This is a genomic window from Mediterranea sp. An20 (genome assembly GCF_002160055.1).
Classification (GTDB): domain Bacteria; phylum Bacteroidota; class Bacteroidia; order Bacteroidales; family Bacteroidaceae; genus Bacteroides; species Bacteroides avicola.
In genome coordinates this window covers 1-57,671 of record NZ_NFJV01000005.1, presented here as the reverse complement: position 1 = coordinate 57,671, position 57,671 = coordinate 1, and the positions used below count along the sequence as shown (strand labels likewise).

At 47.7% G+C, this 57,671-nt stretch carries 48 protein-coding genes and 1 tRNA gene (1 of these 49 running past the window's edge); 20 read left to right on the top strand and 29 right to left on the bottom strand.

The window, feature by feature from the left end; translation table 11 throughout:
* The 6 genes from B5F34_RS04485 to mfd all read right to left on the bottom strand — a co-directional run.
* Nucleotides 1-1,293: the beginning of an N-6 DNA methylase gene (locus B5F34_RS04485; protein ID WP_087335505.1), read on the bottom strand. The gene continues 2,637 nt to the left of window position 1, outside the view; only the first 1,293 of its 3,930 coding nucleotides appear in the window; the start codon lies at nt 1,291-1,293; the stop codon falls past the left edge of the window.
* 125 nt (nt 1,294-1,418) lie between these two features.
* Nucleotides 1,419-2,249 (bottom strand): GIY-YIG nuclease family protein, encoded by an 831-nt coding sequence (locus B5F34_RS04480; RefSeq protein WP_087335502.1) that lies wholly within the window; start codon nt 2,247-2,249, stop codon nt 1,419-1,421.
* 44 nt (nt 2,250-2,293) lie between these two features.
* The gene (locus tag B5F34_RS04475; protein ID WP_087335500.1) at nt 2,294-2,857 is read right to left on the bottom strand and encodes a Fic/DOC family protein; all 564 of its coding nucleotides are present in this window, start codon (nt 2,855-2,857) and stop codon (nt 2,294-2,296) included.
* 121 nt (nt 2,858-2,978) lie between these two features.
* Nucleotides 2,979-3,182 (bottom strand): helix-turn-helix transcriptional regulator, encoded by a 204-nt coding sequence (locus B5F34_RS04470; RefSeq protein WP_087335498.1) that lies wholly within the window; start codon nt 3,180-3,182, stop codon nt 2,979-2,981.
* A gap of 334 nt (nt 3,183-3,516) precedes the next feature.
* Nucleotides 3,517-5,103: a VapE domain-containing protein gene (locus B5F34_RS04465; RefSeq protein WP_162609283.1), complete on the bottom strand. Its 1,587-nt coding sequence runs from the start codon at nt 5,101-5,103 to the stop codon at nt 3,517-3,519.
* Between the two features lie 628 nt (nt 5,104-5,731).
* Nucleotides 5,732-9,124, bottom strand: coding sequence for a transcription-repair coupling factor (gene mfd / locus B5F34_RS04460; RefSeq protein WP_087335494.1), 3,393 nt, complete (start codon nt 9,122-9,124; stop codon nt 5,732-5,734).
* Nucleotides 9,125-9,319: 195 nt separating this feature from the next.
* Between mfd and B5F34_RS04455 the strand changes: the two genes are divergently transcribed.
* Genes B5F34_RS04455 through B5F34_RS04445 form a run of 3 tightly spaced genes read left to right on the top strand, consistent with a single transcriptional unit; the run spans nt 9,320 to nt 12,275 of the window.
* A complete protein-coding gene (locus B5F34_RS04455) occupies nt 9,320-10,069 on the top strand; it encodes a polyprenol monophosphomannose synthase (RefSeq protein ID WP_087335492.1) in 750 nt (249 codons plus the stop codon).
* Between the two features lie 39 nt (nt 10,070-10,108).
* Nucleotides 10,109-11,461: a dihydroorotase gene (locus B5F34_RS04450; protein ID WP_087335489.1), complete on the top strand. Its 1,353-nt coding sequence runs from the start codon at nt 10,109-10,111 to the stop codon at nt 11,459-11,461.
* Entirely contained in the window at nt 11,454-12,275 is an 822-nt protein-coding gene (locus B5F34_RS04445) for a vitamin B12 dependent-methionine synthase activation domain-containing protein (RefSeq protein ID WP_087335487.1), read from the top strand. Before B5F34_RS04450 ends, B5F34_RS04445 begins: the two co-directional genes overlap by 8 nt.
* Nucleotides 12,276-12,277: 2 nt before the next feature.
* Here the strand turns inward: B5F34_RS04445 and B5F34_RS04440 are convergent, their stop codons facing one another.
* From B5F34_RS04440 to B5F34_RS04430, 3 genes are read right to left on the bottom strand one after another with little or no spacing between them, the layout of a single operon-like run.
* Nucleotides 12,278-13,066, bottom strand: a complete 789-nt coding sequence (locus B5F34_RS04440) for an outer membrane beta-barrel protein (RefSeq protein ID WP_087335485.1) — start codon at nt 13,064-13,066, stop codon at nt 12,278-12,280.
* Nucleotides 13,067-13,096: 30 nt separating this feature from the next.
* Entirely contained in the window at nt 13,097-14,041 is a 945-nt protein-coding gene (locus B5F34_RS04435; protein ID WP_087335483.1) for an outer membrane beta-barrel protein, read from the bottom strand.
* A 34-nt stretch (nt 14,042-14,075) separates the two neighbouring features.
* Nucleotides 14,076-14,945, bottom strand: a complete 870-nt coding sequence (locus tag B5F34_RS04430; protein WP_087335481.1) for a hypothetical protein — start codon at nt 14,943-14,945, stop codon at nt 14,076-14,078.
* 365 nt (nt 14,946-15,310) lie between these two features.
* Between B5F34_RS04430 and B5F34_RS04425 the strand changes: the two genes are divergently transcribed.
* From B5F34_RS04425 to B5F34_RS04405, 5 genes are all read left to right on the top strand, one after another.
* Nucleotides 15,311-15,799 (top strand): sigma-70 family RNA polymerase sigma factor, encoded by a 489-nt coding sequence (locus B5F34_RS04425; RefSeq protein ID WP_087335479.1) that lies wholly within the window; start codon nt 15,311-15,313, stop codon nt 15,797-15,799.
* A 2-nt stretch (nt 15,800-15,801) separates the two neighbouring features.
* Nucleotides 15,802-16,431 (top strand): hypothetical protein, encoded by a 630-nt coding sequence (locus B5F34_RS04420; protein ID WP_087335477.1) that lies wholly within the window; start codon nt 15,802-15,804, stop codon nt 16,429-16,431.
* On the top strand, nt 16,419-17,594 hold the full coding sequence (locus B5F34_RS04415) for a metallophosphoesterase (RefSeq protein WP_087335475.1): 1,176 nt from the start codon (nt 16,419-16,421) through the stop codon (nt 17,592-17,594). Before B5F34_RS04420 ends, B5F34_RS04415 begins: the two co-directional genes overlap by 13 nt.
* Nucleotides 17,595-17,728: 134 nt before the next feature.
* Nucleotides 17,729-18,445 carry a lysophospholipid acyltransferase family protein gene (locus B5F34_RS04410; RefSeq protein ID WP_087335473.1) on the top strand — a complete coding sequence of 239 codons (717 nt, stop codon included), beginning with the start codon at nt 17,729-17,731 and terminating at the stop codon, nt 18,443-18,445.
* 12 nt (nt 18,446-18,457) lie between these two features.
* Nucleotides 18,458-19,669 (top strand): GTP-binding protein, encoded by a 1,212-nt coding sequence (locus B5F34_RS04405; protein WP_087335471.1) that lies wholly within the window; start codon nt 18,458-18,460, stop codon nt 19,667-19,669.
* A 143-nt stretch (nt 19,670-19,812) separates the two neighbouring features.
* Here the strand turns inward: B5F34_RS04405 and B5F34_RS04400 are convergent, their stop codons facing one another.
* Nucleotides 19,813-20,559: a DUF4369 domain-containing protein gene (locus tag B5F34_RS04400; protein ID WP_087335469.1), complete on the bottom strand. Its 747-nt coding sequence runs from the start codon at nt 20,557-20,559 to the stop codon at nt 19,813-19,815.
* A 262-nt stretch (nt 20,560-20,821) separates the two neighbouring features.
* Between B5F34_RS04400 and B5F34_RS04395 the strand changes: the two genes are divergently transcribed.
* The gene (locus B5F34_RS04395; protein ID WP_087335467.1) at nt 20,822-22,981 is read left to right on the top strand and encodes a S46 family peptidase; all 2,160 of its coding nucleotides are present in this window, start codon (nt 20,822-20,824) and stop codon (nt 22,979-22,981) included.
* 143 nt (nt 22,982-23,124) lie between these two features.
* On the opposite strand, the gene B5F34_RS18045 is transcribed toward B5F34_RS04395, so the two are convergent.
* Complete coding sequence (locus B5F34_RS18045) at nt 23,125-23,259, bottom strand: hypothetical protein (protein WP_255376947.1); 135 nt, start codon at nt 23,257-23,259, stop codon at nt 23,125-23,127.
* A gap of 54 nt (nt 23,260-23,313) precedes the next feature.
* Between B5F34_RS18045 and B5F34_RS04390 the strand changes: the two genes are divergently transcribed.
* The 3 genes from B5F34_RS04390 to B5F34_RS04380 all read left to right on the top strand — a co-directional run bounded on the left by B5F34_RS04390 (nt 23,314) and on the right by B5F34_RS04380 (nt 26,284).
* Nucleotides 23,314-25,482, top strand: a complete 2,169-nt coding sequence (locus B5F34_RS04390) for a S46 family peptidase (protein WP_087335465.1) — start codon at nt 23,314-23,316, stop codon at nt 25,480-25,482.
* 64 nt (nt 25,483-25,546) lie between these two features.
* A complete protein-coding gene (gene trxA, locus B5F34_RS04385) occupies nt 25,547-25,849 on the top strand; it encodes a thioredoxin (protein ID WP_087335463.1) in 303 nt (100 codons plus the stop codon).
* A 21-nt stretch (nt 25,850-25,870) separates the two neighbouring features.
* Nucleotides 25,871-26,284 carry a thioredoxin domain-containing protein gene (locus tag B5F34_RS04380; protein WP_087335461.1) on the top strand — a complete coding sequence of 138 codons (414 nt, stop codon included), beginning with the start codon at nt 25,871-25,873 and terminating at the stop codon, nt 26,282-26,284.
* Here the strand turns inward: B5F34_RS04380 and B5F34_RS04375 are convergent.
* The 8 genes from B5F34_RS04375 to B5F34_RS04335 form a co-directional block, all read right to left on the bottom strand.
* Entirely contained in the window at nt 26,259-27,110 is an 852-nt protein-coding gene (locus B5F34_RS04375) for a histidinol-phosphatase (RefSeq protein WP_087335459.1), read from the bottom strand. The genes B5F34_RS04380 and B5F34_RS04375 overlap by 26 nt on opposite strands.
* Nucleotides 27,107-28,987, bottom strand: coding sequence for an ABC-F family ATP-binding cassette domain-containing protein (locus B5F34_RS04370; protein WP_087335456.1), 1,881 nt, complete (start codon nt 28,985-28,987; stop codon nt 27,107-27,109). Before B5F34_RS04370 ends, B5F34_RS04375 begins: the two co-directional genes overlap by 4 nt.
* 27 nt (nt 28,988-29,014) lie before the next feature.
* Entirely contained in the window at nt 29,015-29,830 is an 816-nt protein-coding gene (locus tag B5F34_RS04365) for a DUF3805 domain-containing protein (protein ID WP_087335452.1), read from the bottom strand.
* A gap of 629 nt (nt 29,831-30,459) precedes the next feature.
* A complete protein-coding gene (locus B5F34_RS04355) occupies nt 30,460-31,320 on the bottom strand; it encodes an RNA polymerase sigma factor RpoD/SigA (protein WP_087335448.1) in 861 nt (286 codons plus the stop codon).
* A gap of 184 nt (nt 31,321-31,504) precedes the next feature.
* Entirely contained in the window at nt 31,505-33,040 is a 1,536-nt protein-coding gene (locus B5F34_RS04350) for a trypsin-like peptidase domain-containing protein (protein WP_087335446.1), read from the bottom strand.
* Nucleotides 33,041-33,463: 423 nt separating this feature from the next.
* Nucleotides 33,464-34,795, bottom strand: coding sequence for a transglutaminase domain-containing protein (locus B5F34_RS04345; RefSeq protein WP_087335444.1), 1,332 nt, complete (start codon nt 34,793-34,795; stop codon nt 33,464-33,466).
* 3 nt (nt 34,796-34,798) lie between these two features.
* Complete coding sequence (locus B5F34_RS04340) at nt 34,799-35,977, bottom strand: dipeptide epimerase (RefSeq protein ID WP_087335442.1); 1,179 nt, start codon at nt 35,975-35,977, stop codon at nt 34,799-34,801.
* Nucleotides 35,978-35,992: 15 nt separating this feature from the next.
* Nucleotides 35,993-37,189 carry an NlpC/P60 family protein gene (locus B5F34_RS04335; RefSeq protein ID WP_087335440.1) on the bottom strand — a complete coding sequence of 399 codons (1,197 nt, stop codon included), beginning with the start codon at nt 37,187-37,189 and terminating at the stop codon, nt 35,993-35,995.
* Between the two features lie 348 nt (nt 37,190-37,537).
* On the opposite strand from B5F34_RS04335, the gene B5F34_RS04330 reads away from it, so the two are divergent.
* The 4 genes from B5F34_RS04330 (at nt 37,538) to B5F34_RS04315 (ending at nt 41,384) form a co-directional block, all read left to right on the top strand.
* Complete coding sequence (locus B5F34_RS04330; RefSeq protein WP_087335438.1) at nt 37,538-39,190, top strand: radical SAM protein; 1,653 nt, start codon at nt 37,538-37,540, stop codon at nt 39,188-39,190.
* Nucleotides 39,191-39,277: 87 nt separating this feature from the next.
* Nucleotides 39,278-40,045, top strand: a complete 768-nt coding sequence (locus B5F34_RS04325) for a threonine/serine exporter family protein (protein ID WP_087335436.1) — start codon at nt 39,278-39,280, stop codon at nt 40,043-40,045.
* Nucleotides 40,046-40,106: 61 nt separating this feature from the next.
* Nucleotides 40,107-40,601: a threonine/serine exporter family protein gene (locus tag B5F34_RS04320; protein ID WP_087335435.1), complete on the top strand. Its 495-nt coding sequence runs from the start codon at nt 40,107-40,109 to the stop codon at nt 40,599-40,601.
* A gap of 60 nt (nt 40,602-40,661) precedes the next feature.
* Nucleotides 40,662-41,384, top strand: coding sequence for a DUF6064 family protein (locus B5F34_RS04315; RefSeq protein WP_087335433.1), 723 nt, complete (start codon nt 40,662-40,664; stop codon nt 41,382-41,384).
* Between the two features lie 104 nt (nt 41,385-41,488).
* On the opposite strand, the gene B5F34_RS04310 is transcribed toward B5F34_RS04315, so the two are convergent.
* Nucleotides 41,489-42,814: a PhoH family protein gene (locus B5F34_RS04310; protein WP_087335431.1), complete on the bottom strand. Its 1,326-nt coding sequence runs from the start codon at nt 42,812-42,814 to the stop codon at nt 41,489-41,491.
* A 102-nt stretch (nt 42,815-42,916) separates the two neighbouring features.
* Between B5F34_RS04310 and B5F34_RS04305 the strand changes: the two genes are divergently transcribed.
* Nucleotides 42,917-44,173, top strand: coding sequence for a folylpolyglutamate synthase/dihydrofolate synthase family protein (locus B5F34_RS04305; protein WP_087335429.1), 1,257 nt, complete (start codon nt 42,917-42,919; stop codon nt 44,171-44,173).
* On the opposite strand, the gene B5F34_RS04300 is transcribed toward B5F34_RS04305, so the two are convergent.
* The 7 genes from B5F34_RS04300 to dnaN are packed head-to-tail and all read right to left on the bottom strand — an operon-like array spanning nt 44,141 to nt 51,873.
* Nucleotides 44,141-44,515 carry a RidA family protein gene (locus tag B5F34_RS04300; RefSeq protein WP_087335427.1) on the bottom strand — a complete coding sequence of 125 codons (375 nt, stop codon included), beginning with the start codon at nt 44,513-44,515 and terminating at the stop codon, nt 44,141-44,143. The genes B5F34_RS04305 and B5F34_RS04300 overlap by 33 nt on opposite strands.
* Nucleotides 44,516-44,565: 50 nt before the next feature.
* Nucleotides 44,566-46,269: a serine protease gene (locus B5F34_RS04295; RefSeq protein WP_087335652.1), complete on the bottom strand. Its 1,704-nt coding sequence runs from the start codon at nt 46,267-46,269 to the stop codon at nt 44,566-44,568.
* 2 nt (nt 46,270-46,271) lie between these two features.
* Nucleotides 46,272-47,015: a 23S rRNA (guanosine(2251)-2'-O)-methyltransferase RlmB gene (gene rlmB, locus B5F34_RS04290; protein ID WP_087335426.1), complete on the bottom strand. Its 744-nt coding sequence runs from the start codon at nt 47,013-47,015 to the stop codon at nt 46,272-46,274.
* A gap of 11 nt (nt 47,016-47,026) precedes the next feature.
* Nucleotides 47,027-48,688 carry a DNA repair protein RecN gene (gene recN / locus B5F34_RS04285; protein WP_087335424.1) on the bottom strand — a complete coding sequence of 554 codons (1,662 nt, stop codon included), beginning with the start codon at nt 48,686-48,688 and terminating at the stop codon, nt 47,027-47,029.
* 4 nt (nt 48,689-48,692) lie between these two features.
* Entirely contained in the window at nt 48,693-49,919 is a 1,227-nt protein-coding gene (coaBC, locus tag B5F34_RS04280) for a bifunctional phosphopantothenoylcysteine decarboxylase/phosphopantothenate--cysteine ligase CoaBC (protein ID WP_087335422.1), read from the bottom strand.
* A 10-nt stretch (nt 49,920-49,929) separates the two neighbouring features.
* Nucleotides 49,930-50,700 (bottom strand): 3'-5' exonuclease, encoded by a 771-nt coding sequence (locus B5F34_RS04275; RefSeq protein ID WP_087335420.1) that lies wholly within the window; start codon nt 50,698-50,700, stop codon nt 49,930-49,932.
* A gap of 48 nt (nt 50,701-50,748) precedes the next feature.
* A complete protein-coding gene (dnaN, locus tag B5F34_RS04270; protein WP_087335418.1) occupies nt 50,749-51,873 on the bottom strand; it encodes a DNA polymerase III subunit beta in 1,125 nt (374 codons plus the stop codon).
* Nucleotides 51,874-52,211: 338 nt separating this feature from the next.
* On the opposite strand from dnaN, the gene B5F34_RS04265 reads away from it, so the two are divergent.
* Nucleotides 52,212-52,592 carry a DUF3127 domain-containing protein gene (locus B5F34_RS04265; protein WP_087335650.1) on the top strand — a complete coding sequence of 127 codons (381 nt, stop codon included), beginning with the start codon at nt 52,212-52,214 and terminating at the stop codon, nt 52,590-52,592.
* Nucleotides 52,593-52,757: 165 nt separating this feature from the next.
* Here B5F34_RS04265 and B5F34_RS04260 read toward each other — a convergent pair whose 3' ends face one another.
* Nucleotides 52,758-53,456: a response regulator transcription factor gene (locus B5F34_RS04260; protein ID WP_087335648.1), complete on the bottom strand. Its 699-nt coding sequence runs from the start codon at nt 53,454-53,456 to the stop codon at nt 52,758-52,760.
* A gap of 5 nt (nt 53,457-53,461) precedes the next feature.
* A complete protein-coding gene (locus B5F34_RS04255; protein ID WP_087335417.1) occupies nt 53,462-55,000 on the bottom strand; it encodes a HAMP domain-containing sensor histidine kinase in 1,539 nt (512 codons plus the stop codon).
* Between the two features lie 805 nt (nt 55,001-55,805).
* On the opposite strand from B5F34_RS04255, the gene B5F34_RS04250 reads away from it, so the two are divergent.
* Together B5F34_RS04250 and B5F34_RS04245 are read left to right on the top strand one after the other, a co-directional pair.
* Nucleotides 55,806-55,879: transfer RNA gene (locus B5F34_RS04250), tRNA-Ala, on the top strand.
* A 134-nt stretch (nt 55,880-56,013) separates the two neighbouring features.
* Nucleotides 56,014-57,186: a site-specific integrase gene (locus tag B5F34_RS04245; RefSeq protein WP_087335415.1), complete on the top strand. Its 1,173-nt coding sequence runs from the start codon at nt 56,014-56,016 to the stop codon at nt 57,184-57,186.
* Nucleotides 57,187-57,671 lie beyond the last annotated feature (485 nt).

Below are 57,671 nucleotides of genomic sequence, written 5' to 3'. Positions count from 1 at the left end.
CTTCACACCTTTTGTAAGAAAGCCTTCGAAAAGATCTCCCAAGAATTGATTTGTTTCTGTATCGCAACCTTCATCTACAGTAGATTTCAGTTTGATATTTTGAAGCATTAGCAACACTTCGCGAAGAATCTTTGCATTTTCCTTGAAAAGCCGTTCGTTATGGACGCTAATGAAAGAAAAGTCGTTATCAGAATAGAACTTAAGTGCACGAAAATACTCCATCACAGTCTTCATCGTCGCATCCGGATCTTTCTTATACCAACGGAAAGCCTTTTCTATTTGTTCGTTTTCGATGTAAGTGACCGTTTCATTCAGAAATTTTTCCATTCCGTCACGATAAAGTCTCTGTAAACGGTCTTGCAAAGAAAAGTCGTCATCGTAGGCAGCGCCTTTCCAATAGAAATGCAGGTCGTCTGGATTGTTTGTCTCGTCAACCACTTTGGCAAGAAATAGATTGACAAGTTTATCGAAAGCATTTTCTTTTGCTCCAACATTATGTCGGCGCAAAATTGTAGCAAACTCGTTATACTTCTTTTTTATCTCTTCATTGCTTATAGGGACAAGGTCTTTAACAGAGAATTTGTTTTTCCCGATGTGGTAAGGTTGAATGTCTGATTCAAACAAGCCTCGTGTGGCAGCATCGCATTGATATGTATCATGCCATACACGGAACAACTGCCTATTATTCTTTGCATCTTTATAAGAAAGCAATTCAGAGTTACTTTTTAACAGTTCTTCGTTATCTTGTACGTTTATCAGATAATATTCCGGTTTTGTCTTTTCTCCATCAAAATCTGAAGTATAAAGACAAAGGAACTTCGTCGCCTGTTCTTGCTGAAAGTAACTGAACAACTGTGCGCCATCTTCAAGAGTATCTCGCCAAGCACCATCAAATTCATCCGGCTTCTTGCACTCAATGATCAACAAAGATTCTTTGTCTGCCGCCATTTCGCCAGACAGACTGCCATGCGTCCGCACCCAAATGTCTGCATAACCGCCTTTTTGCGTGTGTCCAAGTTTCCATGCCGGTTCAAGCTCTATGTGTTCAGACTTATACCCCATCGAAAGCAGACGATCAATGCATTCAAATACAACAAAATTCTCTGGTTCTGAGAAATTACTCGTCGTTTCACGACCAACTGTTATACCTGTCTCCTTGTAATGGAAATGCTCGTTCCTTACATCAACCTTTAGTGGAGCACTAACACCTTCGTATGATTTTATGAACACATCACCATCCTGTTCAAAATGCAGAACAGATAGTAATTTTTTTATATTATCTTTAGTAATCATTTTAACTGAATAGATGCTAATTGTTATGATTTCTATGTTCTATCTCGTGACTTCTATTTTTGTCCGTTCGTCCTCGGTCTGGCAGAGGAGGATATTGCCCTTGGAAAAATCTTGTTGATTCATATTCAGATCTCCAATTGCTTCCTATAGACAGAATCTAAGGTGTTTCCTTCTTTGTCTTTCCACTCTATCCATCCATTAGCAGCCCTTCCCAAACAAAACATCGCAGCCGTACTAGGACTGGCAAATGTTTTATCCGAAAGCATTTTCCAAATGCCGTTATCATCTATTGCATATTCTTTTATCATTCTTTCCCGCTTCTCTTTCCATTGAAAAGACTGCGTACAATTATTAACAATAATACTTCCTTTTAATACAGTAAAGCCGGAAGAATTATATAAACCTTTGGCATCACATCCCCGTCCTTTAGCATAGAAGAGACGCTCTTCTTTAGACTGGAAAAATTCAAAGATATTGCATCCGATGAAGGAAGCAAGAAACTTGATATCCTCAAAAAACTCGTCCATGGCGTCCTGCTGATGTTCAGGAAGATTGGGAGCTTTGGGGACTTGCTTATTTTCGTTCAGTACAAATGTATTTGCTTTTTTAGCTTCCGCAATAGCCTTATATTCCAAGTATTGTACATCGACTTTGGTCATATCCTCATCTTTGGATACAAATACAAGTGCCTTTTGCCAAAACGTTTTCTTATAGTCGTGGTCTTTTATACGTTCCTTAAAATTCTCCGTTTCTCCGATGTAGGCTTGCGGTTTGGTCGCTTCGTCTTCACCAATTAGAATATAGAATGCCGGTTTATGCAATTTTTCCTGCACATTCAGATATTCCAAATTAGAACGGGGAATGACAAACATTTGGCAAATCTTGTTACTGATGAATGAATACTGCGTACTTTTAGGGTCACCATCTATTAAATATGTTGTTATTGTTTTGCCCATATAGCCTTTTAATCTTAAATTAAGTGTGACACCTTGATTATTTGTTAACACCTTTTGTCTGGGATATATCCTTCGTAATAATACGATTGCTCAATTCCCTTGAAGATAACTTCCCGGTCATTGACCTTGTCGGTCAGTGCAGGTTGGAGCAATACACGAAGTTCCAAATCGTTGATTGGGCTTCGCTCCATGGCTTGCAGATAAAGGTCCTTGTCCACGGTTTGCCAGTCTACCACCTTGCCAAGATTCTTTTTCAATATCATGTCAAGCCACATTCGGGTAGCACGGCCATTTCCTTCCATGAACGGATGGGCAATGTTCATTTCCACATATTTGGCGATGATTTCCTCAAAGGTGCTTTCGGGCATCTTTTCGACGATTGGAAGTATCGCTTTCAAGTACAAGCAGTTAGCAAAGCGGAATCCTCCTTTGGCTATATTCAAGTTACGGATCTTACCGGCAAAATCATAAAGTCCGTCAAAAAGATACTTATGTATGGCGCACAAGCCTTTTGTAGTGCCAACCTCAATCTTGTCTATATCACCTGACTCAAATAATCGTTGAGCTTTCAAGAGGCTTTGTTCATCTATTGGGTATTGCTTATTCATATTCCTATGTATATTTAGCAGAGTTACTCATGCTGTTTTTCAAAGTGCCATTTTGGCTCTTTGAAACCGTAAAGAATGGCTCTTTGGAAAAACATATCATTATATTAAACTCATCCTTTCATTATTTCTTATCGTTTATCAAATCCTTCACATCCACATTCAGAATCTCCGCTATCTGAAACAACACCTCCAAACTGGGCTGCCGTCTGTTGCAAACATACGCATTGACCATACAGAAACTCTTGCCGAGCTTCTCCGCCAGCCACGTCTGTTTGATACCACGTTCTTCAAGCACTTCTTTTATTCGGTTCATGGGTTTGTCCATTGTCTGTTATCTTAGTTCTGTTTACAAAGGTATAAAATATCGTGCTATAAAAAGAGAAAAGGGGAAGGAAACTCTCCCCCTTCACTCAAATTCATTAAAAAGCCATCCGTCAGACATTAATTGTCGCCAATGGTGCCGCACAACAATCGTTATCAAACCGATAATTGGTGGTAGGTTTCAATCCTAACAGGCGATGTCACAGAGTTATTTTCTCCTCTCTCGTATGCGGCGCAGCCGCGAACTCCGCGCTCTCCCGCCCGTTTCAAGCAGGTCGTTACGGAGCTCTGTGTCTCCGCGCCTCTGCGTTCGATATAAAATAAATCTAATTGATTATTTATTCCCTAACACGTAAGGTATCTCTAAGCTCCCCCTCGGGGGGAGTTGAGGGGGCCGGGAGTTGGAGGGCCTTGACCCAATACCCATTCCCATACCGTGTATGCACCCGCCGCCCCATCTGCGCCAGCAGTCGGCTGAAGGCCGTACACGAACAGTCGCGCAGGGCCGCCGCATTCTTCCGTTTCAGCACGGCATACATGTCGGCAGCGGACATCAGGCGGGCGCCCGGCTCTCCCGGTTCCACGAAGCGGAAGCAGGTGCCGACCAGTTCTTCGGCAGGCGTTACGCGGTAAAATTTCCGGTTGGACTGCTGGATGTCAGCTTCTTCCTCCTTGCTGAACCAGTAGCGTTCGCCCCGCTCTATCTCGTGCTTCAACTGCGCGTAAAGCTGTCCGTAGTCGATGGGGGTGGTGCAGTCGATGGCACGCTCCACCTCCACGCAGATGAAGCGGCGGCTGCCGCTCAGGTCCGTCAGAAGGTCCAGGCGGTTGCTCGTGCCGATGAACGAGGCGATGCGGGGCAGGGGCTCGGCATTCCTCTTGTAGGCACGGCGGATGCGCAGGCTCTCCATCTGCATCAGGTTCTTCAACTGGGGCAGACGGGTAGCTGGCAAGCGGTCGAACTCATCAATATTAATCAGACCGCAGGCTGCCAATTTGTTTTCCGCGCCGGAGGCGTTGTTCAGGTCAAAGCTTTCGGTGAAATAGTCCTGCAGGGGCTTGGGCAGGAGCATGCGGCAGAAGGTGGACTTGCCCAGACCCTGCTGCGTGCTGATGAGGATGGGGGCTACGCTGTTGGCACGTTGGCTGTATGCTTCCTTGCCCATCCACTGGGCGGTACAGGCAAGCATCCAGCGGTGGAAGGAGTTTATCCAAAGGCCGTCGTCCGACACACGCCGTGCCAGTTCTGACACCCGGTCCTTGCCGTCCCATTCGGGCAGGTTATCAAAATAGTGTATAAAGGGATGATAAGCCGGCACGTGTGCCGATTCAACGTAGCGTTTCACGTCGCGGTCCCAGCAGGCGATACCCTCATCCATAGCACGGAGCACGATGCTGTTGAGGGTGCGTTGGTCTACAGGCATATAAGTTGCTTCGCCTGCACCGGTTGCGGCACATTCCGTGCGGTCTGCCAGGCGGTTATAGCGGAAGCTGTAGTGTTCCTCCAGGTATCCGATGAGCTGCTGCATGATTTGTTGCTGTTTCGGGGCTTTCTCTTCCTTTTTCGGGGAAGATTCCTGAACGCTTAGAGGCTGTATGTTCTTTGTAGGTTCTTTCCCGGTTATTTCTGCTTCCGGCTGTTCCTCCCATCCGGTCACTTCGCCATTACCCTCTATGCAGTAGACCTGTTTGGGCGTGTCAGTAGCGTTTGCCTCCGGAGTCCAGGTCAGCCGGATGCCGAATTCTCCGTTGCCGCAGATGAGGAAGGCTTTCCCGCCGGGCACATCGGCACACGCCTGCTGCAGGGCAGACAGGAGTTGTTGGTAAAGAAGGGTGTGGTCGGCTGCGGCATTCTTCGCAGTGTTCGGCAGTTGGGGTGTTTGTGTCCCATAGAAGAAGTTTCTCAAACGGGTAATCAGGTTCATGGGCTTTCTGTTTTTGAAATGATTTTCCGCAAAGATACAACTTGCCGATGGCATTTGTCAAGCGGGAAATTGATTCTGTACCACAAAATGCAGGTTATAGTTGGTTAGAGCGGATTGTCGTTGATTATCTCTTTATGTGCGTGGAAGTATATGCCTACCGACTTCACGCCTTCACCCTCTTTCAAATCGTTGTGGTTTAGACGGTTGCTGTGAAAGATGCTGCCCTCACGCATCTTTCACGGTCTTTATTTGGGAGCCGGATTGCCGAGGTATGGAAGAGCGGTACAATCTATATGGGGAGCCGACTTGTTATACCTTGCCACTAAAGGCTGAAAGGAGTCGTGAAAGCAGCGTGAGGGCAGCATCTTTCACCGGAACTTTCCGGAAATCAATGGGTTGGAGGGCGGTGAAGGCGTGAAGGATGCTGCGGACAGTTGATGATACAGAACACAGAGGCACGGAGTCACAAAGTTATCCCCCTTCCAGACAGTTACGAAACTTTGTGTCTCTGTGTTCATTTAAGCTTCACCAAAGTCAGAGTTACGCTGCTAAAGTGGCACTTTACGCCGCTCAAATGCAGGTTTACGCCGCTTTGAAGATTAATCCTCGTAAATGAATACGACATACATCACTCCACCTGCATAGCCAACATTTCCTGTAAGACATTAAGCGCTTCTTCCACTGTAGTGACATCTTTCACCAACATGGAACGTTTGCCGTTCTGTTCGCGCAAATTGCATCGCCGGGTGTACTTCATCATATAGGCTATCAAACGACCGAAAGCCTGACTCTGGTAGTAGGGACTTTCAGAGTTACTAACCAGGTAAAGCGTCATACGCCCACCTTTGAGAAAAACTTTCTCAGCACCCAACCGGGCGGCAATGCGGCGCAGGGGAACAATGCGCAGAAGTTCTTCCGTCTCAGGCGGAACGGGACCGAAACGGTCGATAAGGCGCCAACGGAAATCCTCCACATCCTTGTCCAGTGTCAGTCCGTCCAGTTCGCGGTAGAGCAGCATGCGCTCACTGCTACCGGTCACATAATCGGCGGGAAGCAGCAGTTCGAGGTCGCTCTCCACCTGGCATTCTTCAACAAACTGTTCGCCGCTTATCTTGCCCGATCCGTCGGTGGCCTGCTGCTCTTCAGCGTAGAGGTCGGCAAACTCGTCGGTTTTCAGCTCGCGCACAGCCTCGGAAAGAATCTTCTGATACGTCTCATAGCCCAGGTCGGCAATAAAGCCGCTCTGCTCGGCACCCAGCATGTTGCCTGCGCCACGTATGTCGAGGTCCTGCATGGCAATGTGTATGCCGCTGCCCAGGTCGCTGAAATTCTCGATGGCCTGAAGACGCCGCTTAGCTTCAATCGTAAGGCTGGAAAGCGGAGGCGCCAACAGGTAACAGAAAGCCTTCCTGTTGCTGCGGCCCACACGCCCGCGCATCTGGTGCAAGTCGGAAAGGCCGAAGTTCTGCGCCTGGTTGATGATTATGGTGTTGGCATTGGGTATGTCAATGCCACTCTCGATGATGGTTGTCGCCAGCAGCACGTCGTAATCATAGTTCACGAAGTCCAGGATAATCTTCTCCAGCTCTTCAGGTGCCATCTGCCCATGGCCGATGCAGACGCGGCAATCCGGGACGTTACGCTCGATGAGTGCCTTCAGTTCCGGCAAGTTGGCAATGCGGTTGTTGACGAAGAACACCTGCCCGTTGCGGCTCATCTCGAAGTTGATGGCATCGGCGATGACCTCCTCGTTGAACGTATGCACCTCCGTCTGAATGGGATAGCGGTTGGGGGGCGGTGTCTGTATGACGCTGAGGTCGCGTGCCCCCATCAGCGAGAACTGGAGGGTACGGGGTATGGGCGTGGCGGTCATCGTAAGCGTATCGACATTGACCTTCATCTGGCGAAGCTTCTCCTTCACGCTGACGCCGAACTTCTGCTCTTCGTCGACGATAAGCAACCCCAAGTCCTTGAACTTGACATCCTTACCCAAGATGCGGTGCGTACCGATGAGAATGTTTACCTCACCCGCCGCCAGTCCTTTAATGACGGCACGCGCCTGGGCGGAAGTACGGGCACGGCTGAGATATTCCACCCGGCACGGCAAGTCTTTCAGCCTCTCCTTGAAAGTCTGAAAGTGCTGGTAAGCCAGCACAGTGGTAGGCACCAGCACAGCCACCTGCTTGTTGTCGCACACCGCCTTGAATGCGGCACGTATGGCCACCTCCGTTTTGCCGAAGCCCACATCGCCGCACACCAGGCGGTCCATCGGGCGGGCACTCTCCATATCGGCCTTCACCTCGGCAGTAGCCTTACTTTGGTCGGGGGTGTCTTCGTAAAGGAAGGAAGCCTCCAACTCTCGCTGCAGAAAGCTGTCGGGACTGAACTGAAAACCCTTCTCTTCGCGGCGCTGGGAATAGAGTTTGATAAGGTCGCGGGCAATGTCCTTAATCTTTTTCTTCGTGCGGTCCTTCAGCTTCTCCCAAGCTCCCGTACCCAGTTTGTTCAGACGGGGCGGCTCGCCTTCCTTGCCTTTGTATTTGGATACCTTGTGCAACGAATGGATGGAAACGAACACCACGTCGTCGTTCTGATAGACCAGCTTCATCACCTCCTGTGTGGTATTACCATTAGGAATGCGCACCAGCCCGGCAAATCGTCCTACACCATGATCGGTGTGCACCACATAGTCGCCGGGAGTAAACTGGTTCAGTTCCTTCAGCGAAAGGGCCACCTTGCCGCTACGTGCCTTGTCGCTCTTGAGGTTGTACTTGTGGAAGCGGTCGAACAACTGATGGTCGGTGAAGACACAGAGACGCAGGCTGTCATCTGCAAAGCCTTCGTGCAAGGTTTTGTCAACGGCAGTGAAGGTAATGCAGTCTCCCCTGTCGTCGAAGATTGCACGAATGCGATCGGTCTGCTTGCGGCTGTCGCTACATATATAGATAGTATAATGGTCAGCCAGATACTTGTGGAAGCAATCGACCACAAGGTCGAAGTTCTTATGGAAGATGGGTTGTGCCGAGGTATGAAAAGCGAGCGTAGCATCGGGCGTGCCCGTAGGCTTGGTGCCAAACTCCAACCGGCGGAAGTCGAGGGCACGCACGGTAAAGTCCCCTCCGTCAATGAGCTTTCCTTCCAGCGAGATGGTCCCATTTTCTTCTGCCTCACGGGCGGCAATGGCCTGCGGAGTGAGCGCTTCGTCGTGCACTTGCTGGATACGTTCCCTCAACCAGAGGAAATCGCGCATAGCCAGCACGGTATCGTCTTGGAGGAAGTCGAGAAAAGAAACCATGCCGCCCGTACCTTTCTGCTCAAGGTCGTGACTCAGGTCGGGGACGATGACAATGCTGTCTTTCCGGTCTTTCGACAACTGAGTCTCTACCTCGAAGGTACGGATGCTCTCCACCTCGTCGCCGAAGAAGTCGATGCGATAAGGATATTCAGAAGAGAAGGAGAAGACGTCGATGATGCTGCCGCGCACGGCATACTGGCCGGGTTCGTAGACATAATCCACACGTTCGAAACCGTAGTTGTGCAATACTTCGGTGACAAAGGTCATGTCTACCCGCTCGTTGGCATGCAGTTTCAAGGTCTTGTCGGTCAACTCGGTACGCGACACCACTTTCTCTGCCAGCGCATCGGGATAAGTCACCACGCAAAAGGATTTATCTGTTTTTTGCAGACGGCTCAACACCTCGGTGCGCAGTATCTCATTGGCAGCGTCCTTCTGTCCGTATTTTATGGCACGGCGGAAGGACGAAGGGAAGAACAGCACATTGGCATCACCCAGCACCTGTACGAGGTCGTGATAGAAATAACCGGCCTCTTCCAAATCGCCCAAAATGAAGACAAACGGGCAAAAGGCTTGCCCGACCAATACGGAAGAGAACAGAGAGGCAGACGAACCAGTCAGTCCCCCGCAATAGATATGATGAACGGACGGATTGTCCAGCAGACGGTGCATGCCCTCCACATTGGGATGGGCAGCATAAAGTTGTTGCAGTTCGCTTAGGGTCATACTTATTCGGTTTACGGCCGCAAAAGTACGAAATAATCCTCCAACTTGCGTGGGGATATGGGGGAAAAGCTGTACATTTGCAGGAAATAATCAGGCTACGGGCTACGAGTTACGAGCTACAAGTTCTTGCCATCCGACGCGCTACAGAACTTGCCACTCGTAGCTCGTAGCTTGTAGCCCGTAGCTATAAAGACAATGAACACTTCGGACAGCATCGTCATTATCCCCACTTACAACGAGCGGGAGAACATAGAGAACATTATCCGCGCCGTCTTCGGACTGGAGCACGGTTTCCACATTCTGGTAGTTGAAGACAACTCGCCGGATGGCACTGCCGACATCGTAAAGCGGCTACAGCGCGAGGAGTTTGCCGACCGCCTTTTCATGCTCCAACGCCCCGGCAAGCAGGGACTGGGCACGGCCTACATCGCCGGCTTCCGCTGGGCTCTGGAGCACGGCTATGAATACATCTTCGAGATGGATGCCGACTTCAGCCACAACCCCGCCGACCTGCCACGACTCTATGCCGCCTGCCACGACGAAGGAGCAGACGTAAGCATCGGCTCGCGCTATGTCAGCGGCGTCAACGTAGTGAACTGGCCCATGGGCCGCGTGCTGATGTCGTACTTCGCCTCGAAATACGTGCGCCTCATTACCGGTCTGCCCATCCACGACACCACAGCGGGTTTCGTGTGCTACCGTCGTCGCGTACTCCAAACTATCCCGCTGGACAGCATCCGATTCAAAGGATATGCTTTCCAGATAGAAATGAAGTTTACTGCCTACAAATATGCCTTCCGCATCAAGGAGGTGCCTGTTATCTTCATCAACCGCGAACTGGGTACGTCGAAGATGAATAGCAGCATCTTCGGCGAAGCTGTATTCGGCGTCATCCGCCTGAAGTGGGACAGCTTGTGGAAAAAATACCAGCGACCTGCAGAGTGACTTGGTACAAAAAACTCTTAAACCATAATATTCCTCATAATGAAACGTACACTGATACATAACGCCACCCTAATCAATGAGGGTACGCGCAAACAAGGCTCCCTCGTGATAGCCGACGGCAACATTGCCGAGATACTGACCGAAGGCCGCCCCCTCTCCGCCCCATGCGACGAGACTATCGATGCCACAGGCTGCTACCTGTTGCCTGGCGTCATTGATGACCATGTGCATTTCCGTGACCCGGGACTGACGCACAAGGCCGACATATTCAGCGAAAGCCGTGCAGCAGCAGCCGGAGGCGTCACATCTATCATGGATATGCCCAACACCAACCCACCTACAACAACCCTCGAAGCTCTGGAACAGAAACAGGCGCTGCTGGCGGAGAAATGTATCGTAAACTATTCATGCTACTTCGGTGCCACCAACAGCAACTACACCCTCTTCCCCCGCCTGGACAAAACCCGCGTGTGTGGCATCAAGCTATTCATGGGCTCAAGCACGGGCAACATGCTGGTAGACCGTATGGATAGCCTGCGGCACATCTTCGGCGGCACCGACATGCTCATCGCTGCCCATTGCGAGGAGCAGGAAATCATCCACCGCAATACCGAAAAATACAAGGCCGCCTACCTTGAAGAAGCTCAGATACCTCTCAACAAACATCCTTACATCCGCACCGTACAGGCTTGCTATTCCTCATCGCATCTGGCTGTCCAACTGGCCACAGAAGCCGGGGCACGCCTGCACGTGCTGCATATCTCCACAGCCAAGGAACTGCCGCTGTTCAGCCATGCACCGCTGGACGAACACAAGCGAATCACCGCCGAAGCCTGTGTAGCTCATCTGCTGTTCGACATACGCGACTATAAAATGCTGGGCGCCTGCATCAAATGCAACCCCGCCATCAAACGACAGGCCGACCGCGATGCCCTGCGCCGTGCTGTCGTCGAAGGACAGATAGATGTCATTGCCACCGACCATGCCCCACACCTGCTGACGGAAAAGAGTGGCGGAGCCTTGCGGGCAGCTTCGGGTATGCCGATGGTGCAGTTCTCGTTGGTCAGCATGTTGCAACTGGCTGATAAAGGCATTTTCACCCCCGAACTCGTGGTGGAAAAGATGTGCCACGCTCCTGCCCGACTCTTCCGCATCGACCGCCGCGGCTTCATCCGCGAAGGTTACCATGCCGACCTGGTGCTCGTACGTCCGCACACTCACTGGCAGGTGACACGTGACAAGATATGGAGTAAATGCGGCTGGAGCCCACTGGAAAGTCGCACTTTCGACTGGCAGATAGAAAAGACATTTGTCAACGGACACGTAATCTACGACCACGCGACAGGCGTGGACGACACCTGTCGCGGAGAGGAGCTGCGTTTCCATGCCTGAAGCCCAGCTACTCACCTACCGGGTCCACGAGATTACCCCTTACATCAACTGGACGTATTTCTTCCATGCCTGGGGGTTCAAGCCCACTGCGGCACATTCTACGGAGGCAAGACAACTGCAAGAAGATGCCTTTCTGCTGCTGGAAGAGTCAGAAGACGTACTGACCCTTCCATGTCTCTTCCGTCTCTGCCGCGCCAATGCAGACGAAGATAATCTGCTCATCGAAGATACCGTTTTCCCTCTGCTGCGCCAACAGAAGCCCGGCACCAAGGGAAGTCCGCATCTTTGTCTGAGCGACTTCGTGCGACCGCTCTCGTCGGGCAGGACAGATACGGTAGGACTTTTCGCCTCAACCGTCAACGGACTTGAAACCCTCCACACCCCAGACGATCCTTACCGCGACCTGCTTGTTCAAACCCTCGGCGACCGTCTGGCCGAGGCAGCCACGGAGAAGATGCACCAATATGTCCGCCGGACAGCCTGGGGCTATGCTCCAGACGAGGACCTGCCCATTCCCGACCTGCTGGCAGAACGCTTCCAGGGCATCCGCCCCGCCGTAGGCTATCCTTCATTGCCCGACCAGTCCGTCAATTTCATCCTGGACGCTCTGCTGGACATGCAACGCATCGGAATCACCCTTACGGAAAACGGAGCCATGCATCCGCACAGCTCCGTTTCCGGATTGATGCTGGCCCATCCTGCTGCCCGCTATTTTGCTATAGGCCGCATTGGCGAAGACCAGCTAAAAGATTATGCCCGACGCCGCGGACTTCCGATAGATGTGATGCGGAAATTCCTGGCGGCAGTCTTGTAAGGTCAGAACCGGTATCCTACTCCCAAAGTAAGATCCATATAGGCGTCACCAGCCGTCCACCCTGACTTATACATAATGTCTACCAGCCAATGGCGCTTCACCTCCAGGCCTAAGCCGAGAAGCAATCCACCACCGTCACGGTCGTCTCCTTCCAATTCATCGTAATACGAACCTCCGTTGATGGAAGAGCTTAATACACGGCTATAATAAGCACCGAACTTTACAGCAAGCAACATCGGTTTGCCCAAGGAGTATTTCACGCCATAGGCCACAGGAATCTCCAGGTTATGAGTTTCATAATCGACTCCACCAGTTCTTATTTCTCCGTCAAAATCCCAATCCCACAAGTTCATTTGTCTCCGGAAATAGTACACTCCCAATTCGTAGAACCAATGGCGCGACACAGCTATATTCATACCAACGCCTCCATAGAAATTTCCTCCAGACCAATTGCCGTCATAATCCTGGTTGGCTCCCCATCCGGCCTTGACAAACCACATAAAGCGGTCCTGAATATCCTGCTTCATCTCAATCGCAAGCGGTATAGGCAATGTCTTGGATTTCTTGCCCTTTGTCACTTCTATCGAATCAAGTATCAAGGGCACATCTTCCAAAATGAAGTTTCCATCTTTGTCAGTCACTGTACTGATATTCGTACCCTTTACCGTTACCTTCGCACTGTCTATGGGATAATAATCCCGGTCTATGAGACGTTGCTTGAATTTCTGGCCCTGGGCCATGGCTGCTGCCGCACATGTACAAAGCAACAGCATAACATATATTCTTTTCATACGTATCCTATGTTGTTTTTAGTATAATTATCAGAATCGGTAAATCGCACCAAATGTCAAAGCCCAACAATGTTCAGGACTATCAAAGCCATTGTAATCGTTTCCTATAGCCATGTTCTTACCCCAGACACCGACAGTAAGCTGTTTGTATTCCACCCCCAGGCTGTAGGCCACGCCAAAACTCAACGGATGGAGCAGAGAGTAATAATCGTATCCATCATAAAACACCTTGTTGTCGAAAACATCCATTTCTTCCTGCTGTCCGTTGTAATCCGTCTTTACCTTGCCACTGAATCCGTAAGCAATGACCGGTCCGAACGAGAAAACCAGATTCGTCTTATGAGCCAGCTTCTGACGGTTGACAAAATACAAAGACAAATCCAGGAAATTCGGATTCCAGGTTTCCCGGTAACTCATTCCGTCTTGATTCTGTTCGTAAACCGTACCCCGTTGGGCCAGCTGTATCATAGGACGGAAAGCCCAGTGCTTGGAGGTGCGCACCTCCAGACCCACACCGACCTCATAGCCAGTCTTGAAACTGCCGCCATTGACCGTATAACGGCTCATAGATACACCCGCCTGCACCACAAATGTCAGTTTCTTGCGTTTGGTATCTACAGAAAGCGGTTTATTTATCTCCCGCACTTCAGTCCCCATGCCTACAGATTCCACGACAATATACTTGGCTGTAACAGGCACATCTTCCAAAAAGAATTTGCCATCCACATCCGTTATGGCGCTGATGCCGTATTCCTCATATTTTTTAAACAGCCTCGGCTTGTCTTCGTAATCTCTGAGTGTAACCAGTGCCCCTACGACAGGCTGGCCATCCTTGTCCGTCACCACACCTTTGATGTCGTGCGTGAGCACACCTTCTTCCATTCCGGTTGCCACCGTATCAGCCACAACCTCTTGCGCCGTCAGAGATGCTGTCCCCAACCAGGCTGCAAGGCATAACATTAATATATGTTTCATCGTCATTGTATAATCGCAATATTTGTATTCAAAATCAACGTGCGCTTTCATCCACCGAACCATCACACGTCACCTGGCACACCGGAGAGTAAGCGATATCTCCTCCCGTACCCTGAACAAAAGCCCGCACATAATAAGTGCCAGCCGGCACAGGGGCATAGACCGAGGTATAGAAGCTTTCTTCATATCCGACAGATGCTTCCACTTGGTCGTCGACATCCGGCAACGAATTCGTGGTACTGTAACAAATGCCACGGCGGGTAACCTGGGATGAAATGTCGCCTTCTACTTCCATATAGAAATCGGCATACAAGCCGTCACCGCCCCATGTTTTAAAGGTAGAAATCACCGGAGCATCCGGATAAGTGTAAGACTTCACATCCGAATAACAGTATTTGGTAGTAGTACCGAAATCAGTACAGTCGTCGACAAAACCGGGCCATCCTCCCCCGTTATATATACCCAATACTAATTCAAAATAGAGAGTTGTACCGGGCAGGAATAATTGTTCATACGTATCCCAATTCAAATAAACATAATCTAAAATCCCAGCATTCTCATAATAAGGTATACTACCCGTCAATTCGGTATCTGACATGGGTCTATCACCCAATGAAGGAGAAGGAAGATTGGATGAAACATCCGAGAAAAGAATCTCCATAAAATCAAAACTGCCGGAAAAGGCATCAGAAAAAGGACGAATCAGCAGCCCTCCAGACATACGCATATCCTCGCGCAGATTCTCGTCGGTCACTAATTCATTCAGTTCTTCGTAGCTCAAATCGGAGACGGATACGACTTCACCCAAAGAAACACTCTCCGGCAACACACGTCCGAAGTCGTCCACCTCATTACAACTGAACAACAGCAAGGCTATGCTCAGCAGACAAAGTACTTTTTTCATATTTCCCTGTTTCTATATTTAGAATTAATCACTACAAAGGTATCGGATTTATTTAACATCATCAAACGTAAATTTGCAAACAAATCACCAAGAGGCGCCACGCAGTCTTATCCGACGATAATCACATACTAAACGGAAGAAAAATTTCACCTCACAAAATAGCCAGACAAAAAATTGTCAAAACCGCTCCAACGCTTCCTACCCTTCTCTGAATCCTGCCCCCTGAATCCTGCAAATTTTATCCGTCATTTTTGCCAGAAACTATAACAAATGAACTATTTTTGCGATGTTTTGTGATTTAATCCTATTTCACACGACAGATGCAGTAAAAGCCACCCGTTTGGGATTCTTCAAAATAAGAGAAGATGGAAAGCAAAGAAGAGCAAGAGTTTATGGCGATGATACGGACTTATGAGCGGGTCATCTACAAAGTGTGCTACATGTACACTACTCCCAACACACCTCTTCACGACCTGTATCAGGAGGTCGTGCTGAACCTGTGGAAGGCTTTCGGAAAATTCAGACATGAATGCAAACCATCTACGTGGATATACCGCATCGCCCTGAATACTTGCATCAGTTTTATCCGAAAGGAAAAAAACATCCCTGAAATCATCACTCTGACCCAGGCTGCCGACCACATGGAAGAAACCGATGAGACTCAAGCCATGCTGCGACAACTGTACCGGATGATTAACCGGCTGGGACAGCTCGAAAAATCCATCATCCTGCTCTACCTGGATGAAAGGAGTTACGAAGAAATTTCAGAAATCACCGGGCTCACTGTAACCAATGTGGCTACCAAACTGAACCGCATCAAAGACAAATTGAGGAAAATGAACAAGGAGGACTAAACATGGAACTGAACGAACTGAAAAAGTCATGGAACGTGTTGGACAATCAGACGGACCAACATCCGCTGGTGAGCGAAGAAGAAATGAAGCGGCTGATTGCAGCCGGCAAAACGGATACCCGCCAGAAACTGGGACATCTCAACCTGTGGCAACGAACTTCCCTCTATGTAGGTATCGTGATGCTTTGCCTGATTATCCCCATCTGCTTATGGACACCCGACTGGATGGCAGACGGCGAAAACTCCCGGCAAAGAATTATCTGCCTATTGGCTTTTCTGGCCATCAGTGCAATAGCAGGATTGATATGGGACTGGAAAACATACCGGTGGCTTCAATCCATCCAGGTTGACCGGATGAGCGTGGTAGAAGTGAGCCGGCGTATGATAACTTTTCGCCGGTGCATGCGCAACGAAGTAATCGGAGCCTGCTTCTGGGTGGTGATATTCAATGCAATCAATTTCTGGGTCATGGGATACCACCAGGCACCACCAGCCACACAAGTGCTGGTCATCGCCCTGCTGGCGGCAGCCGATATACTCATCATTTACATATTATATAAAAAGGTTATGTTCAAATACATTAACGACATCCGCAAAAACATTGAAGAACTGAAAGATATATGCACCGAATAACCCTTCTACTCCTCCTGACCCTGCTCCTTCCGGACCTATACATCTATTTCGTGTATATAACCCGCAAAACCCGGAACTCCCTGTTGCGGTTGTCTTATTGGATACCTACGCTGCTGTTAGGCATCCTTTATGTCTACTATATGTATCTGACCGGTGACAATCCCATGTCGCACCATGCTCTGGGCATCGGCCGCCTGGCTATTGCCCTGATGCTGTTTGCCACCCCTAAAACGGTATTTATGCTCTGCTCACTGACAGGCAACCTGATGCATGCACTCATCAAGCCTTGTCCACGCCTCCCGTTCACCCTGTCCGGCATTATTCTGGGAGCCGTCTGCTTCGGCTGCATCGCTTACGGTTCGTTCATAGGAATCACACGCTTTGAAATAAAACAAGTAGAATATGCCTCACCCCGGCTTCCGGCAGGATTTGACGGCTATCGCATCGTCCAGTTGTCGGACATCCATATAGGCAGTTGGCAAGGACATCCCCAACCTATGCAGGAACTGGTCAGCCTGGTCAACGAACAACAAGCCGACCTTCTTGTTTTTACCGGAGACTTGGTAAACCAACAAAGCCATGAGTTAGACGGATTTCAGGATATATTGGGCCAACTCCATGCAAAAGACGGAGTTTATTCCATTTTAGGTAACCACGACTATGGGACCTACTATCATTGGAAAAGCGTTGAAGAAGAAAAAGCCAATCTGACATACCTTATCCGACAGCAAGAAACTATGGGATGGAAAATGCTCAATAACTCCCATGACATTATACGGCACCAAGGAGACAGCATAGCTCTCATTGGCGTAGAAAATGATGGTGAACCCCCTTTCTCACAATACGCCGACTTGCCTCAAGCCATGCAGGGAACAGGGGGCATGTTCAAACTATTGCTCAGCCACAATCCCACCCATTGGCGCCGGGAAGTACTTCCCTGCTCTGATATTGATTTGATGTTGGCTGGACATACCCATGCCATGCAAGGCATCTTCTTCGGGCACTCGCTCGCAGAACTGAAATATCCGGAATGGAAAGGCATGTACCAGGAAGGAGAACGTGCCCTGTATGTCAATATAGGCATTGGCTATGTAGGACTCCCCTTCCGTTTTGGTGCCTGGCCTGAGATTACAGTCATCACCCTGCGAAAGAAAACCGAATAAGCCATTTAACGGATTGGCAGAAGACGTGGCTTACAAACTCTCTGAAAAGAAGTTTAGGAAGGGCAATCAGATACCGGCATTTCATCCGTATTTCGCATTTTTATATTAACTTTGCCGCAAAAATACGAGCTCTTATGAAAATACTCTACCGAATCTACCAATTATGCATTGCCCTGCCCATCTTTCTGGTGCTGACCCTACTCACCGCCCTTACCACCATCGTCGGATCGCTGATAGGAGGTGCCCACGTATGGGGGTATTATCCCGGCAAAATATGGTCGCAACTGACCTGTTACCTCCTGTTATTGCCCGTCAAGGTGAACGGAAGAGAAAAACTGGATAAACATACCTCGTATGTATTTGCCCCCAACCACCAGGGCGCTTTCGATATCTTCCTAATCTACGGTTTTCTGGGACGCAACTTTAAATGGATGATGAAAAAAAGCTTGCGGAAGATACCTTTCGTGGGGAAAGCTTGTGAAAGCGCCGGACACATATTCGTAGACCGCACCAGCCCCAAAGGGATGCTTTCCACCATTCGCCAGGCAGAACGCTCGCTCACCAACGGCGTCTCGCTGGTAGTTTTCCCAGAAGGGTCACGTACCCAAGACGGTAGCCTTGGTTCTTTCAAGCGCGGAGCATTCCAGTTGGCCGACGACTTGCAACTGCCTGTAGTACCGGTCACCATCAACGGCTCGTTCGATGTACTGCCACGTTCAGCCAAATGGGTCCGCCGCCATCGGCTGGAACTGACTATCCACCAGCCTATCCCTCCACAAGGCAAAGGTCCTGAAAACGTCAAAGCCCTGATGACCGGAACGTATGAGGCCGTTGCCGGCGGACTAAAATAAACGCATACAATTATGATGAAGAATGAAAAAGAAATCCCCGTTCTGCTCCTGACCGGCTATCTGGGCAGCGGGAAAACTACACTGGTCAACCACATCCTTGCCAACGAACGCGGAATCAAGTTTGCAGTCATTGTCAATGACATTGGCGAAGTAAACATCGACGCCGACCTTATCCAACAAGGAGGTGTCGTAGGCAAGAAAGACGACAGCCTGGTAGCTTTGCAGAACGGATGTATCTGCTGCACATTGAAGGCAGACCTCATCCAACAGATATTCGAACTGATGAAAATGCAGCGTTTCGACTACATTGTTATCGAAGCCAGCGGCATTTGCGAACCCGAACCCATCGCCCAGACCATCTGTTCCATCCCCCGCTTGGGAGGAGCATACACCAAATACGGCACGTGCCGCCTGGACAGCATCGTTACGGTAGTGGATGCTCTTCGCCTGTCGGACGAGTTTGCCTGCGGAGATGCACTGACACGCCCGAACATTGATGAAGAAGATATTGAGAACCTCATTATCCAGCAGATAGAATTCTGTAACATCATCCTGCTCAATAAGATTTCAGAAGTAAATCCCGAAGAACGGGAACGGATCAAACGAATCATACATACCCTGCAACCCTCGGCGGAAATCATTGAATGCGATTATGCCAAGATTAATCTGGACAAAATCATCCACACACACTTATTCAACTTCGAACAAGTGGCTACTTCTGCCGGATGGGTGCGCGAAATAGAGCGCCAAGCCACCGCTGAAGAAGAACGTGAGGCTAAAGCACCTATCCATCACCATCATCACCACCAGGAAGAAGAGGAGCACCATCACCACCATGCGGAAGGAGGCGAGGTAGAAGAATATGGCATTGAAACTTTTGTCTATTACCGCCGACCAGCTTTTGACATTCACAAATTCGATTATTTCGTGGCAACCCAATGGCCGAAGAATGTTATCCGCACAAAAGGAGTATGCTACTTCAGTCACAATAAGGACATGTCTTTCCTTTTTGAACAAGCCGGACGACAAAAGCAAATTAAAGAAGCCGGGCTGTGGTATGCTACAGCGCCTGAAGAAGACTTGATTGAGCTGATGCGCCAAGAACCTGGGCTCTTACGCGATTGGGACGAGAAATATGGTGACCGCATGATAAAGCTGGTATTTATTGGCCAGCACTTGGACAAGAAAGCACTGACTAAGGCATTAGACGAGTGCCTTGAATAAGAGGCTACCTCTTAGACAAGCTAAGAGTCATGCAAGCCAACCAAAGAAAGCGGATGAAGCAAGTGTAACCCCATTGTACGTTACACACTTCATCCGCTTTTACGTTGTTTCTGAAAAAGATGAACCGGGCTTTCCTGTAGTCGTTAATGCGACTGTGCCGACATATTTTCCTGCAAGCGCTTATGCTCTTCTATCAATTTCATGTTTTCCTTGGCTTTCGAAAGATAGTCTTTCACCAAAGGATTGTCCTTAAATGACTGGGGAGCCGTACGCATAATATCCTCCACCTGTTCTGTCATCATAGGATAGGGCAACATGCTACACATCATCATAAAGACACTGGGACCCAACACATTCTCATAATTCTCGGCAATGAAGTCACGTATGTACTTATCCATTTCCTTCAGCTTCTCTTCACCCTGCCTTTTCAAATCATCGTGGATAGCATCAATATCGGCTCCATCCAGCACCATTCGCGCTTCTTTACGCTCCAAATCTTCAACGGCCCGCTCCAGGTTATTGCGCCGGTTTATAAAATCATAAAGCTTATCGTTCAGAGGAGTTCCTTCTGCCACAAAGTTTCCCGGCGTAATCGAAACTTTCACCTTTCCGTCTTCCAATACCAAAGGCATCAGGGCATCGTCATTCATATAAAGCGTAACCATACGTACCGAATCGGCAGGTCCCTTCATTTTAAAACATCCATGAATTACTTCTGCCGAATCTACCGGCACCCAGATTCCATCCTCAAGCATCTTCAGATAGAGCATCTTACCGTCCAAACTGATTATCGACGAGTTACCTTCCACCCGATACTTGCGGCTACACGAAGAAAAGAGCACGATCAACAGCAAAAAGGGCAACCCTATATGCATAACTATTTTATTCATACTTGAAACCACATTAAAATGAATTAGCCGAGACAAAGGTATTAATATTCCTTATAAACCAGATGGAAAGAAAGGTATTTTCAGGTGGTTTACGTATTTTTGCACAATCTTTTCCAAACGGGCCGACTTGTTCTCTCCGGTCAAATGAGGCGGTCGCCAACTTTGGAGAGGACAGTTTCAAGGTTCGGGCATGAAGCAGAACTATTAAGAAACAATATATAAAGCACTTAATTATAAACATTGTTTTTATACCAAGTCATTTATGAACGTAAAGAAGTATTTTGTGGCGGCCTTTGCCGCCTTGCTGACCTGCGCGGCCCAAGCCGACGAAGGCATGTGGCTGCTTCAATTGATGAAGCAACAGAATTCCATCGACATGATGAAGAAACAAGGACTGAAGCTGGAGGCAGACGACCTTTACAACCCCAACGGTGTGTCGCTGAAGGATGCAGTAGGTATCTTCGGCGGTGGATGCACAGGTGAAATTATTTCGCCCGAAGGCCTCATTCTTACCAACCACCACTGCGGATATGCTTCAATCCAACAGCACAGCAGTGTGGAGCATGACTATCTGACCGACGGATTCTGGGCCATGAGCCGTGCCGAGGAATTACCCACACCGGGATTGAAATTCCGTTTTGTACATCGCATCGTAGACATCACCGACCTGGTAAATGCCAAAGTAAAGGCTGGCGAAGTAGACGAATACACTGCCATGACCTCGCCCTTCCTCCACAAGATTGCCCAAGAAGAACTGGCCAAGAGCGACCTCAACGGCAAACCGGGCATCGTGGCACAGGCTCTGCCTTTCTATGCCGGCAACCAATTTTACCTTATATATTATAAGGTGTACAGCGACGTGCGCATGGTGGCTGCCCCGCCTTCGAGCATAGGCAAGTTTGGCGGTGAGACAGATAACTGGATGTGGCCCCGCCACACAGGCGACTTCTCCATCTTCCGCATCTATGCCGACAAGAACGGTGAGCCTGCCGACTACAGTGCCGACAATGTTCCTCTGAAGACGCCCAAATACCTTCCTATCTCCATCAAGGGACTGAACGAGGGCGACTATGCCATGATCATGGGATTCCCCGGCAGCACCGAACGCTATCTCACACAGAGCGAAGTGCGCCAGATGATGACTGCCCAAAACCAGGCCATGATTGACATGCGCACCGTCTATCTGGACGTATTGAAGAAGTTTATGGCAAAGGACGACAGAATCCGCATCCAATATGCCAACAAGTTTGCCGGAAGCAGCAACTACTGGAAAAACTCCATCGGCATGAACAAGGCTATCGTGGACAACGACGTGCTGGGTACTAAAGCCGAGCAAGAACGCCGCTTTGCCGAATTTGCCAAGGGTAAACCCGAATATGAAGGCGTAGTAGAAAAGATAGACGCCATTGTGGAGAAGGCTACTCCCATATTGCGCCGCCTCATGTACCTCAACGAGGGACTGAACCGTACCATTGAGTTCGGCTGCCCGCCCGCCGTTATGGACAAGATAAAGGAAGCATTGGAAACCAAGAACGACTCCCTGCTGGAGGTTGGCAAGAAGCAGCTGGAAGCTGCCTACGAAAATATCTACAACAAGGACTACTCCCCCATGGTGGACGAAGCCGTGGCCATAGCCATGCTACCCGCACTGACGCAGGCGCTGAAACCCGAAGAACTGCCCGACTTCCACTACATCATTGAGAAGGAATATAAAGGCAATGCCGAGACGTTCATCAAAGAGATGTTCAACAACTCTATCCTCTCCAGTCGCGAAAACCTCGACAGATTCCTGAAGAAACCCACTGTGAAAGCCATTGAGAATGACTTAGCCACCCTATACAGCCGCTCCAAGCTGGCCAAGCTGCAAGAAACCGCCCAGGAACTGGCGCAAGCCACAGAAGGACTCGAACTGTTGCACAAAGCCTACATCCGCGGACTGAACGAGATGAAGCTCCCCACCCCCTCTTATCCCGATGCCAACTTCACCATCCGTCTGACTTACGGCAACGTGAAGTCCTACGATCCTAAAGATGGCGTACACTATAAGTATTTCACAACTACCGATGGCATTTTGGAGAAAGAAGACCCCGAAAATCCGGAATTCGTAGTACCCGCCAAGCTGAAGGAACTGATTCAGAAGAAAGACTTCGGACGCTACGCCATGGCCGATGGCACCATGCCCGTCTGCTTTCTGACCACTAACGACATCACAGGCGGCAACTCCGGTAGCCCCGTCATCGACGGTGAAGGCAACCTCATCGGCTGTGCTTTCGACGGCAACTGGGAATCGTTGAGCGGTGACATCAACTTCGACAACAACCTGCAACGCTGCATTGCTCTCGACATCCGCTACATGCTCTTTATACTCGACAAGCTGGGCGGCTGCAAGCACCTGATTGACGAGATGACTATCATCGAATAAAAAACGGGCATTGAGCCTGCCATATCCAAGGCGCAGATGATGCGACACACCATCCGGACAAATCCCACCGGACATCCGGATGAAATCGCAGAATCTGCGCCTTGCTTTGTATAAAAAGCCGTCCGGCTTGCATTTCGTCGCCCTTATACAGACGAGGCTTGCTTCCAAGCTATAAAAAGCCCGCTTGCAAAGTATAAGAAAGCGGCTTGCAAGGTATAAGAAAGCAACGGCATCTGTTTCACAACAATTTTTCTTCCCTGTTCCTCTAAAAGTTTCATACAAAACCGTATCTTTGCCCTTAACTTCATTATTCATTCAACTATTGACATCTTATGAAACAATATCTACTGACTGCAGCACTGCTGGTTTCTTTCGTCACCGCACAGGCCGATGAAGGGATGTGGATGCTTACCGACCTCAAAAAGCAGAATGCTGCTGCCATGCAGGAATTAGGCCTTCTCATTCCTGTCGAATCAGTCTATAACCCCGACAGCATTTCTCTGAAAGACGCCGTAGTGCAGTTTGGAGGAGGATGCACAGGAGAGGTCATCTCGTCCGAAGGACTGGTGCTGACCAACCACCATTGCGGATACCCATACATACAGCAACACAGTAGCGTTGACCATGATTATCTGACCGATGGCTTTGTGGCACGCAACCGGAATGAGGAACTGCCCTGCCAAGGACTGAGCATCACTTTCATCGACCGTGTGATGGACATCACTTCCTTCGTAGAAGAACAACTGCAACACGACCCCGACCCGCAAGGCACCAATTACCTTTCGCCTAAATACCTTCAAGAAGTGGCCGAGCGTTTCGCCCTGACCGAAGGCATCGCTATCGGGCGCGGAGGGAGTCTTGAACTGAAGCCTTTCTACGGAGGCAACAAATACTACCTTTTCATCAAGAAAACCTATCGGGATATACGCATGGTGCTGGCTCCTCCCTCCAGCATCGGAAAGTTTGGCGCCGATACAGACAATTGGATGTGGCCCCGCCACACAGGCGATTTCAGTCTGTTCCGCATTTATGCCGCCCCCAATGGCGAACCTGCCGACTACTCTACTGCCAACATGCCCTTGCACGTGAAGCAGCACCTCCGAATCAGCCTTGAGGGATATACCGAAGGCGACTTCGCTTTTGTCATGGGATTTCCTGGACACAACTGGCGCTACATGATCAGCGATGAAGTTAAAGAACGTATGGAAACCACGAACTTTATGCGTATCCATGTGCGGGATGCCAGGCAGCAATTGCTGATGCAAGCAATGCAAGCCGACGATGCCACCCGCATACATTATGCTGCCGTCTATGCCCGAAGCGCCAACTATTGGAAAAACGCACTGGGCATGAACGAAGGGCTTGTGAAGCTGAATGTGCTTGATGCCAAACGCGCCCAGGAACAAGAACTGCTCCAATGGGAAGCAGCCCAGGGAGACACGGCTTGTGCCGCAGCCTACCGCACCATCGAGAGCATCGTAGCCCGCCGACGCCCTGCCCTCTATCATCAGCAAGCCATACAAGAGGCGTTTATCACAGGCATGGACTTCATGCGTATCCCTTCTACGACCGGATTGGCAACCGCATTGAAAAAGAAAGACGAGAAATACATCCGTCGCGCCACCGACAGTCTACGCATGGCAGCCGACCGCTACTTCCAAAGTGTACCATTCCCCGAGGTAGAACGTAAAGTGGCTAAAGAGATGATGCGTGTATATATGCGTTACATCCCTGCCGAACAACGCATCAGCATCTTCCAAATCATTGACAGGCGTTTCAAAGGAGACAGTGACAAGTTTATAGATGCCTGCCTTAAACATTCTATTTTCGGAAGTCGCGAAAATTTCAATGAGTTCATAGCCAAACCCACCTTGCGCAAGCTTGAAACAGACTGGATGGTTCTTTTCAAATATTCCATTACCGACGGATTGCTACAAACAGCCATTGCCATGATGGATGCCAACCTTAACTACAACCGCGCACATAAAGTATGGGTAAAAGGAATGCTGGACATGAAACGGTCGCAAGGACGCCCCATCTATCCCGATGCCAATCTTACGCTGCGTCTTACTTATGGACAGGTACTGCCCTACAGTCCCCAAGACGGCATAGAATATAAATACTATACGACCCTGAGCGGAGTGATGGAAAAGGAAGATCCGACAAATTTTGAATTTGTCGTACCCGACAAGCTAAAACAACTCTACCGCACAAAAGATTATGGACGTTATGCCATGCGCAACGGGGAAATGCCTGTATGCTTTATCATCAACACCGACCAAACAGGGGGAAATTCTGGCAGCCCGGTCTTCAACGCCCGAGGAGAACTGATAGGTACAGGATTCGACCGGAATGTGGAAGGATTGACGGGAGACATCGCTTTCCATCCCACGCTGCAACGAGCCTCTTGTGTGGACATCCGTTATACACTTTTCATTATTGAAAAATACGCAAATGCCCGACACATCATTGATGAGCTGGATATTGCAGAAGAGAAATAAAAAGAGATGAAACCATAAATAATAACTTACAAGACTATTTTTCAAACCCTAAAACAAAACGAAAATGGAAACATTTACAGAACTGATAAATTCCGGGAAACCCGTATTGGTAGACTTCTTCGCTACCTGGTGCGGTCCCTGTAAAGCCATGCATCCGGTATTGGAAAACCTGAAAGCAGAGATTGGTGACACGGCACGAATCGTAAAGATTGACGTAGACCAAAAACAATCACTCGCCACAGAATACGGCATACAGGCTGTGCCTACATTCATCATCTTTAAAGGAGGGAAAATAGTATGGCGGCATTCGGGAATGATAAGCAAAAATGAATTGAAACAACAACTCCTCACAAGCGAAAACATATAACCGTAAAAGAATAGTAGCATTATGAAAAGACATATCATCATATTCATACTTACGCTTTTTACAGCGGGACTGTCAGCCCAAGAAGTAATGACCTTGAACCGGCAGCAGTTTCTGGACAAAGTATGTGACTATACCCAAGAAGAGGAATGGAAATACAAAGGCGAACTGCCTGCCATCATCGACTTGTATGCTGACTGGTGCGGTCCTTGCCGGCGCATGGCTCCGATTATGCAAGAATTGGCCAAAGAATATGCCGGGCGTATCGTCATTTACAAAATCAACGTTGACCAAGAAAAGGAACTGGCTGCCCTATTCCAAGCTTCCAGCATCCCGCTCTTTGTCCTTATTCCCAGCAAGGGACTGCCCCAGCTTATCAGTGGAGCAGCCGACAAAGAAGTGTTCAAGCAAGCTATTGAAGAGTTTCTATTGAAATAGGCACATCCATCCACCTCTCTCCGTGCAACTCTGCTACAGTATGGAACCCGGCTTCCTGCAAGGCACGGAGAGCTTCTAAACGCCCGTAATTGATACGCTCCGGATAATGCGCATCGCTATTTACAACTACCCGCGCCCCCAATTCGTGCAAGAAAGGAAAATAACTGATACCCGGATAGAAGACCTTCAGATCTTGCCATGCCTTTGTATTTACTTCTATCAGATACCCCCGATGCACAGCGTTTGCCAGATGCATACGGACTAAGGAAACATACCAATCTTCGGAAGTGACGTGCGGACAATAGCACTCGGCGTTGTAATGCACCTTATCCGCATGTCCCAGAATATCGAACCCTCCCAATTGAAGCATACGCTCTGAGCGGTCGAAATATTGCCGCACAGCATTCTCCAGATTGCCATGAAAATGCTTCTCCACCATTTGTGCAAAACGCTCGGGAGAAAGGTCCGCATCCACAACCTCTCCCTTTGCATTCTGGAGCAAGTGGACGGAACCGATACGATAATCCAAGGGCAAATCCTGGAAACGAGCCGCAGCAGGATGGCTTTCTTCGTTCAGGTAATCAATCTCAAGCCCAACATAAAGCTCCAAACGTCCTTCATATTGGCTCTTGAGACGGGAAAATTCATTGAGGTAATCATCCATCCGGTCCCACTCCATAGTCCAGGCTGTAGGAAAAGGCAAAGGAGCATGGGAACTGTACCCGTAAGCAGTAAATCCTTTGGAAATTGCAAAACGGGCAAAAGAAGCCATATCGGCACGCCCGTCACAATAAAGGCAATGACTATGATAATTGGTCAAATTCATGATTCTTCTATTTCACTAAGTTCCAACCAACGATTGGTTTTACTATCAATTTCTTCAGTCAGAATAGGCAAACGCTTCGACTTCTCAGTTAACTCTTCCACAGAAAGGGCACCCGTACACAGAGCTTGCTCCAACTGCGTTTTTTCTTCTTCCAGAGCAGCGATTTCCAACTCCAGTTGTTCCAATTCCTTACGTTCCTTAAAAGTAAGACGCCTTTTTCCCTCGGGTTTCGTACGTGTCGAACGACGTTCCTGCGGCTTTGCCGTTTTTTTCTCCAACTCCTTCTCGTGCTGAGCATGCAAATCTTTCCACTCGCGATATTGGGTGTAATTGCCCGGGAAGTCACGTATGTCTCCTTGTCCGTTGAATACCAGTAAATGATCTACGACCTTATCCATAAAATAACGGTCATGGCTCACTACAATCAGACATCCTTTAAAGCTACGCAAATATTCCTCAAGCACATTCAGCGTTACTATATCCAAATCATTCGTAGGTTCGTCCAATACCAGGAAGTTAGGATTCCGCATCAGCACCGTGCAAAGATAAAGCCGTCGCCGTTCACCGCCACTCAGTTTATAGACATAACTATGTTGGGTTTCTGGCGTGAACAAGAAATGCTGAAGGAATTGCGAAGCCGTAAGCCGTTGCCCATTCCCCAATTCGATAACCTCGGCTATGTCCTGAACGACATCAATGACTTTCATCTGCTCGTTAAAGTTCAGTCCCTCTTGCGAATAATAACCGAAACGAACAGTTTCACCTATATCAAGCATGCCACGGTCGGGTTTCACTTGCCCCATCAGTATTTTTATGAAAGTAGACTTCCCCGTACCGTTGTTGCCTATGATACCCATCTTCTCATAACGGGCAAAGATGTAAGAAAAGTCTTCCAGAATCTTAACGTCGCCAAAAGATTTATAGAGGTGGTCTGCTTCAAAGATTTTATTTCCAATATAAGAAGCCTTGACCTCCAGCTTAACCTCTGCGTTGTAAAAACGCTGTTTGGCTACTTTCTCAAGTTCATAGAAAGCTTCTTCACGGTAACGCGCCTTGTGTCCGCGTGCCTGGGGCATACGCCTCATCCATTCCAACTCAGTGCGGTATAGATTATTGGCCCGCTCGATCTCTGCCGTTTTGGCCTCCATGCGTTCCTGACGCTTCTCCAAATAGTAGCTATAGTTTCCTTTATATGAATAAAGACAGCGATGATCGATTTCAATAATCTCAGAGCAGACACGGTCCAGGAAATAACGGTCGTGCGTAACCATAAGCAACGTGAGGTTGGTACGACGCAAATAACCTTCCAGCCACTCCGTCATATCCAGATCCAAGTGGTTGGTGGGCTCATCCAGAATCAGGAGTTCAGGTTCTGTAATAAGTATATTGGCCAAGGCGACCCGCTTCAGCTGACCGCCCGAAAGATGCTTTACCTTCTGATTAAAATCCCTGATTTTAAGCTGAGAGAGAATTTGCTTGGCTTGCCGCTCATAATCCCAGGCTTTCTCCTGATCCATACGGGCAAGAAGTTCGTCCAGTCCGGGATGTCCTTCCGTCTCCAGACAGCGTTCATAGTCACGTATGAGAGCCACGACAGAGTTCCCATGATGGAAACAGGCTTCGAGCACCGTAAGTTCCTCCGGATAACGCGGATCTTGTTCTAAATACCCCACACGCAGGTCACGGCGGAAAGAGATGTTGCCCGCATCATACCCTTCTTTACCGGAAAGGATATTGAGCAGAGTAGATTTCCCGCTTCCATTCTTTGCTATAAGTCCCACTCGTTGTCCCTCGGCCAATCCGAAAGATATATTTTCAAAAAGTATCAGGTCGCCAAAAGACTTAGTCAGATTTTCTACCTGTAGAATAGGAGTCATGAGTTTCTCGTTTTTTTTAAGTAGTATTTACAAATTCTTCAAAGCCTGTGCATACGCTTCCTGGAGGTGACAGCCATCTCCGGCCTTCACACGGCTCCACACCAACTTCATCGGGTCAATGACTAGTTCTGTACATGTCTGCAACAACACGGGGACTTCCCGGTTTCCATCAATAAGGGTTCTCCACTCCAATCCGTCGACTTCATTGGCCAGAATGACACAAAGCACTATGCCCAAATCAATCCACACTTCCCGTTTCCGGACGTTGAAAGAACACTGATTCACCAGCTGTTGCATCCGACTAATATCCTCCTCCAGACCTTGAAAATCGACTTTAAGCACATCTTTAATTTTACGCTCCACCCACTCATAGGCCGCATCAATCTGATAGATTTCAGAAAGGCGCACAGGAATAAGTTCAGGAGGATACTTCGTACCGCAATGACGCACTTCGAGAGAAGAAATGACCCGAGCGGCCGCCTCAGGAGGAGTTCCCCGGGCAACGGTAAAGGAACATTCAAAACCTATGTCATCTATGCCCGTCACCCAAAAATGCGTTACATAATCAACACCTCCCTCGGCAAATTCTTCCTGGCTGTAAGCACAATTCAGTTCTCCCACTTGCAAAGCTACTGCCTGAGCATTGTCCCGAAGTTCCTGATGTATGAAGTCACGTCCATAACCAGGTCCACCACGAAAAGCCGAAATCCGGAAATTGCCCGACCACTCATTGGGATCATAAAAGAGAAAAGAACCCTCACCATCCTCAAACTCACTCCAGGCAGCAGGATAATACATAGAGAACCATGCCCCGGGTGATATAAATTTCTTATCTTGTGCCATAATCTCAATCAGTAAATCTTATCTACCTTGCAAAGATACATTTTTTAGCCGGAATGCCAAACAATCGGGCAAAGAGAGTCCGTTTTTAACCCCTTCAAGTATTTTCTCTCCAACCTCCGCTGCTTCAAACTGAATAATGCACTTCTCGTGCTTTGTAAGCAGGCATCCGGCATGAAAGGCAAACGCCTGATAGTCTACCCATATTATCCGCATAGTAAACAATAAAGGATTTCATTCTTTTTATGTACGACACTCGTACACAGCACACAGAACAGCCTTTCTGACAAGCTCTTTATGGGAAACTGCCAAGCAATAAGCAGCCAACTTCCAAACGATAAGCAGCAGACTTGTTATATATATGAAATAGCACATTGATTATCAACAGCATGACACCTTATCCAATCATCCATCCCCAAGTATAAACCACTTCAACATATTGAGTGGCCATTTACAACAAACTGACAGGCGATAAAAACAACCACAGCCCAAGCCGCATCATATTGTCAAACCATTTGATGCCTAAGTCCACCATTGTTTTGTGGATATAAAAAAGGCCATCTCAATTTTTATTTTGAGACAGCCTCTTTTTGCAAATGTTTCTAAAGTTGTCGGAAATCGATATTTCCTACTCAACCTAAGTAAGATTTGAGCAATTTGCTACGATTACTTTGTCTTAATCGTCTGATAGCTTTTTCTTTAATCTGGCGAACACGTTCACGGGTCAGACCGAATTTGTCGCCGATTTCTTCCAGGGTCATTTCCTGCTGTCCGATACCGAAAAACATCTGAATGATTTCTTTTTCGCGATCGGTTAACGTAGAAAGAGCTCTATCAATTTCCCTCGCAAGAGACTCGTTCACCAACGAGCGGTCAGCCATGGGAGAGTCATCATTGACCAGCACATCAAGCAGGCTGTTGTCTTCTCCTTCCACAAAAGGAGCATCCACCGAAATGTGACGGCCGGAAACCTTCAGTGTGTCGGAGATTTTGTCAACGGGAATGTCCAGCTCATCAGCCAACTCTTCGGGCGACGGACGACGCTCGTTTTCTTGCTCGAACTTAGAGAAGGCTTTGCTGATTTTATTCAGTGAACCCACCTGATTCAACGGCAAACGAACGATACGCGACTGTTCGGCCAGAGCTTGCAGAATGGACTGGCGTATCCACCACACAGCATAACTGATAAACTTGAATCCACGTGTCTCATCAAACTTCTCAGCAGCCTTAATCAGTCCCAGATTGCCTTCGTTAATCAAGTCTGGTAAACTCAATCCCTGATTCTGATACTGCTTGGCCACAGAAACAACGAAACGAAGATTGGCACGTGTCAGTTTCTCCAATGCTGCACGGTCACCCTTACGGATGCGTTGAGCGAGCTCCACCTCTTCCTCTACAGTAATCAAGTCTTCACGACCGATTTCCTGCAAATACTTGTCAAGTGACGCGCTCTCTCTGTTAGTGATACTTTTGGTAATTTTTAATTGTCTCATTCTTCAAAACATATTTGGGGTACAAATTTACGACAAATTATCGGATTCCAAGCAATCTGACATAACTTTTCATTTTCCTATAACAAAAAAGGTGCCGACTTGGTTCATGTCAGCACCTTTTTACTCAGCTTCTGTTAAAGAAAGCTACAATCAACCTTTTTACCTATACTTATTTACCTAAATCTTATTCCTCTTGCAAATCAATGGGATAATATCCACGCTTACCGGAAGGGAACATGCCTGTGACGAACATTACCTGCTCCGGCGACTGCGTAGCTTCCTTCAAAGCACTTTCCAGATCATCAACAGTCTTTACGCTTTGTCCGTTGGCTTTCAGGATTATGAAGCCCTTGCGGATGCCCGCATCTTTCATCTTGCCCGGACCTACAGCCGTTACTTCCAAACCATAGCCCAGATTGAGCTGGCGTTTCAGTTCATCGCTGACAGGTTTGAAAGCTGCACCCAGAATCTCCATGCCACGGTCTTTTACTACCTTCGTGTTCCCCTGCGAATTTTTCAGCGTAATGGTTACCTCTTTCTCTTTCTTGTCGCGAATAATCGTAGCCTTCACCTTGTCGCCCGGACGATGATTAGCCAGAATCTCCTGCAAGTCTGTGAATTTGTGTATTTTCTTTCCATCCAGTTCAGTGATGACATCATTCTTCTGCAAGATGCCTGCAGCCGAGCCGCTGTCCAAGACCTCATTCACATAGACACCTTCCTTGACACCCAGCTCATCCGCCAGTTTCTTCCGTGCATTAATCAAATCCTCACTCATCTGCAAATCTGTGGTAAGATCTCCTCCCTTGATGCCCAGAAGTGCACGCTGAACGACACCGTACTGTTTCAGGTCTGCCACCACTTTCTTCATGATACTGGTAGGAATGGCAAAACCATATCCCGAATAAGTGCCTGTCGGAGAATAAAGCATGGCATTGATGCCCACCAATTCACCCCGTGCATTAACCAGCGCACCGCCACTGTTTCCTGCGTTGATAGCTGCATCTGTCTGAATGAAAGACTGGATAGTAGCAGCATTCCCATTGGCAGCCGACGTACCGATGTCACGAGCTTTGGCACTGACAATACCAGCTGTCACAGTAGAACTCAAGCTGAAGGGATTACCCACAGCCAATACCCATTCACCAACTTTCAATGCATCAGAATCTCCGACTGGGATAGTGGGAAAATCATCCCCTTCAATTTTCAGCAGGGCAAGATCCGTATCCGGGTCGGTACCGATGATACGTCCTTTCATTTCACGGCCGTCATTCAATTCCACAGTTATTTCATCAGCATCTTCTACCACGTGGTTATTGGTCACGATATAACCGTCTTTCGAAATGATGACGCCCGAACCGTATCCGACTTTCGGTTGTGTCTTGATTTGACGTTCTTGTCCTTGCGGATTACCAAAAAAGAAGTCAAAGATATCTGGTTGCATACGCACAGTTTCCGTACGTCCCAACTGAGTGGAACGGATATGCACGACAGCATGAACCGACGACTCGGCAGCCTGAGTCAAGTCGACAGGCTGTGCATTTACACTGCCCAGACCTGCCAAACGAAGATTATCCGGATTTTGCTGGAAAAGTTCGCTGAATGAAGCAGAGGCTTCCCTTTCCTTACTCAGCAGTTTGTAGGCCGAAGCACCTCCCACGCCTGCACTGACCAGGACGATGGCACCTACTATTGCTACATTTTTCATTGTCTGTTTCATAATCCATTATTCGTTTAAATGTTAATATTCGGGTTTCTTTTAAGATTTCGACGTTAAAATAAGAACAAAAAACATTCACTTATTCCCTCTGTCACTCTTTTTTGTTCTCTTTTAACAGAGGCTGACAGGGGCTTAACGGCGGTTAACGGCAAAGAGTGACAAATTTGCATTTCTATAGGATAGGGAAATGTTAAATCTGACAAGAACAGAAATAGAGAAAAAGCCCTGACAAGTGTGCAGGTTTTGCAACAAGACAATCGCTATAAAGACGAACGCGATGTATAGTTTTAAACCATAAACGCAGTCCTTGTATCTCCTAAGGCATTCTCCTATGCCTTAGGTATTTGCCAATAGACACGCCGATACTATCTGCCTGCCACAGTCAGATACCACCCATCAAAAGATTCCCGACAGTCCATTTGTTCAGTCCAGATATTCAATCTCGATGTCGTAATCCCAATCCGTGATATAGAGATTTCCTCCCTCCCACTCCACTTCACCGTGTTGGAAATCTACGGTTTCACTGCGCAGATAATGCTTGGCTGGGAACAAAGGCATTCCATAGTCCTGATTAACAAGCATACGCCAAGAATCAACACCTCCACAGAAAAAATATTTTTCCTCTTCGCTGCGGGCAAGCGGGAAAATACCCAACGACTGGTCGACAGGAATCCACCCTATATCTTCCAGATATATTTCAGCCCAACCGTGCTGTTTCCACCCACCCGGATGCATCATAAAACCGCTCTGGAAACGAGCAGGAATGCCACTAACGCGACATAATGCAACAAACAAAAGGCTCAGCTGTCCGGAATCGCCATGACGGTTCTCCAATACATATTCCGGAATATTATCTATGGTAGAGTATTCTCTGGCTGATGCCCATGGGAAGTGATCATGAATCCAGCGGAAGATACGGCACACCTTCAGCCAGGGATTCGGTTCATCGGCAGTCAGGCTATCTGCCAGACTTCTTAACTGTGGAGTAAAAACAACATGTTGCTTCCGTTCAGCAGTAAATTCCTTATAAAGGGGAGAATCCGTGTGGTAAGGTTTCACTTCTTCTGCCCGTATGGGATGCCATTCGCCATAAGAAGTGTACTCGAAAGTTTCGGAAAAGACGGTAGGACATCCTGCCACTGCCCGCTTCTCCATATAAAGTGTACTATGACTGTATCCGGCAGATGCCAGCACATATTCCGGCTCGCTGGTAACCAATAGTTTCACATCACGCTGCCTTGGATGGTCAGTCCGGGGGTAAGGCAACCAGCAGCGTACTATCTTACCGGCCGGAACCACGTTAGTATCCACTGTCAGTGTATATGTAACCCGCATACGTCTGGGCGCAACTATCGGGGTTCCGTCCTGTCGCACAGCTGCCATGATTTCGGGGATATTTTCACTGTCCACTTGTTCCGTCACACTGGCGACAGAGCCTTCCCGGGCCACTTTAATATCCCGGCAGGTTGGATCTAAACGGAAAAGATTAGGGCCGGCATTACGGAAATAGCGTTTCTCACCATCCAGTTCCATACACTCCAGCACCTTGTCGTGCTCCCAAGCACGCATCTGTTCATCGGTCACATCGGGAATGTATTTGCGGATGTAGTCTTTCACCTGCGACTCCGTCAGACAGAAATCAGTGAGCAAACGCTGATGCAAATCCTGTTCCCATGAATAAGTCTGCGAAGCGGAATTTCTCTGACAAGCCGACACTAATACCAGGCAAGCCATGATGTATAACAAACCTCTCATGCCTCAATCCTCCACTCTTATCACACCGATACCGGGCAAATCTGGCAAGGTAATTTTGCCCTTTATCACTTCCATCCCCCGGAAACGGTCGTTGGCAATAAGCAGTGCCCCGTCCAAATCGGCAAAATCCACAGCAGGCGAAAGCTGCGCAGCAGCAGAGACAGCACACGATGTTTCCGTCATACACCCCACCATGACTCCCATGTCCAAAGCCCGCGCCAGATTCAACATCTTCCAAGCCTCCCGCATACCAGTACACTTCATTAGCTTGATGTTAATACCCGTAAAGGCACCCTTCAGTCCGACTATATCCTTCAAGCGTTGAACGGATTCATCGGCAAATATAGGCAGAGGGCTTTGCTGGGTAATCCAAGCCGTATCATCCAACCGGTTCTTGGGCATGGGTTGCTCCACCATGACAATGCCCTGCTCCTTCAACCAATAAATCATGTCAAGCGCATATTGGCGGTCGGTCCACCCCTGATTGGCATCGACCGCTATGGGCAGATTGGTTACAGAACGGATAGTTTCAATCATTGCCTTGTCATTGTCAAGCCCCAGTTTCACTTTGAGAATATTGAACCGACCGGCACATTCTTCTGTTTTCTTACGCACCACATCAGGTGTATCCATCCCGATGGTATAGGTTGTTGAAGGAGTTTTCTCCCTGTCCAATCCCCACAGCTTATACCAAGGCGTCTGAAGCAGTTTGCCTACCAAATCATGCAAAGCAATATCCACCGCAGCCTTGGCAGCTGCATTTCCCTCAGAGAGTCCATCGACATAAGCCAATATATCTTCCAGCTGAAAGGGGTCGGCAAAGCGTCCTATCTTGCCTTGCAAATCTCGCAGAAATCCCATCACGCTCTCCATCGTACCCAATTCTTCCTGCAAATAAGGAGGCATGGAGGCTTCTCCATAACCAATGACACCGTCATATTCTATTTCGACCTGCACATCCGGTGTGGTCGACCGCGAATACGAGGCCACCGTAAACACATGACGCAACTTCAGCTCGTAAGGGAAAAAACGCAGCCTCATGCGGGGGACTACCCCGGCTCGGGAATTAATATGAAAACGAGGGATTGTTTCCACGCTACCTGCCCAAATCTGGTTGGCAGCCCATCCGGCACCCAATGCGGCAAACGCTGCTGTCTTCAGAAATTCTCTACGGTTCTGCATAAATACCTGTGGGTTTTAATGATAAAAGTCATTGGTAGCCGTAGTGTTCAGGGCTGGCTGGCTGCCGATATAAGGCAAGACACGTGCGGCAAACAACAGACGGTTCAAATTAAATGCGTCGAACAGTTCATCTTGCGGGTCAAAGCTACTGATGTGAACATCCCCCTGCGAATGAATGAAACGCTTATTACCTATATATATAGCCACATGCACCACCCGCTCTTTTTTTGTAGAAGTAGCCCTGCGGCCGAAGAAAATCAGGTCGCCGGGCTGCAGATTGGAAAAGTCGGGCGCGATGTCGATATGTTCGCCCACATAAGCCTGCTGCGAAGCATCACGCGGAATGATAATGTCGTGCATGAACAATACGGTACGCACAAAGCCACTACAATCTACCCCTTTCGACGAAGTGCCTGCCCACAGATAGGGGACTCCCATCAGCGTACGGGCCGTGCGGATAATGTCGTCTGCACCCGTCTTCAGCGAAGATCTCCACTTGTCTTCAGGCATGGACAGAGACTGGTGGATATATCCCTTGCGACCGTCGGGATAAGACACCTGGTAGAAACTCCCTTTGCTGCCCTCCCACTTCAGACGGTTGCCTGCCACGATGTCAGACACCGGCTGCGAATGTTCGTCTGGCTCAGAATAGACAAACCCGTAGTGCGATGTCACTACTATTTTCGGCGCCCGGTTCCATGCTTTCAGTTCCGCCCGCGTCACCCGGTGTACGGCTACGGGATGTACCCAGGCTATATAGCGATCCGGCGTCTGAATGCGATACCATCCGTTGCATTGCAATACGCACACAGGCATACCCAGCAACCCCTGGGTGGTCATCTCCGACGAGAAATCGGGCGATACCCGCAGGTTGGCAACCGACAGGTTTAAGATGCCGTACACCTGTTCTCCCAGCTCCTGCGTGTCGGGCAATAACTCCAGACAATCCATCATACGATAGCCTCGTTCCGTCAAAGCATCAAGGAGAGTTTCCTTTGCCTTTGCCGAAGTGGTGACTCCTCGCAACATTACGTTTTTGCCCGAAAAGGCATAGTCCACGTCAAACAACGCCACTCGGCTGTCGGGCGCATACACTTGCTTCAGACTATCCGACAAACGGGCGACCTCGGCCGGCACAGTTTCTTGAGCTACAGTCGGCAGAAGAACTACCAGCCAAGAGGAAAGAAGAAAAAGAAACAATGCTTTTATCATGCTCTACAGGAGTTTACAAAATTCTGGCTTCAAAACTACACATTTCCCCACACAAATGCAAATCCACGCCTTGCTTATTTCCCATATTCCGCCCTTGTCACCTGCCTATCACTTCATGGTGCCTTCATTAATCCGATGAGCTACAGACTGGGTGTATAACACTGATTATCAGCGTCTCCTTCTTATACCTTCTCAGCAGATTCCTTATACTTTGGAAACCGACTTCTTATACCTCCGAAACAGGTATCTTCCTTATAAGAAGAAAAGCCGACTTCGCACGCATGCCTGCATTTGACAGAAAAGTCGTACTTTTGCACCCATAAACCATCCTGAAGAAAGAAAACTAACATGCCGACAAAGATTCTTTGGATAGACCTGAACAGTTCATACGCCCACTCCTCGCTAGCACTACCGGCTCTCCATGCCCAAGTGGCCAACCGTGAAGATGTGGAATGGGAAATTGTATCGGCCACCGTCAACGAAAATCCCGGTCCCATGGTGAGCTGCATCTACCGCAGCCGTCCAGACATTCTGGCAGGAACAGCCTGGCTGTTCAACCACGAAATGCTGCTGCATATCGCCTCACGTGCCAAAGCTCTGCTGCCCGAATGCATACTGGCATTGGGAGGACCGGAGTTTCTGGGCGACAACGAAGCCTACCTGCGCCGCCACCCCTATATAAACTGTGTCTTTCGGGGTGAGGGAGAAGAAGCGTTTGCTCAATGGCTGTCCTGTTGGAACCGCCCCGAACAATGGAGCACAGTGGATGGGTTGTGCTACCTGAATGCGTCCGACGGCATCTATACCGACCAGGGCATCGCCCGCGTGCAGCACTTCGACCGGCTGGCATCACCCGAAGAAAGCTACTTATTCAACTGGAGCAAGCCTTTCGTGCAATTGGAAACTACACGAGGATGCTTCAATACCTGCGCCTTTTGTGTAAGCGGAGGCGAAAAACCGGTACGAACCCTCTCCATCGACACCATTGCCCGCCGCCTGGAAAATATCCGACGACATGGTATCCACGACGTACGAGTATTGGATAGAACGTTCAACTACCATCCGGAACGCGCCCGCCAACTGCTCCTGCTCTTCCGACAATTCCATCCCGACCTGCGCTTCCATTTGGAGATTCACCCCGCCTTACTCACCCCTCCACTGAAAGAACTGCTGGCAGAAATGCCTTCCGGACTGCTCCACCTGGAAGCCGGCATACAAAGCCTGCACGAGGATGTGCTCTGCACCAGCCGACGGGCAGGAGGACTGAAAGAATCGCTGGAGGGGCTGCACTACCTATGCTCCCTGCCCAACGTCGTCACCCATGCCGATCTCATTGCTGGCTTGCCCCTCTACCACCTGAAACAGATTTTCGACGATATTCGCACCTTGGCCGATTACCGGGCCGGAGAAATCCAGTTGGAATCTCTAAAAGTACTGCCCGGCACCGAAATGCGCCGGCGGGCCTCCGAATGGGGCATCAGCTACTCACCTCTCCCGCCTTATGAAGTATTGATGACCCGGGAAATTACCCCGGAGGAACTGCAAACAGCCCGCCTGCTGTCGCGCCTGCTGGACGGATTCTATAACAGCGAAGCATGGCAGGAAGTCACCAGAACACTCATCCTGCACGATACGGACTTTCTTCCTGCTTTTCTCGACGAACTTATCCGGCTGAATGTCATCGACCAACCACTGAGCCTGGAACGCAGAGGCTTCCTTCTTTATGACTTCTGCCAAAAGCACTATCCCACCTTTGCCCGACAAGTCAGCCAGGCATGGATAGAAGCCGGACTGTCGCTCAAAAAAAAGCCAGCCGAAAAAGTACGGACCAAGCGTCAGACTCCCCCCGAACACTGGCAGGTGCTGAAAGGACACTACCACCCCGGACTACGACTGTGCTTCCTGCCTGCAGACACAGAAGCCGGACAAGGAATCTGGTATGGTTACGAATCAGAAATACAAGCCGTACGCCCCGTATTCAAAGCTGTCGGCACAGAATAAATCTGTTCTTTCTCCTTTTTGGCAATTAGGCAAAAAAGTCATACCTTTGCGCCCGTTTTTCAGGATAACCCCAAACTTACTAAAGAAATGCATTCATTGAATGAACTAAAAGACATTACTCACTTTTTGCTGGAGTATGCCAACCGCCTGATGGGTTCGGGCGTACATACCTCACGTGTAGTGCGTAACACATGCCGTATCGGCCACTCGCTGGATGTGGAAACCAATGTATGCGTATTGCAACGCAACCTCATTGTAAGCGTGCGCGACACCGAAAGCCACGAAGTGTACAACGAAATGGCAGCTATCCCCGCCTTTCCCATCAGCTTTGAACTGAACGCCGAGTTGAGTGCCCTGAGCTGGGATGCTTACGACAACCGCCTTCCACTGGCCGACTTGCGCAAGAAGTATGCCGAAATCATCGCCCGTCCCAAGATGGACCCTCTATGCACCTTGTTCCTCGTGGCCTTTGCCAATGCGTCCTTCTGTGCCTTGTTCGGAGGCGACTGGACATCGCGGGGCATTGTTTTCTCTGCCACACTTATCGGCTTCTACATCCGCCAGGTCATGCAGAAGAAACACATCAACCATTACATCGTCTTCATGGTATCAGCCTTTGCTGCCTCACTGGCAGCCTCATCGGCTCTTACACTTGACACGACTTCAGAAGTGGCCATAGCTACCAGTGTATTGTTTCTGGTGCCGGGCGTTCCCTTGCTGAACGGAGTTATCGACATTGTAGAAGGACACGTCATCACCGGTTGCAGTCGGCTCATCCAAGCCTTGCTGCTGGTACTGTGCATAGCCGTGGGACTTTCGTTCACACTGATGCTGGTACGCAACAGTCTGTTATAAAAACGGCTGGCCTACACCTATTTTATATATATACACTCTATTAACAATAAAGTAATACGATATGATGATTTTCGATATTATCACCGACGGGCTTTTTGCCGCCGTGGCAGCCATCGGCTTTGGCGCCATATCCGACCCACCCTTGCGCGCTTTCCCATCCATCGCCCTGCTGGCTGCTATCGGTCATGCACTACGTTTCTGCCTCATGACGTATGTCGGCATCGACATTGCTACGGCCTCGCTCTGTGCATCGTTCACTATCGGTATGGGAAGCCTGCTGCTGGGCAAGCGCATTCTCTGTCCGATGACGGTGCTCTACATCCCCGCTCTGCTGCCCATGATTCCAGGTATGTATGCCTATAAGACAGTATTCGCCCTCATCATGTTCATGCAGAACCTGGGTACCCCGGAAATGTTACAGAAATACATACAAGATATTTTCAGCAATGGCCTGGTGACGTGCAGCGTCATTTTCATGCTGGCCGTAGGAGCCACCTTCCCATTGTTTCTCTTCATCAACCGGGCCTTCTCAATGACAAGAAGGAAGAAAGCATAAAGAAAAAGATACATAACTATTATTCACCGAACTTATATAACACTAAACAATAAACCACCTATGGAAACTTTTTGGAATACCATTGCCGAATATAACCGGGGTACTTGGATAGCTCAATGCATCATTACACTGACCGGTATCGTGCTGACCATACTACTCTACCGACGTCCCACGATGGGAGTCAAACGCACCATGAAAGCTTACATGGTCTTTGTCAACGGATGGATAGCTGCCGTATATTATATGATTTATGGAGGAATCCGAAGCTACCACTACATCCTTGCCATCTTTTGGGGCATCCTGGCGCTTATCTGGCTGTGGGATCTGTGGACCAACTACACGACTTTCGAACGCAACCGCCGATACAGTTATCTGGTAGCCGTGCTCTACGCCATGCCCTTTCTCTATCCTTTGCTGTCGTGGGTGCGCGGCATGGAATTCCCGATGATGACCACCACCGTCATGCCCTGTTCGGTAGCGGTATTCACCATCGGTCTGCTGCTGGGCTTCTCGCGCAAGGTGAACCTGCTCATCATACTTTTCATCTGCCACTGGGCCCTCATCTCTTTCTCCAAAATATACGTCTACCACATACCCGAAGACGTACTTCTGGCAGCCTCCACTGTTCCTGCCATCTACCTGTTCTTCAAAAACTATTTCGACCAGAATCTGCATAAAGAGACCAAGCCCAGCGCCCGGTTCATGAACGGATTTCTTATCACCATCTGCGTCATTATCGGCATAGCACTCAGCCTGACGCTCATGAACGGGCTCATACGCTAAAACCTGTCAACCCCGAAAAAAGATGAGGGTACCCACGCGGAACACTGTTTCCGTTTGGATACCCTCATTTTTTTGCCAGTATGTCCATACATACTTGCCCGCCATTACATCAGATTGCTGGCCAGCTCGCTCAATTCGCTCCGTTCACCTTTTACCAGATTGACATGCGCAAAGAGTTTCTGGTCTTTCATACGGTCTATCATATAGACCAGGCCATTGGACTGACTGTCCAAATACGGCTGGTCAATCTGCTGAATGTCTCCCGTAAAGACCATCTTTGTGCCCTCACCAGCACGGGTGATGATGGTTTTGATTTCGTGCGGGGTCAGATTCTGAGCCTCGTCTACAATGCAATACGTATCGCTCAGGCTACGCCCGCGGATAAAGGCAAGTGCCTCGATGACGAGCTGCCCGCTCTTCTGCATATCATCCAGTCGCTTGAGTTCGGACGAAGTGGGCGAAAACTGATGCTTGATAACGTTCAAATTGTCAAACAAGGGCTGCATATAAGGCGCAACCTTCTCCTGGGCATCGCCGGGCAGGAAACCGATGTCTTTGTTGGACAACGCCACAACGGGACGCGCCAGTAATATCTGCTTATAGTCACTCATCTGGCTCAACGCGGCCGCTAGTGCCAGTAGCGTTTTTCCAGTACCGGCCTTGCCAGTCAGTGCCACCAGCTTAACATTCGGATCATCCAAAATCTCGAAAGCAAAACTCTGCTCGGCATTGCGCGGCTCAATGCCATAGTTTTTCGACTTCGACACACGCACCACCGTGCGGTCGAAAGGATTATAACGGGCCAGCACACTGTTGCGGTCGCTCTTGAGAATGAAGCACTCGTTGGGATGAACCACATCGCGGAAGTCGAACTCGCCAATATCAATACCCTCGCGCGAAGAATAAATGCGGTCAATGAGTGCCGGGTCAATACCCTCAAAGACTTCATTGGACTTTTCGAAGATGTCCACATTCATCACCTTGTCGTTGATATAATCCTCGCACAACAGGCCGATGGAACGGGCTTTCATGCGCAGGTTTACATCTTTCGTGACAAGAATAGTCTTCATGTCCGGGTGCTTGCGGCACAACCAATCAGTCACAGCCAGGATGCGATGGTCGGGAATCGATTCGGGAAACGATTCCGATACACGCGGGGCATCAATACGGCCGGTCACGACAAACAGTCGCCCCATTCCCTCGCCCAAGCTAGCTCCCCGGGTAAACAGGTCATCGTCAGTAATAAGATCCAACTGACGGACAAACTCACGCGCATTGTAATTAATTTGCTCATTGCCTTTCTTGAACTTATCCAACTCCTCCAGCACCACGATGGGCAGATAGATATCGTTTTCCTGGAAGTTCTGCAGGCAGTTGTAATCATGCAAAATGACATTTGTGTCAATCACAAAGTTTTTCTTGGCTCCCATATACGTTAGATTTAAATAGTTAATACTAAATTTGCCGTTGCTTAAAATAAACAATCCAAGGGAACAAAGGGTTTTTGGCTCCCTGGTTAAATATTTCAAAAGATGAACTATCAAGACACCTTAGAGTACTTGTACAACAGTGCGCCCATGTTCCAGCAAGTTGGAGCAGGCGCTTACAAAGAAGGACTGGAAAATACACGGGCATTGGATGCCCACTTCCGGCACCCGCATGAACATTTCCGCTCCCTGCATATTGCCGGTACCAACGGGAAAGGCTCTTGCTCGCACACGCTGGCTGCCATACTGCAATCGGCAGGATATCGTGTGGGGCTTTACACCTCCCCTCATCTGGTAGACTTCCGCGAGCGGATTCGCGTCAATGGCCAACCGATATCCGAGGACTATGTTATCCGTTTTGTAGAAGAGGAACGTGCTTTCTTCGAGCCCTTGTCTCCCTCGTTCTTCGAACTGACAACCGCCATGGCATTCAAATACTTTGCCGATGAAAAAGTGGACGTGGCAGTAGTGGAGGTAGGTTTAGGAGGACGGTTAGACTGTACGAACATCATCCACCCGGACTTGTGTATCATTACCAACATCAGTCTGGACCATACCCAGTTCTTAGGACACACCTTAGCCCAGATTGCAGGCGAAAAAGCCGGCATCATCAAGCCGGGTATCCCTATAGTTATCGGAGAAACAACTCCTGAAACCAGACCTGTTTTCTACCAAAAAGCCCAAGAAGAAGGTGCACCCATACATTGGGCTGAAGAGGAAGGACATGAAAATGATTACCCCGGACTCTCCTTCGAACTAAAAGGACTTTACCAAGAGAAAAACCGCCGCACACTGCTGACAGCCCTGCCGATACTAAAGGAAATAGGCTACCGCCTGACGGAAAACGACATCCGTCAAGGCTTCGCACACGTGGTGGAACTGACCGGGCTGATGGGGCGCTGGCAAAAGCTGCAGGATTCTCCTACACTGATATGCGACACAGGACATAACACAGGAGGCATCGCCTACATAGCCCAACAACTCCGGGCGCAACCCTGCCACCGCCTGCACATCGTGCTGGGAATGGTGAATGACAAAGATATCCGCGGAGTGCTGGCCCTGCTACCCCACGAAGCCGACTATTATTTCACACAGGCCAGTGTGAAACGCGCCCTGCCTGCCGATGAATTAGCCCGTTTGGGAACAGAAGCTGGGCTGAAGGGAGAAGCCTTTGCCAATGTACCGGCAGCTGTACGCGCTGCACAAAAAAGAAGCCTCCCCGAAGACTTTATCTTCGTAGGAGGCAGTACGTTTGTTGTGGCCGACCTTTTATCGAACCGCAATGCACTCAATCTCTACTGACGCACCCTTGGGCAGTGCATCGACAGCTACGGCTGAACGGGCGGGGAAAGGTGCTTCAAAATACGTGGCATAAACCTCGTTCATCTCGCCAAACAACGACATATCCTCGAGGAATACGGTGGTTTTCACAACATCACCCATTGTGAGGCCAGCCTCCTCCAGGATGTGCTTGATGTTCTCCAACGACTGACGCGTCTGTGCTTGAGCTCCTTGAGCCATCTCACCTGTTTCTGCATTGATAGGCAACTGTCCTGAAACGAACACCATTCCGCCTGCCTCAATGGCCTGGCTGTAAGGGCCGATAGCTCCCGGCGCCTTCTTACTGTTGATTGCTTTTTTCATAATCTGTATTCTCCTTTCTTCTTAAAAGGTTAAATATATTGGTAATTCATCTATTTACAATACTTTTCTATCAATGCATCCACATTGGGATCGCCTAATTCTTTGGCCTTGGCAAAAGCTTCACATGCTTCAGCATTCTTCTTAAGCTGTATGTAAGCCTGTCCTAAAAGCCGATAACCTTCCGCATACTTCTCATCCAGTTTCAAAGCCTCCTGCAACACCTTGACAGCTTCTTCACTGCGCCCTACCCGGATATTGACCACAGCCAGTTCTGCCCGGTAAAGCATATTCTGAGGCGCCAGTTCAATGGCTTTATTCAAATCGTCAAGCGCCCGCTGATATTGATGAGCCTCCAAGGCTGCCTGCTCACGATAATAATAGAATACATCATTGACATTGCCGTTCACTGCCTTGAAATAAGCATCATAATCCAACATGGCTTTCCGGGCTTGTCCATCATTCAACAAAGCTTGTGCCCGAGCCAAAAGATAGGGAGCAGCCGCATCAGAATAAGGCTGTCGGCAATGAGCCACACAACTGTCTAATAAAGCAACAATCTCCGAAGAAGGAGCCTTCAACATCTCTTTGGCCTGGGCTGCACTGAAGAAAGTGGCAGGCGAAGCAAGTTCTGACCGGTTTACTTCTTCATAAGCAGACAGAGCTGCAGCATAATCTTGTTTGAAGAAAAGAATATCTCCTTCCATTTGCTTATATACTGGCAAAGGCTGCAAAGCCACCGCCTCACGAATTTCCGTCAAAGCTTTGTCTATATTCCAATCCTTATAAGGCTGAGCCGGATTGGTTAATAGATAATTATAAATTGTCTTAGCCCGGTTAAAACGGACATCAGCCTTGTTTGCAGCAACGTTCAAAGCCTGATCCAAATCAGCCTCCACTAATTGCATAGCAGCCTCATCCTGCGTTTGAGCCAAACGATTGGTAGCCCTCCGCAAATAGCCTTCAGCACTCTGGGGATATTGGGCAACATAATCGTCAAGCACCTGAGCGTATTTTTCGGGAGAAAGTTCTGAAGAAACAATATAAAGAAAGACCAAAGCCTGTTCTTCCGTATCGGGCAGCGCCTTCTTAATGCCAATATCAGACAAAGCCGTATTGCTATATGATAACGCGGAAATGGCTTGAGCCATGGCATAACGGGCATCGACAGCATAACAGATAGTAGCCGTATCTTGCCCGGATGACTTTTGAGCCAGTCCGAAAACAGCTCCCTCGGCTGTTGTAAGTGGACAGCTTATCATTTTATCCTTTAAACGCATATCCAGCGTATAATAAAGATAATCCTTCTCCATTTTATCAGCAGCCTTTACCTTTCCTTCTGCACACATACGATCTTTCTGTGTGGAATAAGGTAACAAATACACCTGAGCACCTACCGCAGGTGCAACAGAGGATAACGGAAGAAAAGTAACCTTTTTAGACGTAATATTCACACGGAACTTCACGACATCGTACATATCGTCTGCCCCCATGATATTCTCTACATCCATCTGCTCACCTTCGCTATTGATAACTACTGCCCTTTGTGCCCCCTTAAACAGAGAATAGTCAGACAAAGCGATACCGTCTTCGGATACAAAAAAGCCATTGCCTGTATTCAACAGCTGGTCATTTTTGTCATACGTTACCACAGAAAATACGGCCCGCTTCGCTTTTTCCACCCATTTCGGTGTCTGAGCCACACTCCACTGAATCAACCAGAAAAGAGATAAGAATAATAATATTGCCTTTTTCATATTCATTCAACTATTCTTTGTTTTACTGCTTCATAAATAAGGACTCCTGCGGCAACCGACACGTTGAGCGACTCAATGGTGCCCCGCATAGGAATACGCACCCATTCATCACATAAAGCCAAATTGTCATAGGAAACTCCTCTGTCTTCAGCTCCCATAATAAGACACAAAGGACCTTTATAATCTGCCTTCGAATAATCGTAATCACCTTTCTCCGTCGCGGCAATAAGCCGAAATCCACATTCCTTCAGATAACGAAGAGTTTCAGTCAGATTTCGCTCCCGACAAACTGGAAGCTTATGCAAAGCCCCCGCTGAAGTTTTCACGGCATCTGCATTGACAGAAACACTATTGGTTGTAGGAATTACAACAGCATCAACACCTGCACATTCACAGGTACGGGCTATGGCACCGAAATTACGCACATCGGTAATGCCATCCAAAGCGATGAAAAAAGGTTCCTTCCCTTCCTCGAAGAGCATAGGTACGAGATTTTCTACCCGCTGATAGACAACTGCTGAAAGATAAGCAATCACGCCCTGATGATTTTTGCGTGTAATACGATTCAGACGTTCTACCGGTACTCTTTGCAAGGGAATACCCGTACCTTTCAATGCAGCCAACAACTCCTTAGCCAAATCGCCTTGAAGATCTTTTTTCATCAAGATTTTATCTACTTCCTTTCCGGCCTGCAATGCTTCCAACACTGCCCGTATGCCAAATATCATCTCATTTTTATCTGTCATATATTTACATATTATTTCTTTCCTAATAAGGCACGTGCATTATTCAATGCTGCCTCCGTCAGCGTGGCCCCACTCAACATGTGGGCGATTTCTTCCACTCTTTCCGCATCTGTCAAACGACGGATATGGCTATTCGTTTCGGTCTCATTATCCTTTTTATACACCTTATAATGTGTATGTCCACGCGCTGCAATTTGCGGCAAATGGGTAATACTTATTACTTGCCGCTCATTATCGGCCATCTCCTGCATAATGTCGGCCATACGGTCGGCTATTTCACCGGATACGCCCGTATCTATTTCGTCAAACACAATGGTAGGCAATTGCACAGCTCCGGCAATCATAGCTTTTACCGAAAGCATAACACGGGCAATTTCTCCCCCCGAAGCCACGGATGAGATATTCTGCAATGTCCCGTTCTTGTTCGCTGAAAAAAGGAAGTTTACCGTATTCATTCCATGTACACCCGGTTCCTTCCTACGCCCCATGTCTACTACAAATCGCACATTAGGCATCCCCAGAGGTATCAAACGGGTAGCCATCTGAAGCTCTACTTCTTGTGCAGCCCGCTTACGAGCCTCAGTCAACGAGTCGGCATGTCGGCATACTTCCACATATAAATGTTCACAACGTTGTTTCAAAACCTCCAAATCATCGTCCGAAGAAGTTATCGCGGCCAGCCGGGAGGCATACTCGTCCCGTAAAGTAATCAACTCAGCTACTGTACTTACGCGATGCTTTTGCTGCAAAGTATATATCTGATTCAAGCGCTCATTTATTTCTGCCAATCGTTCAGGATTGAACTCAATGCTTTCTTCCCGGCCAGATACTTCCTGAGAAATATCTTTCAATTCTACATACGAGCTTTCCAAACGGACAGCCAGTTCTTCTGCTCCAGGATATACCTGCTGAAGCCCTGTCATGACATTACAGCACTCTTTCAACCCCGTCAGCAAACCGCCCTCATCACTGCTGAGCACCTGGACTACTCTGTACAAGCCAGCCTTGATGTCTTCTGCATGACTCAGTGTTTCAGCCTCCTGTTCCAATTCCTCCTGCTCACCTGCGACAAGATGAGCTTCGTCCAATTGTTCCCATTGAAAGCGTACATAATCTTCGTCAGCCTTGTCACGAGTCATCCGTTCTTTTAACTGTTCCAATTCATTTTGAGCCAGTTTCCATTCCTTATATACTTTCTGATAAGCATTCAGTTCTTCTTCATCGTGAGCTAACAAGTCCAATACATTCAACTGAAAACCTTCTTTGTTCAGCAACAGATTCTGATGTTGAGAATGAATGTCTATAAGTTGCTCCCCCAATTCCTTCATCTGAGATAGCTGAGCCGGCGTATCGTTGATAAAAGCCCTGCTTTTTCCTGAAGCATACAACTCCCGACGCAAAATGCATTCATCTTCATAATCCAGTTCGTTTTCCTCGAAGAAAGCCTTCATATTATAACGGGAAATATCAAATCGGGCCTCAATAATGCACTTGGAAGCTCCTGCCCGAATAGACCTTACATCGGCACGTTGTCCCAACAGCAGACCAATAGCACCCAGAATGATAGATTTTCCCGCCCCGGTTTCACCCGTAATGACAGAAAATCCCCGTTCAAAACCGATATCCAGCTTTTCTATCAGGGCATAGTTCTGTATGTAAAGCGAATGTAACATAAACTCAGGATTTATTCTTCAATACTTCTACCAACCGGTCTACAATATCTTCCGCCACTTCCGTCTTAGGCTTCAACGGATAATCATTCTTTCCTTTATGGTCTATGATACTGATCTTATTGGTATCACAACGAAATCCGGCACCCTCATCTTTCAATGAGTTCAAAACGATAAAGTCCAGATTCTTTCGCATCAGTTTATCTTTAGCGTTCCAAGTCTCATCGTTCGTTTCAAGAGCGAAGCCCACCAAAACTTTCCGTTCATCTTTCCGTTTCAATTCACCAAGTGAAGCTGCTATGTCGCGCGTAGGTTTCAACGCCAATAAAAGATCTCCAGTCTTTTCACGCTTCATTTTTTCCATCTCAACGTGAGCTGGCGTATAATCTGCTACGGCTGCTGTCATAATGGCTGCATCTGCTTCTGCAAAAGCCGCTACTGAGGCATCATACATTTCTGCAGCAGACTCTACACGACAATGCCTGTACATAGGGAAATGCGTAACTTGCAGCATCGGACCACTCACCAAAATGACCTTGGCACCACGGGCCGCACATTCATCGGCAATGGCTATGCCCATTTTCCCCGACGAATAATTGCCAATGAAACGAACCGGATCTATCTTCTCATAAGTAGGCCCCGCCGTTATTAGAACTGTTTTCCCCAGCAAATCTCCTCCACGACCAGCAAAATACTCCTCCAGACAAAGAATAATATTTTCCGGCTCTTCCATCCGGCCTTTACCTACAAGATGGCTGGCCAATTCTCCGGTTCCCGGTTCAATGATGTGATTTCCCCAAGAACGGAGCCTATCTAAATTAGCCTGCGTAGAAGGATGGGCATACATATCCAAATCCATTGCCGGTGCTACAAAAACTGGAGCTTTCATGGAAAGATAGGTTGTTATCAACATATTGTCGGCAACACCATGAGCCATTTTACCAATAGTAGATGCCGTAGCCGGAGCAATAAGCATAGCATCAGCCCATAAGCCAATATCAACGTGACTATTCCATGTACCGTCACGCTGGGCAAAAAACTCACTGATAACCGGTTTGCTGGTAAGTGCCGACAAAGTAATAGGAGTAATAAACTCTTTGCCTGCCGGTGTTATAACCACTTGCACTTCAGCCCCTTTTTTTATCAGCCCCCGAATAATATAACATGCTTTATAAGCAGCTATACTTCCAGTGATGCCCAGCACGATTTTCTTTCCTTTCAACATATTAGTCATAACACAAAGATTATCGTTGCGTCAATTCGCGCAAACGTATTTTAGTCAGCATAGCCTTCGTATTCAGCGTAAAGTCATTGTTCAGTATCCAACCATAATATCCGGGATCACGCTTTAGCACCTCAGCCACCGAAATGCCCTTATACTTGCCAAAATTAAAAATCTCCACTCCCTTGTCATCATAGACCATCCGTCCGGCAAAGTCGACATTTTTGGTAAAACTGGAGTACTCCGACAAGAAATTAATATCATTTTTCAACTCCGGGTAACGGTCCAATTGAGCCATCAGCACCTCATACGTGGCGCGTGTATCTCCTTCGGCAGAATGAGCATCCTCCAGATTCTTCCCGCAATAGAATTTATATGCGGCCGACAGAGTGCGCTGCTCCATCTTATGGAAAATGACTTGCACATCTACAAACTTCCTCCGACTCAAATCAATGTCTACACCGGCACGCAAGAACTCCTCTGCCAATACCGGAATATCAAAACGGTTAGAATTAAAGCCGGCCAGGTCACAACCTTCAATATCATGCGCGATATTGCGCGCCACATCTTTGAAAGTGGGACAATCTTTTACGTCTTCATCATAAATACCATGCACCGCCGATGATTCCTCCGGTATATGCATTTCCGGATTGATGCGCATTGTTTTAGTCTCTTCATTGCCATTTGGATAAACTTTCAGATAGCAAATCTCAACAATACGATCGCTATTGATATTAGTTCCCGTTGTTTCCAAATCGAAGAAAACAAGAGGATTCCTCAGATTCAATTTCATTTTCAATTTCCGTTAAACGATATATACAAAAAGACCATACAAGACCGTTTAATCATTCAACATCATAGGCATCAGCAACATCAAAAGATCTTCGTTCTCCTCCTGCTCCACAGGAATAATTACACCTGCCCGAGAAGGGTCAGCCAATTCTATAAACACTTCTTCAGCAGAAATATTATTAAGAATATCAATCAGGAAAGTCGATTTGAAACCAATACTCATAGGAGTTCCTGCATATTGACAAACCAGCATTTCTTCAGCCGAAGTGGAGAAGTCGATGTCCTGGGCAGAGACAACAATTCTGTTTCCTTCCATGCGCAACTTGATAAGGCTGCTCGCCTGAGAAGAGAAAATAGACACACGGCGCAAAGCACCAATAAGTTGCAAACGGTCGACCGTAATTTTATTGGGATTATTCTTAGGAATAACAGAATTATAGTTCGGATAACGTCCTTCTATCAAGCGACATACCATGCGATAGTTCTCCAATATAAAAGACGCATTACGGTCGTCAAACTCCAGATGCACCGTTCCCTGCTCCTTGGCCAAAAGATTCTTTATCAGATTAGCAGGCTTCTTAGGCAAAATGAAAGCAGCCCGCTCACTACCATGTGCTGCCAATGTTTTGCAACGCACCAATTTATGTCCATCAGAAGCTACCATCGTAATGTCTTCAGCTGTAATATCAAAATAGATACCATTCATTACAGGACGCAGTTCATCGTCGGCTGTAGCAAAAAGAGCCCGATTAATACCGTTCAACAACACTTGAGCATCCATCTCAACCTTCACTGCACCATCGCCCAATACGACAGGGGTAGGAAATTCATCGGCATTTTGTCCCACCAAATTATATGTTCCATTCTGATACTGCACGGTTATTTCCAGAGTATTCAAATTCACCTCAAAAGTCAGAGGCTGTTCAGGAATCTCTTTCAAAGCATCCAACAAAGTACGGGCCACTACGGCAAATCTGCCGTCAGAATCACTCTCCACTACTTCCAGAGAAGTCACCATGGTAGTTTCACTGTCAGACACTGTCACCGACAAAGTACCATCCTGTAATTCAAAAAGGAAACAATCCAAAATAGGCAGTGCGTTCTTAGAATTTATCACGCGGCTGACAGCCTGCAAATGAGAAGAAAGCACCGTACTCGAAACGACAAATTTCATATCTTCTTATTATTATATGTTTGATTCTTGCTTCACTATTAAGAGCCTATTTAAATTTTCCTCTTTTAGATTTATATTCAGCTTCTTTTGAGCCTCTTTCCGGTCTCTTTTCCCGGCATACTTCGTCACGTAGCCCGCTACGTTCCTCAGTACACCGGAAAAATATCCTCGGAAACAGCACTCAAAATAAAGCTGAGCAAAATTTAAACAAGCTCTAATGACGGACAAAGTTAGAAAAAGAATTGCCTATGGCAAAGAAATCAGAAGAAAAAACAGCCGATTATTCGTCACGTATGCCTAAAAAATTGTATCTTCGCCGCGTTAACAAAAAGAGCAACATGGAATTTATAGGAAAAATCATTGCTGTACTTCCTTTAAAGAAAGGAATTGGCAAAACATCGGGCAACGAATGGCAGGCACAAGAATATGTAATCGAAGATAGCGCCAGTGGTCAATATCCCCGACGCATGTGTTTTGAAGTATTTGGAGCTGACAGGATTGCCCAATTCAACATCCAGCAAGGTCAAGAGCTGAAGGTATCTTTCGACATCGATGCCAACCAGTGGCAAGACCGGTGGTTTAACCGCATCCGTGCCTGGAAAGTAGAACCTGCAATGTCTGCAGCTGCCTCCCCCGCCGGTGCACCAGTACCTCCTCCTGCCCCCACAGCAGCACCAGACTTCCTGGCCGGTGATTCTAAGGACGACCTGCCCTTCTGATTTTACAAAAATTATCAGAACAAACAGAGTGAGAATATGTAGCTTCAGACGAACGCATATTCTCACTTTCCATTTTTATCCTTAATATCCAGCTAAAGCAAGAGAGGGTCATTGTCTGCCAACAACCCTCTCTTGCTTTAGTCCGTATATTCAAAAAGTTCCTTGTCAATCAACATCCGGCGTAATCAACTTATACCCTTTGCCATGGATATTGATAATCTCAATGGAATCATCTTCTTTCAGATGTTTGCGCAATTTGGTAATATACACATCCATACTACGTGCATTGAAATAATTGTCATCAATCCAAATAGTCTTCAAGGCAAAATCGCGCTGCAAAATTTCATTAGCATGTGCACAAAGCAACCCCAACAGCTCCGATTCTTTAGTAGTCAGTTTCGTCTGCTTCTCAGGAGTAGACAATATCTGCTTTTGTGTATCAAAAGTAAATTTACCAATTTTATAGATATTGCTTTCCTTGTTCTTCTTGCCTCGCACACGACGCAAAATAGCCTCGATACGGAATGTCAGTTCTTCCATGCTGAAAGGCTTGGTTATATAATCGTCTGCTCCTATCTTGAATCCTTCCAGAATATCTTCCTTCAGAGTTTTGGCAGTCAAGAAGATAATGGGAATCTCCGAATTGGCGGCACGAACCTCCTGTGCCAAAGTAAAACCATCTTTTTTCGGCATCATCACATCAAACACGCACAAGTCGTACTTGTTCTTCAAGAAAGCCTTATAACCAGCTTCACCATCGGGAAACAAGTCGGCAGCATATCCTTTAGCCTGTAAATATTCCCGCAAAAGCATGCCAAGATTCTCGTCATCTTCGCACAATAAAATACGCAATTTCTCGTCCATATCCATCAATTTTTAATTAGAGGTAATGCAATTATAAATTTTGTTCCAATATTCAGTTCACTTTCTGCCCGGATGACCCCCTTATGGTCAGCGATGATTTTCTTCACATAAGCCAATCCGAGTCCGAAGCCTTTTACATCGTGCAGATTACCCGTATGCACGCGGTAAAACTTATCAAAGATCTTTTTCAGGTTCTCTTTCTTGATACCAATACCATTGTCCTGAACGGAAATCATCATTTTGCCGGGTTCATTCCATGTCTTGACAACCAGCAACAAATCCACATCCGGACGTTTATATTTCACAGCATTGTCCATCAAGTTGAAAATCACATTCGTTATGTGCATCTCATCAGCTTCTACAATAGAATCTGCAGCCTCCAGTTCCGTCTCTATCTTGCCATTATAACGCTCAACTTTCAGGGCAAATGTATTCACCACACCGGCAATCAACTCGTTCATGTCCAGTTCTTTCATCTTCAAGGTAGCCTTTTGGCGGTCAAACATTGACATCTGCAAGACTTTTTCCACCTGAAACCTCAGACGCTTGGTTTCATCATTGATCACACCCGATATATGCTGGAACATCGCAGGCGATTTTCCCACGGCGGGGTCTTTCAGCATCTGGGCAGCCAACGAAATGGTTGAAATAGGCGTCTTAAATTCATGCGTCATATTGTTGATAAAGTCATTCTTCATTTCTGTCAACTTCTTCTGACGGAATACGATATATATCGTAAAAATAAAGGTTATCAACAGTACGAAGGTGAATATCATTGACGGAATCATAAAGCTCACCGAATCATAAATATAGTTCTGGCGCTCCGGAAAATGAATGCGCACTACACTCATTTTGGCAGGCGGATCGTTCAGAAACAAGGGTTGGGAATATGAATTTTCGCTTCCCACATCATTGTAATCGCCACAGCGGTACACTTCCCTACCGTTCCCGTCAATCACTCTAAAATGATAACTCAAATCTATACCGTTATCTATCAGACCAGATTGGAGGTATTCATCCAACTTCTTGAAGTTCACGCGTTCCTGCACCGGCTTGTCACTCGCATTGTAAATCATCTTCCACACCACATCATCCACCAACGCACGCTGATACAGATAACGGTTCTTCAACATATCCGCAATAGTACGCGAAGTCTTAGGAATGGTTTTCATGCCATGTTTTCTCGAAATCATCGCACGGGGCAACCGCGACGGTTCCCGGCTGAAACTCTTGAATTCAATGGAAGAATGTACAGTACCATTCCCTAAGAAAGTCGTAGAGCGGTTGGTCTGAGTCACCACACTGTGATTGGACTGCTCCCAAGCCTTTTTCTCAGCCTCAGAAATATCCTCACGCAACCAGCGGTCTACCTCTTCCGATTCCACACTTTTCGAAGCAGCCATTAAAGCCCGTTTCACCGACTCATCAAACTGCTCGTTACGCATCTTGGCCATCTTCTCAATGTAGCTGATTTGCAAATACAGCAGACTGAGAAATGAAAGCCCCATAACGATGCCCAAAATCCATATAGTTGACTTTTTCATGACCGCAAAATTAACCATTCCTAATTAACATTCCGAATCGATTAACCTGATTTAACCGCATGTTCTTGTTAATTAACCGAATGGCTTTTTATAATTCGCACTCCATTCAGTATAACAACTCAAACTCGTCTTTGTTTGCAAATTTAATTAAAAATTAAACGCCACATTCACATTTCACCCTAATATTATTCACCGAAGAGCCTAATGCTATTTTCCGGATCAGGTTATTCCCATCGGCCATGCGACCTTCATGAAACGTAGCTTCCCCGCATCATTACTGCCAACTTCTACTCCCATACATTTCTCAACGGCGGATAAGCACCTCATCCAAAGATGTATATCCTTGCACCAGAAGGAAAATCAATCAACACAACAGCTACAATCCCTCAGCAAAATATTGCCAAGCGGTAAGCAAGAAACAGCTAAGCAATAAGCAAGATTCTGCTAAGCGATACGCAGCGAGCCTGTTACCATAAAGCGCTTCTTCACTGATTACCAGCAAAGTAAAAATATAGGTCTGACTTTCACAGATTAGTTTTTGAAGCTGGGCAGAACTACATGCTAATTGCTCCGTCTGTTCTCCAGGCAAGGATCACACAAATTCAGCTTCACTCAAAATCTAGTTTAATGAAGCTAAGGAACAGTCACGGATATATTATTTGTAAGATCCTTGTTCTTATCTTCAATGATAAACTCAATCCGTGGAAATAAGCTATTAGCAGAGAAAAAACATGAGAAAAAGACAAAAAAAGTCAGATATGTTTTGCCAGTCCAACAAAAGTGCTTATCTTTGCAGCGTCAAAAAGGGGTATTAGCTCATCTGGCTAGAGCGCGACACTGGCAGTGTCGAGGTGAGCGGTTCGAGTCCGCTATGCTCCACGATTCAAAACCCTCTGTTTTAGAGGGTTTTATCTTTTTCAAATTAGTGCTGGAAGTCCGTTTTGGATTAAAAAAAAGACAAATAATGCCACTTTTGGCATTAAGAACTTGTCGAAAACGAATCCAAAAAAATTATGACAACCATCAAATTAGCCGTTGTACCAGCCAAGGCTCTAAAATCCGGCAAGCATAAAATCCGAATAGCAATAGGACATAAACAGGAAACGAGATGCATCGTTACCAGATTCGTTGTGGACAGCCCTGACCAACTTCGAGATGGTCAGATTGTCGGCCGCCCAGATGCTTCACGCATCAATATTAAATTGCGTAATCTGCTTAATTCGTATGAAGATGCATTGGACCGCATTAACACTAATTCATATACATGTACTCAGGTCGCTGAATATCTTTCAAATATCAAAGAAGGAAGCACCACCTTCTCCTCCGCTGCCGATGATTACATCCGCGACATGCTGAAAGAAGGTCGCAAAAGTACCGCTGCCCTTTATCAGAGAACCTGCGACTACTTCACCAGCTTTACACACATAGACATCATGCTGGATGGAATCACGCCACGAACCATCAAAGACTTCGACCTGTTCCTGCGCGACAAAGGGTTGAACCCGGTAACAAGAGGAACACACTTGGTACATATCAAGGCCATCATCAACCGAGCCATACGGGATAAGAAGGTTTCGTATGACACCCATCCATTCGAGTACTACGAGAAACCGGAAGGCAGCGTGCGCGAACTGGACATCAGCGTGGAAGATGTCAGGCTCATCCGTGACGCAGACGTGACAGAAAAATCCCTCCGTGTGGCTCGAGACCTCTTCATGCTCTCCTACTACCTGGGAGGCATCAATCTCGTAGACCTGATGCAGATTAATTTCAAGGGGCGTACCACCATAGAATACATCCGGCAGAAATCGAAGAACACGAAGAAGGGTGACAAGAAGGTGAGTTTCTCCATCCCGGAGGAAGCATGGCCTATCATCCAGCGTTGGATGGGGAAAAATGGGAAGCTGAATTTCGGCTACAAGTACACCTACGATAATTTCCGCAAGTACGTCACACACGAAATTGTCCGTCTTGGCGAACGATTGGGCATCCAACAACACGTAGTCTATTACTCAGCCCGGAAGTCTTTCGTGCAGCACGGCTTCGAGCTCGGCATCCCGCTGGAGACGCTGGAGTATTGCATCGGGCAAAGCATGAAAGCGAACCGCCCCATCTTCAACTACGTAAAAATAATGCGGAAACACGCGGATGAAGCCATCCGGAAGATATTGGATAACCTAAAGTGATTGGGATTCCACATAGGCTATCGCTTCGGCGGTAGCCTCTTCCCTTTCCTTCTTATCCTCGGACTTAAGCCGCCGTATCAGGTCCATATCTCCCGAAATTGCTTCTTTTATGAAACCTGAATATGTTACCACTATCTTATAATGCCCGTAGCCCATAAAAGCTGTATCAATCCGTATATTTTTCGACCTCATAATATTATATATATCTAAAGTGCAAATATGAAAAGAATCATTCATAAATAAAAATAAACCAAAGGATATTTGCACATAACCAAAAGAATATGTATTTTTGCATTGTAATCAAAAACAAGATGTATCATTTAAGACAACAAGCTATGACGAATGAAGAATTGGAAAAAGAGATTGAGAGCCTGTTTAAATTTTGCTCAGTAACATTCTTATCGCCGCCAGTTTCACCATTTCCTCAGCCGAATCGAACGTGAATTCGTAGTTCCGACAGAGCCTTCTATAATTATCGAACCAGG

Excerpts from the sequence above, each read along its gene's own strand:
- B5F34_RS04480 (WP_087335502.1), bottom strand. The coding sequence starts at position 2,249 with ATGGGCAAAACAATAACAACATATTTAATAGATGGTGACCCTAAAAGT.
- B5F34_RS04475 (WP_087335500.1), bottom strand. The coding sequence starts at position 2,857 with ATGAATAAGCAATACCCAATAGATGAACAAAGCCTCTTGAAAGCTCAA.
- B5F34_RS04470 (WP_087335498.1), bottom strand. The coding sequence starts at position 3,182 with ATGGACAAACCCATGAACCGAATAAAAGAAGTGCTTGAAGAACGTGGT.
- B5F34_RS04465 (WP_162609283.1), bottom strand. The coding sequence starts at position 5,103 with ATGAACCTGATTACCCGTTTGAGAAACTTCTTCTATGGGACACAAACA.
- mfd (WP_087335494.1), bottom strand. The coding sequence starts at position 9,124 with ATGACCCTAAGCGAACTGCAACAACTTTATGCTGCCCATCCCAATGTG.
- B5F34_RS04455 (WP_087335492.1), top strand. The coding sequence starts at position 9,320 with ATGAACACTTCGGACAGCATCGTCATTATCCCCACTTACAACGAGCGG.
- B5F34_RS04450 (WP_087335489.1), top strand. The coding sequence starts at position 10,109 with ATGAAACGTACACTGATACATAACGCCACCCTAATCAATGAGGGTACG.
- B5F34_RS04445 (WP_087335487.1), top strand. The coding sequence starts at position 11,454 with ATGCCTGAAGCCCAGCTACTCACCTACCGGGTCCACGAGATTACCCCT.
- B5F34_RS04440 (WP_087335485.1), bottom strand. The coding sequence starts at position 13,066 with ATGAAAAGAATATATGTTATGCTGTTGCTTTGTACATGTGCGGCAGCA.
- B5F34_RS04435 (WP_087335483.1), bottom strand. The coding sequence starts at position 14,041 with ATGAAACATATATTAATGTTATGCCTTGCAGCCTGGTTGGGGACAGCA.
- B5F34_RS04430 (WP_087335481.1), bottom strand. The coding sequence starts at position 14,945 with ATGAAAAAAGTACTTTGTCTGCTGAGCATAGCCTTGCTGTTGTTCAGT.
- B5F34_RS04425 (WP_087335479.1), top strand. The coding sequence starts at position 15,311 with ATGGAAAGCAAAGAAGAGCAAGAGTTTATGGCGATGATACGGACTTAT.
- B5F34_RS04420 (WP_087335477.1), top strand. The coding sequence starts at position 15,802 with ATGGAACTGAACGAACTGAAAAAGTCATGGAACGTGTTGGACAATCAG.
- B5F34_RS04415 (WP_087335475.1), top strand. The coding sequence starts at position 16,419 with ATGCACCGAATAACCCTTCTACTCCTCCTGACCCTGCTCCTTCCGGAC.
- B5F34_RS04410 (WP_087335473.1), top strand. The coding sequence starts at position 17,729 with ATGAAAATACTCTACCGAATCTACCAATTATGCATTGCCCTGCCCATC.
- B5F34_RS04405 (WP_087335471.1), top strand. The coding sequence starts at position 18,458 with ATGATGAAGAATGAAAAAGAAATCCCCGTTCTGCTCCTGACCGGCTAT.
- B5F34_RS04400 (WP_087335469.1), bottom strand. The coding sequence starts at position 20,559 with ATGAATAAAATAGTTATGCATATAGGGTTGCCCTTTTTGCTGTTGATC.
- B5F34_RS04395 (WP_087335467.1), top strand. The coding sequence starts at position 20,822 with ATGAACGTAAAGAAGTATTTTGTGGCGGCCTTTGCCGCCTTGCTGACC.
- B5F34_RS18045 (WP_255376947.1), bottom strand. The coding sequence starts at position 23,259 with ATGAAACTTTTAGAGGAACAGGGAAGAAAAATTGTTGTGAAACAGATG.
- B5F34_RS04390 (WP_087335465.1), top strand. The coding sequence starts at position 23,314 with ATGAAACAATATCTACTGACTGCAGCACTGCTGGTTTCTTTCGTCACC.
- trxA (WP_087335463.1), top strand. The coding sequence starts at position 25,547 with ATGGAAACATTTACAGAACTGATAAATTCCGGGAAACCCGTATTGGTA.
- B5F34_RS04380 (WP_087335461.1), top strand. The coding sequence starts at position 25,871 with ATGAAAAGACATATCATCATATTCATACTTACGCTTTTTACAGCGGGA.
- B5F34_RS04375 (WP_087335459.1), bottom strand. The coding sequence starts at position 27,110 with ATGAATTTGACCAATTATCATAGTCATTGCCTTTATTGTGACGGGCGT.
- B5F34_RS04370 (WP_087335456.1), bottom strand. The coding sequence starts at position 28,987 with ATGACTCCTATTCTACAGGTAGAAAATCTGACTAAGTCTTTTGGCGAC.
- B5F34_RS04365 (WP_087335452.1), bottom strand. The coding sequence starts at position 29,830 with ATGGCACAAGATAAGAAATTTATATCACCCGGGGCATGGTTCTCTATG.
- B5F34_RS04355 (WP_087335448.1), bottom strand. The coding sequence starts at position 31,320 with ATGAGACAATTAAAAATTACCAAAAGTATCACTAACAGAGAGAGCGCG.
- B5F34_RS04350 (WP_087335446.1), bottom strand. The coding sequence starts at position 33,040 with ATGAAACAGACAATGAAAAATGTAGCAATAGTAGGTGCCATCGTCCTG.
- B5F34_RS04345 (WP_087335444.1), bottom strand. The coding sequence starts at position 34,795 with ATGAGAGGTTTGTTATACATCATGGCTTGCCTGGTATTAGTGTCGGCT.
- B5F34_RS04340 (WP_087335442.1), bottom strand. The coding sequence starts at position 35,977 with ATGCAGAACCGTAGAGAATTTCTGAAGACAGCAGCGTTTGCCGCATTG.
- B5F34_RS04335 (WP_087335440.1), bottom strand. The coding sequence starts at position 37,189 with ATGATAAAAGCATTGTTTCTTTTTCTTCTTTCCTCTTGGCTGGTAGTT.
- B5F34_RS04330 (WP_087335438.1), top strand. The coding sequence starts at position 37,538 with ATGCCGACAAAGATTCTTTGGATAGACCTGAACAGTTCATACGCCCAC.
- B5F34_RS04325 (WP_087335436.1), top strand. The coding sequence starts at position 39,278 with ATGCATTCATTGAATGAACTAAAAGACATTACTCACTTTTTGCTGGAG.
- B5F34_RS04320 (WP_087335435.1), top strand. The coding sequence starts at position 40,107 with ATGATGATTTTCGATATTATCACCGACGGGCTTTTTGCCGCCGTGGCA.
- B5F34_RS04315 (WP_087335433.1), top strand. The coding sequence starts at position 40,662 with ATGGAAACTTTTTGGAATACCATTGCCGAATATAACCGGGGTACTTGG.
- B5F34_RS04310 (WP_087335431.1), bottom strand. The coding sequence starts at position 42,814 with ATGGGAGCCAAGAAAAACTTTGTGATTGACACAAATGTCATTTTGCAT.
- B5F34_RS04305 (WP_087335429.1), top strand. The coding sequence starts at position 42,917 with ATGAACTATCAAGACACCTTAGAGTACTTGTACAACAGTGCGCCCATG.
- B5F34_RS04300 (WP_087335427.1), bottom strand. The coding sequence starts at position 44,515 with ATGAAAAAAGCAATCAACAGTAAGAAGGCGCCGGGAGCTATCGGCCCT.
- B5F34_RS04295 (WP_087335652.1), bottom strand. The coding sequence starts at position 46,269 with ATGAAAAAGGCAATATTATTATTCTTATCTCTTTTCTGGTTGATTCAG.
- rlmB (WP_087335426.1), bottom strand. The coding sequence starts at position 47,015 with ATGACAGATAAAAATGAGATGATATTTGGCATACGGGCAGTGTTGGAA.
- recN (WP_087335424.1), bottom strand. The coding sequence starts at position 48,688 with ATGTTACATTCGCTTTACATACAGAACTATGCCCTGATAGAAAAGCTG.
- coaBC (WP_087335422.1), bottom strand. The coding sequence starts at position 49,919 with ATGACTAATATGTTGAAAGGAAAGAAAATCGTGCTGGGCATCACTGGA.
- B5F34_RS04275 (WP_087335420.1), bottom strand. The coding sequence starts at position 50,700 with ATGAAATTGAATCTGAGGAATCCTCTTGTTTTCTTCGATTTGGAAACA.
- dnaN (WP_087335418.1), bottom strand. The coding sequence starts at position 51,873 with ATGAAATTTGTCGTTTCGAGTACGGTGCTTTCTTCTCATTTGCAGGCT.
- B5F34_RS04265 (WP_087335650.1), top strand. The coding sequence starts at position 52,212 with ATGGAATTTATAGGAAAAATCATTGCTGTACTTCCTTTAAAGAAAGGA.
- B5F34_RS04260 (WP_087335648.1), bottom strand. The coding sequence starts at position 53,456 with ATGGACGAGAAATTGCGTATTTTATTGTGCGAAGATGACGAGAATCTT.
- B5F34_RS04255 (WP_087335417.1), bottom strand. The coding sequence starts at position 55,000 with ATGAAAAAGTCAACTATATGGATTTTGGGCATCGTTATGGGGCTTTCA.
- B5F34_RS04245 (WP_087335415.1), top strand. The coding sequence starts at position 56,014 with ATGACAACCATCAAATTAGCCGTTGTACCAGCCAAGGCTCTAAAATCC.